At 37.3% G+C, this 57,671-nt stretch carries 55 protein-coding genes, 8 tRNA genes, 3 rRNA genes and 1 pseudogene (1 of these 67 only partly in view); 53 read left to right on the top strand and 14 right to left on the bottom strand.

The genetic code is table 11. The features are described from left to right. Positions 1-71: 71 nt before the first annotated feature. Positions 72-1,223 carry a site-specific integrase gene (locus ACWNMZ_RS01995; protein ID WP_047943732.1) on the bottom strand — a complete coding sequence of 384 codons (1,152 nt, stop codon included), beginning with the start codon at positions 1,221-1,223 and terminating at the stop codon, positions 72-74. A gap of 13 nt (positions 1,224-1,236) precedes the next feature. Beyond that, complete coding sequence (locus tag ACWNMZ_RS01990; RefSeq protein WP_051641032.1) at positions 1,237-1,785, bottom strand: helix-turn-helix domain-containing protein; 549 nt, start codon at positions 1,783-1,785, stop codon at positions 1,237-1,239. 134 nt (positions 1,786-1,919) lie between these two features. On the opposite strand from ACWNMZ_RS01990, the gene ACWNMZ_RS01985 reads away from it, so the two are divergent. The 5 genes from ACWNMZ_RS01985 (at position 1,920) to ACWNMZ_RS01965 (ending at position 4,630) form a co-directional block, all read left to right on the top strand. Then, entirely contained in the window at positions 1,920-2,171 is a 252-nt protein-coding gene (locus ACWNMZ_RS01985) for a helix-turn-helix transcriptional regulator (RefSeq protein WP_031540231.1), read from the top strand. Between the two features lie 4 nt (positions 2,172-2,175). Beyond that, entirely contained in the window at positions 2,176-2,448 is a 273-nt protein-coding gene (locus tag ACWNMZ_RS01980) for a helix-turn-helix domain-containing protein (protein WP_031540233.1), read from the top strand. Between the two features lie 15 nt (positions 2,449-2,463). After that, positions 2,464-3,324 carry a hypothetical protein gene (locus ACWNMZ_RS01975; protein ID WP_051641033.1) on the top strand — a complete coding sequence of 287 codons (861 nt, stop codon included), beginning with the start codon at positions 2,464-2,466 and terminating at the stop codon, positions 3,322-3,324. A gap of 11 nt (positions 3,325-3,335) precedes the next feature. Further along, the gene (locus ACWNMZ_RS01970) at positions 3,336-4,076 is read left to right on the top strand and encodes an ATP-binding protein (RefSeq protein ID WP_251628853.1); all 741 of its coding nucleotides are present in this window, start codon (positions 3,336-3,338) and stop codon (positions 4,074-4,076) included. 269 nt (positions 4,077-4,345) lie between these two features. Continuing rightward, positions 4,346-4,630, top strand: a complete 285-nt coding sequence (locus ACWNMZ_RS01965) for a hypothetical protein (RefSeq protein ID WP_031540237.1) — start codon at positions 4,346-4,348, stop codon at positions 4,628-4,630. A gap of 211 nt (positions 4,631-4,841) precedes the next feature. Here the strand turns inward: ACWNMZ_RS01965 and ACWNMZ_RS01960 are convergent, their stop codons facing one another. From ACWNMZ_RS01960 to ACWNMZ_RS01945, 4 genes are all read right to left on the bottom strand, one after another. Beyond that, a complete protein-coding gene (locus ACWNMZ_RS01960) occupies positions 4,842-5,297 on the bottom strand; it encodes an S-Ena type endospore appendage (RefSeq protein WP_047943735.1) in 456 nt (151 codons plus the stop codon). After that, positions 5,294-5,872, bottom strand: a complete 579-nt coding sequence (locus tag ACWNMZ_RS01955; RefSeq protein ID WP_251628855.1) for a hypothetical protein — start codon at positions 5,870-5,872, stop codon at positions 5,294-5,296. The genes ACWNMZ_RS01960 and ACWNMZ_RS01955 overlap by 4 nt, the downstream gene beginning before the upstream one ends. 349 nt (positions 5,873-6,221) lie before the next feature. Further along, positions 6,222-6,782, bottom strand: a complete 561-nt coding sequence (locus ACWNMZ_RS01950) for an S-Ena type endospore appendage (RefSeq protein WP_031540256.1) — start codon at positions 6,780-6,782, stop codon at positions 6,222-6,224. A gap of 206 nt (positions 6,783-6,988) precedes the next feature. Next, the gene (locus ACWNMZ_RS01945; protein ID WP_031540257.1) at positions 6,989-8,230 is read right to left on the bottom strand and encodes a hypothetical protein; all 1,242 of its coding nucleotides are present in this window, start codon (positions 8,228-8,230) and stop codon (positions 6,989-6,991) included. A 1,365-nt stretch (positions 8,231-9,595) separates the two neighbouring features. Here ACWNMZ_RS01945 and rpsI point away from each other — a divergent pair. The 10 genes and pseudogenes from rpsI to ACWNMZ_RS01895 all read left to right on the top strand — a co-directional run. Continuing rightward, positions 9,596-9,667 (top strand): annotated as a pseudogene (rpsI, locus tag ACWNMZ_RS01940) (30S ribosomal protein S9); the annotation flags it as partial. Positions 9,668-10,056: 389 nt separating this feature from the next. Further along, positions 10,057-10,785 (top strand): hypothetical protein, encoded by a 729-nt coding sequence (locus ACWNMZ_RS01935; protein ID WP_031539605.1) that lies wholly within the window; start codon positions 10,057-10,059, stop codon positions 10,783-10,785. Positions 10,786-11,099: 314 nt separating this feature from the next. Then, a complete protein-coding gene (locus ACWNMZ_RS01930) occupies positions 11,100-12,017 on the top strand; it encodes an ATP-binding cassette domain-containing protein (RefSeq protein ID WP_031539606.1) in 918 nt (305 codons plus the stop codon). Beyond that, a complete protein-coding gene (locus ACWNMZ_RS01925) occupies positions 12,010-12,789 on the top strand; it encodes an ABC transporter permease (RefSeq protein WP_031539609.1) in 780 nt (259 codons plus the stop codon). Before ACWNMZ_RS01930 ends, ACWNMZ_RS01925 begins: the two co-directional genes overlap by 8 nt. Before the next feature lie 10 nt (positions 12,790-12,799). After that, positions 12,800-13,471: a response regulator transcription factor gene (locus tag ACWNMZ_RS01920; RefSeq protein ID WP_031539611.1), complete on the top strand. Its 672-nt coding sequence runs from the start codon at positions 12,800-12,802 to the stop codon at positions 13,469-13,471. 175 nt (positions 13,472-13,646) lie between these two features. Beyond that, a complete protein-coding gene (locus tag ACWNMZ_RS01915; RefSeq protein ID WP_449598264.1) occupies positions 13,647-14,399 on the top strand; it encodes a sensor histidine kinase in 753 nt (250 codons plus the stop codon). A 365-nt stretch (positions 14,400-14,764) separates the two neighbouring features. Further along, positions 14,765-15,607: a pyrroline-5-carboxylate reductase gene (proC, locus tag ACWNMZ_RS01910; protein WP_235251448.1), complete on the top strand. Its 843-nt coding sequence runs from the start codon at positions 14,765-14,767 to the stop codon at positions 15,605-15,607. Positions 15,608-15,628: 21 nt separating this feature from the next. Beyond that, complete coding sequence (gene proB, locus ACWNMZ_RS01905; protein ID WP_268817848.1) at positions 15,629-16,756, top strand: glutamate 5-kinase; 1,128 nt, start codon at positions 15,629-15,631, stop codon at positions 16,754-16,756. 17 nt (positions 16,757-16,773) lie between these two features. Beyond that, the gene (locus ACWNMZ_RS01900; RefSeq protein WP_031539619.1) at positions 16,774-18,039 is read left to right on the top strand and encodes a glutamate-5-semialdehyde dehydrogenase; all 1,266 of its coding nucleotides are present in this window, start codon (positions 16,774-16,776) and stop codon (positions 18,037-18,039) included. 307 nt (positions 18,040-18,346) lie between these two features. Beyond that, positions 18,347-18,787, top strand: coding sequence for a DUF2521 family protein (locus tag ACWNMZ_RS01895; RefSeq protein WP_031539622.1), 441 nt, complete (start codon positions 18,347-18,349; stop codon positions 18,785-18,787). A 38-nt stretch (positions 18,788-18,825) separates the two neighbouring features. On the opposite strand, the gene ACWNMZ_RS01890 is transcribed toward ACWNMZ_RS01895, so the two are convergent. After that, positions 18,826-19,437, bottom strand: coding sequence for a TetR/AcrR family transcriptional regulator (locus ACWNMZ_RS01890; protein ID WP_031539625.1), 612 nt, complete (start codon positions 19,435-19,437; stop codon positions 18,826-18,828). Continuing rightward, the gene (locus tag ACWNMZ_RS01885; protein ID WP_048717749.1) at positions 19,391-20,668 is read right to left on the bottom strand and encodes an MFS transporter; all 1,278 of its coding nucleotides are present in this window, start codon (positions 20,666-20,668) and stop codon (positions 19,391-19,393) included. Before ACWNMZ_RS01885 ends, ACWNMZ_RS01890 begins: the two co-directional genes overlap by 47 nt. A 217-nt stretch (positions 20,669-20,885) precedes the next feature. On the opposite strand from ACWNMZ_RS01885, the gene cwlD reads away from it, so the two are divergent. Together cwlD and ACWNMZ_RS01875 are read left to right on the top strand one after the other, a co-directional pair. Next, positions 20,886-21,605 (top strand): N-acetylmuramoyl-L-alanine amidase CwlD, encoded by a 720-nt coding sequence (gene cwlD / locus ACWNMZ_RS01880; RefSeq protein ID WP_035416706.1) that lies wholly within the window; start codon positions 20,886-20,888, stop codon positions 21,603-21,605. Between the two features lie 254 nt (positions 21,606-21,859). After that, on the top strand, positions 21,860-22,915 hold the full coding sequence (locus tag ACWNMZ_RS01875; protein ID WP_109769272.1) for an Mrp/NBP35 family ATP-binding protein: 1,056 nt from the start codon (positions 21,860-21,862) through the stop codon (positions 22,913-22,915). Positions 22,916-22,981: 66 nt separating this feature from the next. Here ACWNMZ_RS01875 and gerD read toward each other — a convergent pair whose 3' ends face one another. Continuing rightward, positions 22,982-23,551: a spore germination lipoprotein GerD gene (gene gerD, locus ACWNMZ_RS01870; RefSeq protein ID WP_031539633.1), complete on the bottom strand. Its 570-nt coding sequence runs from the start codon at positions 23,549-23,551 to the stop codon at positions 22,982-22,984. A gap of 204 nt (positions 23,552-23,755) precedes the next feature. Next, on the bottom strand, positions 23,756-24,505 hold the full coding sequence (pdaB, locus tag ACWNMZ_RS01865; RefSeq protein ID WP_031539636.1) for a polysaccharide deacetylase family sporulation protein PdaB: 750 nt from the start codon (positions 24,503-24,505) through the stop codon (positions 23,756-23,758). A 143-nt stretch (positions 24,506-24,648) separates the two neighbouring features. Between pdaB and ACWNMZ_RS01860 the strand changes: the two genes are divergently transcribed. The 13 genes from ACWNMZ_RS01860 to rocF all read left to right on the top strand — a co-directional run bounded on the left by ACWNMZ_RS01860 (position 24,649) and on the right by rocF (position 32,301). Then, positions 24,649-24,882, top strand: a complete 234-nt coding sequence (locus ACWNMZ_RS01860; protein ID WP_109769273.1) for a hypothetical protein — start codon at positions 24,649-24,651, stop codon at positions 24,880-24,882. 275 nt (positions 24,883-25,157) lie between these two features. Further along, positions 25,158-26,705: ribosomal RNA gene (locus ACWNMZ_RS01855) — 16S ribosomal RNA — on the top strand. Positions 26,706-27,125: 420 nt separating this feature from the next. Then, positions 27,126-30,060, top strand: a 23S ribosomal RNA gene (locus ACWNMZ_RS01850). 116 nt (positions 30,061-30,176) lie between these two features. Then, positions 30,177-30,294 (top strand): 5S ribosomal RNA (gene rrf, locus ACWNMZ_RS01845). Together the 16S, 23S and 5S rRNA genes with 8 tRNA genes alongside form the textbook arrangement of a ribosomal RNA operon. Positions 30,295-30,306: 12 nt before the next feature. Beyond that, a tRNA-Asn gene (locus tag ACWNMZ_RS01840) sits at positions 30,307-30,381 on the top strand. Positions 30,382-30,409: 28 nt separating this feature from the next. Next, a tRNA-Thr gene (locus ACWNMZ_RS01835) sits at positions 30,410-30,482 on the top strand. 18 nt (positions 30,483-30,500) lie between these two features. Continuing rightward, positions 30,501-30,575: transfer RNA gene (locus ACWNMZ_RS01830), tRNA-Glu, on the top strand. Positions 30,576-30,579: 4 nt separating this feature from the next. Continuing rightward, positions 30,580-30,655 (top strand) — tRNA-Val (locus tag ACWNMZ_RS01825). A 27-nt stretch (positions 30,656-30,682) separates the two neighbouring features. Then, positions 30,683-30,758, top strand: a tRNA-Thr gene (locus ACWNMZ_RS01820). 31 nt (positions 30,759-30,789) lie between these two features. Further along, a tRNA-Tyr gene (locus ACWNMZ_RS01815) sits at positions 30,790-30,873 on the top strand. A 44-nt stretch (positions 30,874-30,917) separates the two neighbouring features. Beyond that, positions 30,918-30,992: transfer RNA gene (locus tag ACWNMZ_RS01810), tRNA-Gln, on the top strand. A gap of 1 nt (position 30,993) precedes the next feature. Continuing rightward, a tRNA-Lys gene (locus tag ACWNMZ_RS01805) sits at positions 30,994-31,066 on the top strand. Positions 31,067-31,404: 338 nt separating this feature from the next. Beyond that, entirely contained in the window at positions 31,405-32,301 is an 897-nt protein-coding gene (gene rocF / locus ACWNMZ_RS01800) for an arginase (RefSeq protein WP_109769470.1), read from the top strand. A 104-nt stretch (positions 32,302-32,405) separates the two neighbouring features. Here rocF and ACWNMZ_RS01795 read toward each other — a convergent pair whose 3' ends face one another. After that, on the bottom strand, positions 32,406-32,582 hold the full coding sequence (locus ACWNMZ_RS01795) for an aspartyl-phosphate phosphatase Spo0E family protein (RefSeq protein ID WP_441994403.1): 177 nt from the start codon (positions 32,580-32,582) through the stop codon (positions 32,406-32,408). A 529-nt stretch (positions 32,583-33,111) separates the two neighbouring features. Between ACWNMZ_RS01795 and sigW the strand changes: the two genes are divergently transcribed. From sigW to ACWNMZ_RS01745, 10 genes are all read left to right on the top strand, one after another. Then, entirely contained in the window at positions 33,112-33,675 is a 564-nt protein-coding gene (gene sigW / locus ACWNMZ_RS01790) for an RNA polymerase sigma factor SigW (protein ID WP_031540064.1), read from the top strand. 19 nt (positions 33,676-33,694) lie between these two features. Continuing rightward, on the top strand, positions 33,695-34,342 hold the full coding sequence (locus ACWNMZ_RS01785; protein ID WP_109769476.1) for an anti-sigma factor family protein: 648 nt from the start codon (positions 33,695-33,697) through the stop codon (positions 34,340-34,342). Positions 34,343-34,668: 326 nt separating this feature from the next. Further along, entirely contained in the window at positions 34,669-35,493 is an 825-nt protein-coding gene (cdaA, locus tag ACWNMZ_RS01780; protein WP_031540062.1) for a diadenylate cyclase CdaA, read from the top strand. Then, on the top strand, positions 35,486-36,802 hold the full coding sequence (locus ACWNMZ_RS01775; RefSeq protein WP_109769471.1) for a CdaR family protein: 1,317 nt from the start codon (positions 35,486-35,488) through the stop codon (positions 36,800-36,802). Before cdaA ends, ACWNMZ_RS01775 begins: the two co-directional genes overlap by 8 nt. 43 nt (positions 36,803-36,845) lie before the next feature. Next, positions 36,846-38,198 (top strand): phosphoglucosamine mutase, encoded by a 1,353-nt coding sequence (gene glmM / locus ACWNMZ_RS01770; protein ID WP_109769472.1) that lies wholly within the window; start codon positions 36,846-36,848, stop codon positions 38,196-38,198. 638 nt (positions 38,199-38,836) lie between these two features. Beyond that, the gene (glmS, locus tag ACWNMZ_RS01765) at positions 38,837-40,639 is read left to right on the top strand and encodes a glutamine--fructose-6-phosphate transaminase (isomerizing) (protein ID WP_109769474.1); all 1,803 of its coding nucleotides are present in this window, start codon (positions 38,837-38,839) and stop codon (positions 40,637-40,639) included. A 977-nt stretch (positions 40,640-41,616) separates the two neighbouring features. After that, positions 41,617-41,745 carry a hypothetical protein gene (locus tag ACWNMZ_RS01760; protein WP_285846545.1) on the top strand — a complete coding sequence of 43 codons (129 nt, stop codon included), beginning with the start codon at positions 41,617-41,619 and terminating at the stop codon, positions 41,743-41,745. A 274-nt stretch (positions 41,746-42,019) separates the two neighbouring features. After that, positions 42,020-42,784, top strand: a complete 765-nt coding sequence (locus tag ACWNMZ_RS01755) for a hypothetical protein (protein WP_251628790.1) — start codon at positions 42,020-42,022, stop codon at positions 42,782-42,784. Between the two features lie 1,130 nt (positions 42,785-43,914). Further along, positions 43,915-44,055, top strand: a complete 141-nt coding sequence (locus ACWNMZ_RS01750) for a hypothetical protein (protein WP_449598263.1) — start codon at positions 43,915-43,917, stop codon at positions 44,053-44,055. Between the two features lie 641 nt (positions 44,056-44,696). Beyond that, the gene (locus tag ACWNMZ_RS01745; RefSeq protein ID WP_251628792.1) at positions 44,697-45,191 is read left to right on the top strand and encodes a hypothetical protein; all 495 of its coding nucleotides are present in this window, start codon (positions 44,697-44,699) and stop codon (positions 45,189-45,191) included. 422 nt (positions 45,192-45,613) lie between these two features. Here ACWNMZ_RS01745 and ACWNMZ_RS01740 read toward each other — a convergent pair whose 3' ends face one another. Then, complete coding sequence (locus tag ACWNMZ_RS01740) at positions 45,614-45,739, bottom strand: hypothetical protein (protein WP_449598262.1); 126 nt, start codon at positions 45,737-45,739, stop codon at positions 45,614-45,616. A 402-nt stretch (positions 45,740-46,141) separates the two neighbouring features. Then, the gene (locus ACWNMZ_RS01735) at positions 46,142-46,471 is read right to left on the bottom strand and encodes a hypothetical protein (protein ID WP_251628794.1); all 330 of its coding nucleotides are present in this window, start codon (positions 46,469-46,471) and stop codon (positions 46,142-46,144) included. A gap of 180 nt (positions 46,472-46,651) precedes the next feature. On the opposite strand from ACWNMZ_RS01735, the gene ACWNMZ_RS01730 reads away from it, so the two are divergent. The 8 genes from ACWNMZ_RS01730 to ACWNMZ_RS01695 all read left to right on the top strand — a co-directional run bounded on the left by ACWNMZ_RS01730 (position 46,652) and on the right by ACWNMZ_RS01695 (position 53,259). Next, on the top strand, positions 46,652-47,536 hold the full coding sequence (locus ACWNMZ_RS01730) for an AbaSI family restriction endonuclease (RefSeq protein WP_251628795.1): 885 nt from the start codon (positions 46,652-46,654) through the stop codon (positions 47,534-47,536). Positions 47,537-47,615: 79 nt separating this feature from the next. After that, positions 47,616-48,290: an SOS response-associated peptidase gene (locus tag ACWNMZ_RS01725; protein ID WP_251628838.1), complete on the top strand. Its 675-nt coding sequence runs from the start codon at positions 47,616-47,618 to the stop codon at positions 48,288-48,290. A gap of 515 nt (positions 48,291-48,805) precedes the next feature. Continuing rightward, on the top strand, positions 48,806-49,381 hold the full coding sequence (locus tag ACWNMZ_RS01720) for a ribonuclease H family protein (RefSeq protein ID WP_251628796.1): 576 nt from the start codon (positions 48,806-48,808) through the stop codon (positions 49,379-49,381). Positions 49,382-49,424: 43 nt separating this feature from the next. Continuing rightward, the gene (locus ACWNMZ_RS01715) at positions 49,425-50,963 is read left to right on the top strand and encodes a hypothetical protein (protein WP_251628797.1); all 1,539 of its coding nucleotides are present in this window, start codon (positions 49,425-49,427) and stop codon (positions 50,961-50,963) included. Between the two features lie 307 nt (positions 50,964-51,270). Further along, complete coding sequence (locus ACWNMZ_RS01710) at positions 51,271-52,005, top strand: DUF1385 domain-containing protein (protein WP_251628799.1); 735 nt, start codon at positions 51,271-51,273, stop codon at positions 52,003-52,005. A gap of 87 nt (positions 52,006-52,092) precedes the next feature. Continuing rightward, positions 52,093-52,371, top strand: a complete 279-nt coding sequence (locus ACWNMZ_RS01705; protein WP_251628801.1) for a hypothetical protein — start codon at positions 52,093-52,095, stop codon at positions 52,369-52,371. A gap of 51 nt (positions 52,372-52,422) precedes the next feature. Next, a complete protein-coding gene (locus ACWNMZ_RS01700) occupies positions 52,423-52,896 on the top strand; it encodes a DnaD domain protein (protein WP_251628804.1) in 474 nt (157 codons plus the stop codon). An 87-nt stretch (positions 52,897-52,983) separates the two neighbouring features. Next, on the top strand, positions 52,984-53,259 hold the full coding sequence (locus tag ACWNMZ_RS01695; protein ID WP_251628807.1) for an ankyrin repeat domain-containing protein: 276 nt from the start codon (positions 52,984-52,986) through the stop codon (positions 53,257-53,259). Between the two features lie 16 nt (positions 53,260-53,275). Here the strand turns inward: ACWNMZ_RS01695 and ACWNMZ_RS01690 are convergent, their stop codons facing one another. Beyond that, positions 53,276-53,800: a hypothetical protein gene (locus ACWNMZ_RS01690; protein ID WP_251628809.1), complete on the bottom strand. Its 525-nt coding sequence runs from the start codon at positions 53,798-53,800 to the stop codon at positions 53,276-53,278. Positions 53,801-53,985: 185 nt separating this feature from the next. Between ACWNMZ_RS01690 and ACWNMZ_RS01685 the strand changes: the two genes are divergently transcribed. The 5 genes from ACWNMZ_RS01685 to brxC form a co-directional block, all read left to right on the top strand. Then, the gene (locus tag ACWNMZ_RS01685) at positions 53,986-54,270 is read left to right on the top strand and encodes a hypothetical protein (protein WP_251628810.1); all 285 of its coding nucleotides are present in this window, start codon (positions 53,986-53,988) and stop codon (positions 54,268-54,270) included. A gap of 315 nt (positions 54,271-54,585) precedes the next feature. Beyond that, entirely contained in the window at positions 54,586-54,825 is a 240-nt protein-coding gene (locus ACWNMZ_RS01680; RefSeq protein WP_251628812.1) for a TIGR04540 family protein, read from the top strand. A gap of 6 nt (positions 54,826-54,831) precedes the next feature. After that, a complete protein-coding gene (locus ACWNMZ_RS01675; RefSeq protein WP_311298227.1) occupies positions 54,832-55,449 on the top strand; it encodes a DUF1819 family protein in 618 nt (205 codons plus the stop codon). Positions 55,450-55,460: 11 nt separating this feature from the next. Next, entirely contained in the window at positions 55,461-56,027 is a 567-nt protein-coding gene (locus ACWNMZ_RS01670) for a DUF1788 domain-containing protein (RefSeq protein ID WP_251628814.1), read from the top strand. A gap of 20 nt (positions 56,028-56,047) precedes the next feature. Then, positions 56,048-57,671 carry the 5' portion of a BREX system P-loop protein BrxC gene (gene brxC / locus ACWNMZ_RS01665; RefSeq protein ID WP_251628816.1) on the top strand. 1,961 nt of this gene lie beyond the right edge of the window, so 1,624 of the gene's 3,585 nt are visible here — the first part of the coding sequence; its start codon is at positions 56,048-56,050; its stop codon lies off the right edge, out of view.

Genomic DNA, 57,671 nt, shown 5'->3' with positions numbered 1-57,671 from the left:
TTTTATGTCTGAAAAGTGCTTTTGACCACACTTTGACCACGAAAATATTTTTGACCACATCTGACCACATCTCATAACTCAATATATCTTTGAAACTTTTGTGCAGTTTGCTCTTTTAGCGTATCTGTTACGTGTGTATAGATGTTCATCGTCATTTGTATATCAGAGTGGCCTAACCGCTCCTGAACCTCTTTTATACTGGCTCCTGCTTCGAATAAAAGGGAAGCATGAGTATGACGTAAACCATGTATTGTAATTTTGTGTAGGTTATGTTTTTTGATTAAAGCGGCCAGCTTTTCGTTTGGATAGGCTAACCGCATCGGAGAGCCATCATCCCTGTCAAAAACCACCTTGTTATTATTCAAATAACCTTTCCCGGCTAAATAAGCTTCATTTTGCTTTATACGCCATTTATTAAGCAGAGAGAGGGTTAGAGGATCCAAGCTAATTAAACGCTTAGATTCCCTTGTTTTGGACGTTTGGAAGATGAATTTACCATCATGATGAAATAACGTTTTGTTTAACCGTATGGAGCCAGCTTCGAAATCAATATCATCCCATGTAAGGGCTAAAATTTCTCCCTTGCGTGCACCGGTATAGATTAACAGATGAAAAAGTACATGATCTCGAAAATCTAATTCATGTTTCGTTATTGAAAGGAAATTACGTATCTCATCCTTTTTCCAATAATTCCGCTCATCCGTTTCATTATCCTCATTAATAATTTCATTTTGCTGTCTTGGTATGGTGACATGCTCTAATGGATTCCTTTCAATAATCTCCATTTTTAAAGCATATTTGAATACTTGGTTAGCCTGTATTTTTATGTCATTTACCGATTTAATTAATTGAGCGATTTCATTGATCATTTTTTGGCAATATGGTCTTGTTATTTCTTTTATTTTCAATTTGCTGAAGCGGGGCAATATATGCCTATTGAATTTGGATTCAATGGCTTTCTTTGTGCTTAATTTAATCGTTTTCGAATGATTGGAAAACCATTGATCGTATACATTCTGAAAAGTCAGGTTGTCATTCTTTATTGATCTTCCGCTCGCTATTTCTTGTTCAAGCTTGGCAGCAGCTATTTGTGCTTCTTTTTTGGTTTTAAAGCCCCTTCGGGTTGTAGTTTGTCTTTTTCCTGTTTCGGGATTAATTCCAGTGTCCGTCTTAAATAACCACATTTGACCTTGTTTGGTTGTGTATTTTTGAAATGATGCCATTTTTTCACCTCATTTAACCGTTTTTCTTATTAGCGTAAATTTCACATAAGTTATTTAAGTTCATATCTAATGTGGGTTTGTGCTCTAGATATAGTTTTATACATTCATAAGGTGTTGAAGGGTCTTGCCCGTAATTATACTTAAATCCCATTTTCATACTAAAAATAAAATCCACAACTTGGAATAGATGCTCAAATGTTTTAGATGTTTCTCTTACATCTGTTGCTTCTAGTTCATCCCCAATGATTATAGTCAACTGGTTAATGATGTCTTCTGCTTTTTTCCTAATATCAGGAGTAGCTTGTTTCAGTAGATCTTCAAGCAGGCTAAAATCCCTTTGGAAACCATATTGATCTGATGTTCTTATGTCTTGTTTTCCGGTTAAATAATCGACGCTTACATCGAAGAAATCAGCCAATGCTAAAAAGGTTGAAACATTCGGTTCCCGGTCTTCCCGCTCGTAATTTCCTAATGTAGTAAAGGGAATATTCAACTTGTCGGCTAAGTCTCTTAAAGTCATATTCTTTTCCCTTCGTAACGTTCTAATTCGTTCTCCAAACATAATTTATCAACCTCCAATGAGTAATTACAAATCAATATTACACATAATGAATACAAATATCAACTTGAATTTCTCAAAACGGGATGATATTGTTTATTTGTACCCAATATGAGTAATTAGGAGATGTTTAAAAGATGAAATGTACAAAACTAATAAAACAAGAGCATCACCTGAAAATTGACAGTAAAAAAATTAAACTTGCTCGAGCGGAAATGGGGTGGACAATCACTAAATTGGCTGATGTATCTGGTGTAAATAGAAAAACCATTGGTGAAATCGAAAAGGGGACTAAAAAAAAGGTACGGTTTTCTACAATCAAACAGATTGCTGAAAACCTAAATAAAGAAGTAGAGGATCTTTGTACTCAAGTTGAAAAAGGGGGATAAATAAATGAATATAAAGCTAGAATTCCCAGAAGAAACGCTAATCATAAATCGGACAGATTTAAAAAATGCATTACAGGAGCTTCTAATGGAATTACAAGAAGAAAACGGGCATGATCAAATATTAACCATAAAAGAAGCTGCCGATTATTTAAAGGTCAGTGTACCCACAATTCGAAACATGATTTCAAGCAAAGAAATTCCTTTTTTTCAAAGAGGGCAAATCATTCGTTTAAATCGCTGGGATGTACAGAAATGGTTGCGAAATAATTCTGGCTGAAGCGGGTGAAGTGTGATGTTAGGATGGGTTAAGCTTTATCGGGATTTATTGCATAAGCCTATTTGGATAGAATCCACACCGGAACAAAAAACCATTCTAATAACACTTCTTTTGATGGTTAATCATCAAGAAAAACAATGGGAATGGCAAGGGGAACCTTATAACGTTACCGCTGGCCAGGTAATTACAAGCTTGGAATCCATTGTTGAAAAATGCGGTAAGGGGATTTCAATTCAAAACGTAAGAACTGCAATAAAGCGGTTTGAAAAATTCGGTTTTCTAACAAATGAATCAACAAACAAAAATAGGCTTATAACCATTAATAATTGGGAGGATTATCAGAATAATGGAGATGGATTAACAAGCAACTTAACAGGCGGCCAACAATCAATTAACAATCGACTAACAACTAACAAGAATGATAAAAAATTAAAGAATGATAAAGAAGTAAAAGATTCTTATTGTCGCAAGTCAAAAACTTACGACGAAAAAAGCATACCGTATCAATTAGCATTAAGACTTTTAAATAACATTAGGGAAAATAATCCGGGATTTAAAGAACCAAATCTTCAAAAATGGTCGGATGACTTTCGTTTAATGATAGAAAGGGACAATCGTTTACCAGAAGAAATATCCACCGTGATTGATTGGTGTCAGCAAGATTCCTTTTGGAAGACAAATATACTTTCTCCATCAAAATTAAGAAAACAGTATGATCAATTGGTTCTGAAAATTCAAACAAGCAGAAATGTAATAAGGAAAAAGAGCCAACAGCATTTTTCATTAGATCGCCCTAGTCATTGGGAAGAACCAAAACCAATTACAAAAGATGAATTTGAGAAAATGAAAGAATGGGAAGATGAACTCCCATTTTAGGAGGTTAAACTATGAGAGTTGCGAGTAGCTTTCTACCTGAGGATGAGAATAACATTTACAAAAAGGCTGTTTTTAGACTCATGCCAGAATTAGAAGGGCATGAGCTAGAAGCGGATTTTCTTAAAAAACTTGTATGCCCGCAGTGTGGACAAGAAAGTGCATCCGCTTTGGTTTACCGCCTAAATAATAATGACAGTTGGAAGCAGTTAGGTGAAACATTCAAATGTTGTAGATGTAGGGATAGGGATATGCTTAATCTTTCTATGGAAAAAGGTTTAAAGGAGCAAAGTCAGCTCATATCTGAAAGGCTTATGAACGACTATTTTCTTCTCCCCGAAAAATTAAAGGGTTCAGGTTTTAAGGATTACCATGAAACTAATCCCGTTACTACTGTTGCAAAACAAAGGGCAATTTCCTATGTGAAAACATTTTTAGCTTCCGAACAAGATCGCTACAACCTTTTAATTCAAGGCAATCCGGGAACAGGAAAAACACATTTGTGTGTAGCTATTGCCAGAACGCTAAAAGAAAAAGGTTTTATAGTTGGGTTTTTAACCACAGGACAATTACTTTCAAAAATTAAATCTACGTATAACAAAGCATCTATCATAACAGAAGAAAATATCTTTAAGGATTTAAAAAAGCTAGATTTATTGATTTTGGATGACTTGGGTGCGGAAGCATCGGGAGGAAATGATGATTGGAGAAAGAGTATAATTTTTGAAATAGTAGCCGACAATCTACACGAGTAATTTGACGGATCAAGACTTACCTATGGTCGTAGGAGAAAGAGTCTTTAGCCGTCTATACGATAATACAAAATTCATTGACTTATTTACAGAAGATTACCGAAAAAAACTTCGGATAAAATAATTATTTCGTGGAGGGATTGAGAATGAAGGACAACAAAACAAGGCAAAAGTTTATTTAATTAAGAGCGAAAGGGATCAGCTTTAGTAAAATTGCCAAGGAACTTAACGTATCGAAGTCAACGCTTATTGCGTGGTCAAAGGAACATCTCATGGAAATAGAAAATATGAAGGCAGTTGAAATTGAATCGTTACAGGAGCAATTTTATATGACAAAAAAAGCCCGTATCGAATTATTAGGACGGCAAGTTGAGCGCATGAAAAAGGAACTTGAAAATAGAGACTTTTCAGATGTCCCGTCGGACAAATTGTTAGATACGTTAAATAAAACGCTAATCCAGTTAAAGAATGATGAAATAGAAATCACTTTCAGAGGGGAGGGCGATACGTTGGAGGATTTAGTAAGCACTATGAATACAGTTACATGGAAACCATAACAAATCCAAAATCAGCCCAAAATAGATATAAGGGTGATATTTCATAGAACAGTTCGAACGAGACGTACAGGAGTGTGGGAGGTCGGGGGTTAGTCACCCCCTCCTACTCAATTTCATTATGGTGTACGTTATAGTAATGTGAATGGGATGATTTTCTTTACATGTTTTCCAACAAAATATATTAAGAAAGCTTTCAGTCTATAGGAACCCATCATTTATAGCGATGTGAAACATATCTTGTGGTACAGTATTCAAGGTCAAAGATGACTTCACCGCTGCACGTTTCTGTTACTGATTCATTTTTAAAACATGCAATATCAAGTGATCTTAAACATTCGACAAAGATTGGGACGGATGCTCCAGGACTGACTGTAGCGACTATTGCTGAACCTGCAATATCAGTGACGCGGACTTCCATGGAACAGCCGCTAGCCGAATTGCCTGTGTTCTTTATCACAATCAACCCGCTAAAATCAAGGTTCGAACGGCTGGTAAAATGGTTGTAATAATTACAATCGCAGGGTTGTGAGATAGGGCCGCAATGTTTAAAGCATCTTAGTTCTTCTTCCTTTCTGCAGAAATCAAATCCTTTGATTTCTTCTGGGCAGAGTTTATGATCATCATTACAATTGTCTTTGGGAATATCATCAGATTCACCTAGCATCATTTCGAAAATATTGGAATCACCATTAAATTCTTCACAACCATCCCATTTGCACTTGTGTTTTTCACAATCAACGCATTTGCACTTGTCTTTCCCGCAATCCTCGCATTTGCACTTGTGTTTTTCACAATCAACGCATTTGCACTTGTCTTTCCCGCAATCCTCGCATTTGCACTTGTGTTTTTCACAATCAACGCATTTGCACTTGTCTTTCCAGCAATCCTCGCATTTGCACTTGTTTTTCCCGCAATCCTCGCATTTGCACTTGTTTTTCCCGCAATCCTCGCATTTGCACTTGTTTTTCCCGCAATCCTCGCATTTGCACTTGTGTTTTTCACAGTCAACGCATTTACACTTGTGTTTTTCACAGTCATCGCATTTGCACTTGTCTTTTTCACAGTCATCCGATCTGCAATGATGCTTTCCATGATGCTCAAAATAATGTTTTCCCTTTTCACTGTGTTTAAGTTTAAACACGGATTTTGACTTTCCAGTACATATACTTTCGTTAATGTATATTTTTGGGCCCCCAACGCTTCTATGACATTGATTGCATCGTTGGAAGCCCCTACACCCACAGGATCTATTTATAAAAAACATACAAAAGCTTCCTCCCCATATTCTTGAAAGATACTATCAATATATGTATATTGGGTTTCTTGGCATGGGCTGATTAACCAATATAAACACCCATTTTTGGGTGTTTATATTGGTTAATTCACCTACAATACAAATTTAGTTCAAAATTAGCTATGCTTTTTTTCAGAAATTCCTCATAAATAATAAACAGGGATTCTTCTTTAAAAATATTAAAGAAAAATACATTGGAGGGGATTAACTAAATTCTTGTGGGATCATTTCTTAGTTAATTATGAACATTAAGAGGGATTCTTCACACTGATGAATTATTTTGTCAAAGTTCATTACTTATAGACAAAGTCTTGTCGCACAGTATTCAAGGTCAAAGATGACTTCGCCACTGCAAGTTGCTGGTACAGGAAGCTCTGGTTCATTTGGAAGACAAGCAATATCAAGCGAAGTTAACCCTTCAACAAAGATTGGAACTGATGCTCCAGCGCTAACTGTTGCAACAATTGCAGTGCCTGCTCTATCTGTAACACGGATCTGCATAGAACAGCCGCTAGTTGGATTCCCTGTATTTTTAATCACAACTAACCCGCTAAATTCAAAATTAGTCCTGCTGGTAAAATAGTTATAGAATAATGCATCACATGGCTGGGAAATTGGCTCGCAATGTTTAAAGCACCTTAATTCATTTCTTTGTTTGCACAAATTGAATCCTTTTACACGGTCTGGGCAAGGCTCTTTCTCTTCGTACCAATTTTTTTTAGGCATTTCACATTTTTCATATCCATGATGATCATATCCATGATGATTCATCTTCGGATGATTTCCCATTCTTCTTTTGCAAGTGCACTCTTCCTGTTCTTTACAGCCGCAATGTTTACCTTCTGAATGATATATCATCAAATTACTTCCTCCTTGAGATTAAGTTTCTAAATTCAATAATAATATATGCTTCTAGGTTTTTTGCGTATAGGTTAATCAACTAATACAAACATCCATTTTTGGAGGGAAAGAAAAAGGCTGATTAGGTGTTAGTAGTAATATTCGTGCCTTAAAATCTTCTGATAGATAATTGATTTTTAATGCAGCATGTTAGTGCATAAATTCTAGGCACTATCTATTGTGCCCAATGTTTGACTAACAACGGTAAATCCACTTATGGCACATAGTGAGAAGACACAAATCGAGTCTAGATCAGTAATATCGTTTACAAAGTAAGCAAGGCAGTCTTTTACCGTAAGCACATAAAGAGGAAGTGCTGTGGTCTGCCCCTTGAGATAAACATCAAGGAGAAGTCCGAAGTTGGCTGTACACCTTAACTCTTCTCCAATACCTGAAGCACAGCAAGGACAATTACATGGTTTCTTCCTTTTTTGGTAGGAACAATCTTCAGTGTCTTCATAAGCCTGTTGGAGGAGAAATTCATAAACATTGGAAATTTCAGGAGTAGCATCTGTATCTGTCGCGCATATACCTGCAACATCACATAATTGTACGGCTGTATTCGGAACAATCGTAATCTGGTCAGCAGGTCTAAACCTAAGGACTGAACAATCCACTATATCTGAAATGACTTGTCCTTCAGATGGATTCGGCAATCCGTTCACTGTGCTGAAATATATGTCGATTGCTCGATTTGCTGGATTTGTTAAAGTAGTTTGGAAATTTTGTACTTTTCTTAATAGGTCTGCAAGATTTTGGACACAGCAATCACAATCTTTTGGACATTTATTTTCCTTACATTTGCAATTTTCCATGTCGTCCCCCCTTTGATTGTGATCCTTTTTCTTCTTATTTTTCTCAAAGAAGTCATCTGGAAAAATTATAGTAGGCTTACAGTCTCCACACTGAACATTCACATTGACTCCATCCACGTCCACCGGGGTTGAAATGGTCTGGTTATTTTCCATAGTTTGATCGCCATGTCTTTGGGCTTGTAACTGAGGTCCTTGAGTTTGGTCCTGGTCTTCGGTTTGGTCCTGGATTTGCGTTTGCTCTTGTATCTCATTTTGGCTTTGTGTTTGAGGCCCTTGAGTTTGATTTCCTTGGGTTTGGTCGCCTTGTTGTTGTTCTTGCGTTTGAGGCCCTTGACTTTGCCCTTCTTGGATTTGTTCTTGATTCTGAGGCCCTTGTGCCTGTTCAAGCCCACCCTGTTGTTGTAGTTGTTGCTGTTCTTGTTCCCCAATGGATTGGCATTGTGGATTATGCTCAGAGAATGTTTGGTCACAATGTTCGGTTACTTCTTGGTTAACTGTGTCCGAATGGTAGGAGTCTTTACATGTGCAAAACCTTTGTTGTTTAAAGCACCCCTTACATAATCCATAGCTATCGCTATTGGTAAAACTCATAAGTAACACCACCTTTCAGTAGTATCATATGGTAATAGGAAATGATATGAATGGACAAATAGTCCACATTCAAAAAAAGGGCGAATATTTTGATAGTCAGCTTTATTAAATAATTATTCTTTTCGCAATAGGGGGAAACTTATAAATGATTTGTCATATAAATGAGTTGGTTTTGTTACTTTCTGTTCTCCTTGTGGGAAAAATGCACAAGGTAAGGAAGCAGTTAGAAGGTATTCAAACTCTGAGCCAGTAACTATAGGATGTAGCTAGGGCTGTGGCTATATGAAGACAGTCGAAGACCAGTTTTTGAGGACGTTTCACTTAATATGCAGGTACACGTAAATTCTAAGGCAATACCTTTGATTTTGCTTTGGGTTAGGCTGGGACGGTGTCATCTAGGACGAACGGAAAAGTACAAAAAATAGAAATTTTATGATAAAGAGAAGCTCAGTCCTTTATTGGATATGGACTTCATTATTGTGAATTATAATACTTAAAGAAAACCAGCTATTAGTTTATGAATTTTTTAAAATAAAAACATTCATTACTAAATATGTTCATACCAAATAACCTTTCTCTATCTTGTAAATATGGAAAATATCGAGAAATTATAAAATTGATTATTGTGGAAAAGGCCAATGAATGTGGCATTTTCCCTGATCAGATAGCTGTAAAGTCTAGTGATATTTGATGGTATTGAAGGAATCGACTTACTTTCTAGGGGGTGTTCAATTCGATTATTTTATAACAAAACAGGCTCTCCAAGAGGGGGGGATTGCCCGTTTGCCTACGTTCTTACTGTGCTCACGAACTCATCCGCAAGAACTGCGATGACGCAACTTATCGGTAGTCACCGAAAGGGGGATGCTGCTTACTTTAAACTAGAAGAGCGACCTTTATCGGAAGTGTTTAAAGATATACTTGAGGGAGCTACGTGCCTTTTACATTACTTAGGTGTTAATCTTCTGTTCGTCAAAGTCTCTTCGGAACAATAGAATGTTCAACGTCAGCTTTCTAATATTTAATTCATTGGATAGTGGAAGGGCTTTTTCTGTCCTCGAGCTTGTCCTCGACTTGATAATGTCCCATTTAAAATTATTGTTTTGGATCCTTGCAAAATATTGATATATAGTCTTTTTTTATCCTATTTTTTTAATATTTTATTTAAACATGAATGGGCGGCATGATGTAATAATATGCGTAAATGGATGCCCCATTTTATTTGAGGCACCCTGTTTCTTTGACCACAATCTGACCACTAAACATATAGAATTGTATATTATTCTGTTTTCCTTTTAGAGAATAAAAGTGGACAAACCTTGATGTGACAGGAACTGTTTGGTTTTGTGTTTCTTTATATTATCTGCACATATGAAAGAACGTAAAAAATACGGTCTTAAAGGCGCTCGTCGTGCACCTCAGTTCTCAAAACGTTAATTTGTGGCGTTTCAAAGGCTCTTTCCATATTTATGGAGAGGGTCTTTTTTTATGTAATAAAGTTTCTTTTGTTCCCATTTTAGGCATTATCATTTATGGTTCAAGATACTTTTGGAACTTGCCGCAATATGTTGATGTAACAAAATGAAACCATTTATATGGTACGACGTATAAAAAGAAATGGAATTTAGGTTGTAAGTACCTATGTGTAAAGAAGATAACCATTATCGTTAAAGTGGAGGGATAACATGAGGAAATTTGTTGGGATAGTCATTATAGCTTTTAGTTTATTATTGGGTCTTTTCTGTGCAATCGCTTTTCCTCAGGATATTATCTTTGCTAATATCGTGTTGTGAATTATTAGTGTTCCTCTATATATTTGCGGTCAAATGATCAGAACTTCGAAGGCTAAATTTAAACAGCAAGGAAAGCGCTGGATAGCCAACTATCTCTTCTTCTTCTTTATCATCCCTGTACTAATTTATTTGAATATATTCTATGATGATTTAAAAGAAACGACATTTATAGATGAAAAATTTGTCCTTTATGAACCTTCGTCTGGGAAGTTAGGAGAATTTTCTCTCGGGGGCTTTGTTGTTATTTTGATTTTTCTATTTGGTGCTCGATTTCTTTATCCGGATTTAAAGCGAAAAGGGCTATTAAATTCCATTATTATCGGAACGATTATTTTCTTGATTGGTTTCCATTATTTTATGTTCTCTGATTATAGAGGTGTACATGAAGAAAAGGGATTGGTATCAAGTAACTGGAAGGGTGAAAGGCAGATCATTCCTTATGATGAAATAGAAAGCGTATATTTGGAACCTTATGTTCATTATGCAAGCTTATCTAATACATCCGACGAGATGAGGTTTGTTTGGGAAGTGACGTTTTATCCGAGTCACCAAAAAGAAGTAGTGTATCGTTTTTCGATGTTGACGAAGACTGGTTTAGAAGAGACGATTGCGATTAAGAAACTAGCACTGGAACATGATGTACCATTTAATGTGGGAGAAATGAATCAAGAAACATTGGAGTTGTTTAACTTTGATTTAGAATATGAAGGATTAGAAAAAGAACGTTATTACGAGCTTTTTCAATTAAGGTATGATAAATAGAGAGACGAAGTTCCTGAATATATTTGTCTTAGAGGTTATTTTAGTTTTTTGATTGGAATAAGCAAGGTAGGAATAATTTATAAAAAGAAAGATACAGATGTAGTATAAAATTAAATGGAGAAGTGGACTAGAATGATTAGTCCGCTTTTTTTAATGCAAAACGGAGCAAAATAAAAAAGTGTTGAAAAACATATTAAAAATCAATGTAATTAGAGCTAGTTCTCATTCTTTATACTTTCTTTATACTTTTCTAGGCAAATTATTTATATCTATCCCTTATTCTATATCAATCAACATTGAAAGGAAGAATGGTTATGACAGAAACAATTCTTAAAGCAATGAATGTTTCAAAAATATATGGAAAACACAAAGCGCTTGATAAAGTATCAATCGAAATTAAGCGTGGGATGATATACGGTTTAATTGGGGAAAATGGTGCGGGAAAATCGACATTTATGCGTACTGTTATGGGGTTAATCTCAATTGATGAGGGTGACATTGAGCTATTTGGCGAAAGCAGCACGAAGGGATTGCAACATGCAAGAAGAAAAATGGGTCAATCGATTGAAACACCAGCACTTTATCCTGACTTAACAGCTCGAGAAAATCTGAGAGTACAAGCAGCAAACGGTGGGGTAAGTGAACGCGAAATTGATCATTTACTTCGTTTGATGAGTCTTGAAGATACAGGGAAGAAGAAGGTTAAGAATTTCTCATTAGGGATGCGCCAGCGTTTAGCGATTGCATCGACTCTGATTACAAATCCTGAGTTCTTAATTTTAGACGAGCCGACAAACGGTCTTGATCCATCAGGGATTGTGGAGATGCGCGAAATCATACAACGTTTGGTGAAGGATCGAGGGATAACAGTCTTACTTTCTTCCCATTTGCTTGATGAACTATCACAGATTGCTACCCATTATGGGATTTTGCATAAGGGGAAACTCATTAGTGAGCTTTCAAGAGAGCAATTAGCTTCTGAAACTCGTCAATATATTGAATTAGAAACAACCGAGGTTCATAAAGCAGTTGTTGTGCTAGATGAAATGGGGATAAAGGAATATGAGGTTGTAAATGGAACGGAGATTAATATTTATGAACGTTTAGAGGAAGTAGCTTCTATTAACCGTTCGCTTGTATTAGCTAATGTGAATGTTTCGAGAATAGGGACAACAAGACAAAAGCTCGAAGAATATTTTTTACAATTAACAGGAGGAACTATCCATGCTTAATCTCTTAACAGCTGAAAAAATAAAGTTAGTTCGAAGTAAAAAATTATGGATTGTTCTAGGCATTTTATCTTTACTTCCTATTTTGCAAGTAGTGAATAGTAATATTTCCGTGAATTATGGAGCAGAGCTAAATCAAACTAAAGATACAGTGATCAATGGGGCGACAGGAATTTTAATGATGGAGAAAAACGGATTAACCGTTTTACTCGTTATGAGTGCTTTTATTTGTTTTTTTATTGGGGAAGAATTTCAAAAAGGGACGATTCGAAATACATTGTCCTTAGGGCGAAGTCGGACCTATTATTATATGACAAAATTGGCGGTTGCTGCACTGCTTACCCTTGTTGGTGTCATTTTAATGACTGTATTTGGTATAATGGGCTTTTCTGCTGTGTTTGGTTTTGGAGAGGTGGCAGAAATTAGCAATTACCTTTGGTTTGCTATAAAAGCTTTCCTTACACTTTATTTTCTAATTTTGGCAAACGTATCTATCTATGTCATGATTAGTTTTTTAACAAAAAACAGTGCAGTTTCTCTAATTTGGAGTTTCCTTTATACGATAGCAACAGGTTTTGGAGCTGGGATTTTTCAGCAAACCAAGCATTTTAAGCAATTAACATTCTGGTTTACAGAATCCTTCTTGTTTTACTCCGATTTCGCAAAACCAGTAGATATTGCAAAATACCCAGAGATGATATTAGTTAGTATCATCACGATCGTGTTAACCTCCATAATAGGTATCCTTCTGTTTAATCGAACAGACATAAAGTAGGTAGGTAGAGATGGTAACGATATTAATCATGGAAGACGATATGGCCATTCATTCACTTATAAAAGAGGCGTTGGAATTGAATGGTTTTAAAACACTCAGTGCATATTCAGGGACTGAAGGGAAATTACTATTCGAACAAGCGCAAATGGATTTAATCTTATTAGATTTAATGCTTCCAGGAATGAATGGAGAAGAATTCCTTCAACAAATTCGGCATAATACAAACATTCCTGTAATAGTGATTTCAGCTAAAAATGATCAAGATACGAAGCTGGAGCTTTTGACAAGTGGAGCGGATGATTATATGACAAAACCATTTGATGTGAAGGAGCTACTTGCAAGGATTCACATTCAGTTACGTCATGCAATCAAGGATTCTTGGGATAATAAGAAAGAAATTCAATACAAGAACATCAGCATTGATTTGGAAACACGTGAAGTAACACTAAATGATCAAGTTATTCACCTTACTGGACGTGAATATGCAATACTTTTACTTTTTTTAGAAAATCCTCAAAAGGTATTTAGCCGTGCCAATATTTATGAAAGTGTTTGGAATGAACCATACTTTGATAGTGATAAAACGATTAATATGCATATCAGTAATTTACGAAATAAGCTCAACTTAAGAGATACACATTATATTAAAACAATATGGGGCATAGGCTTCAAATTTGACTAACAAAGGAGGTGTGAATGTTATGTGGGGCTGGGTATTTTTCTTCCTAACATTGGCGCTTCTTTTTTATCTTTACTTTTTAAAAAGAGAACTGCGAAAGTTGAAACAGGACGTCCATAATCTTCCCGCTCGTGCTAGTTTTGGAAGTAGACTCTCTCTCGATTTCCGGGAAAAAACTTTGTTAGAGTTAGTAGATGAATTGAATCGAATGATTAATGTGTTTGAAGATAAGAATCGTCTAGCGAAACAAATGGAAGAAAATGTGAAATTATCAATAGCAGGACTCTCTCACGACTTACGGACACCGCTCACATCCATAAATGGTTATGTGCAACTTTTACATGCGACGAATGATGAGATGCGGAGGAAACACTATGTAGCGATTATCGAGCAGTCTGTAAAACGACTGATTGAAATGACGGAACAATTTTATGACCTAGCCCGTATTGAAACAAATCAAAAAGAAATAGTACTAACATCCATTTCTCTATCTCATTTAGTGGAAGAAATCTTTTTATCCTTTTATGAGCAATTGGAGGAGAAGAAAATTGAACTCCAATTTCCTGATGAAATAAAGGACAGAAAAATTATTACGGACAAGTTAATCGCGACACGTGTCCTTCATAATATCGTTCAAAATATACTTCGCTATGCCAAGAGTACAGCGGTTATTAGCTATAGCATGGAAAAAGATTTTCTGGTTTTACGCATCAAAAACGATATTAAACGAGATAGTAAAGTTGCAATAGAAAAAGTCTTTATGCGTTTCTATACAGAGGTCAGTAGTAGAACTAACACGGAAGCAAGTGGATTAGGTTTATATTTATCCAAAAAATTAGTTGAAAAGATGAATGGGAAAATGGAAGCGGAGCTACAAGATAATTGGTTTATTCTTAAAATGTATTTTCCTATTAATGGGATTGAAGAATAAAGGCAACAATCGATTTGTATCCTTGCATTGTCATTAGTTTTTATAGGGAAGACTCTCAATTCTTTGGGCGTTTTTTATAAAAATAAAATTCGTCAAGTAAAGAAGCAAAATCGATATTTGATAGTATATGTCAGATGGTGTCACTCAAGAATTTGGTTAATATCTGTAATTCCTCTTCTCATGCCGAGAAACAGGATTATCCCGTTTTAAATGAACTTAGGTAATCAATATTAGACCATTTTCACTATCTCGCCCCTATCCTCGTCAATTGGGCAATTCCCCTTGAAACAAAATTTGAGCATGTTACGATTAGAAATGTTGAAAAAAGAATATGGAATGAATTATTAATACTTAGGAGGGTGCGGATGTTAAAAAATAAGACAGTAGCATTTTTAGGGGCAGGCTCGATGGCAGAGGCTATGATTGCAGGTGCTCTTAAAGCAGAAAAACTTCTCCCCAACCAAATAATTGCAACCAATAATAGCAATATGGATCGTCTACAAGGCTTAGCCAATAAATACGGCATAGAAACGGTTCAAAAGGAACAATTACCATATAAGAATATTGATTTGTTTATATTAGCGATGAAGCCGAAAGGAGCGAGAGAGGCACTACATTCGTTAAAAGAAAGACTAAACCCAGATCAAGTAGTAATTTCTGTATTGGCTGGCATAACAACAAATTTTATGGAAGACCATTTACAAGAAGGACAACAAGTTATTCGGGTGATGCCAAATACTTCAAGTATGGTACAGCAATCAGCAACAGCACTAACAAGTGGGCGATATACTAGGACAGAAAACATCGAAGCGGTGAAAGAATTACTTGAATGTATGGGCAAGGTCTTTGTGATAAATGAAGAGCAGATGGACCTCTTTACTGGAATTGCAGGAAGCGGACCAGCATACTTTTATTACTTAATGGAGCACATGGAGTCTGTTGGTTTGCAATATGGGATGCCAAAAGAACTAATTCGAGAAATCGTGTCGCAAACTGTTTATGGAGCAGCAAAAATGGTAATGGAAAAAGGAACATCACCTACTATCCTAAAAGAAAATGTAACTTCACCAAATGGAACAACCGCCTCTGGATTGAAAGCATTAGCAGATTATAACGGTGGAGAGGCCATATCCCAAGCAATCAAACATGCAGCAAGTCGATCCAAACAGATAAGCGCAGAGCTTGGTGGTGCAAAATTAAATTCTTAATGGAACAATAGGAGGTACAGAATGTTAACAGAGGATTTGCAAGAGCAAGATAAACAGATAAGAAGAGTTGTAATTAAGATTGGAAGCAGTTCCCTAACCAGCATGCACGGAGAAATAAGTCGGAAAAAACTCGAGAAATTAGTAGAGCAAATTGTGGAGCTAAAGGATGCTGGTTATGAAGTGGCTGTCGTTTCCTCAGGTGCGGTAGCTGCTGGGTATCGGAAACTCGGGTGTATAAAACGTCCAACTTCGCTTCCAGAAAAACAGGCGGCGGCATCTATCGGCCAAGGTCTATTAATGGAATCTTACTCAGAACTCTTTTTATCTCATGGATATGTTGCTTCGCAAATATTAATCACTAGAGGTGATTTTGCGGATGAAAAGCGATATACCAATATGAAAAATACATTAAATGTATTGTTGAATAGAGGAATTATTCCAATCATTAATGAAAATGATACGGTTACTATTGATCGTTTGAAATTTGGGGACAATGATACACTTTCGGCTAAGGTAGCAGCGCTCATTCATGGGGACCAGCTCATTATCTTATCAGATGTAGATGGATTGTATACCGATAATCCTCATAGGAATCCTCAAGCAAAGATGTTAGAAGAGGTTCAAACCATTACTTCTAAAATAGAGTCTTCAGCAGGCGGAGCAGATAGTGAAGTAGGAACAGGTGGAATGAAATCTAAAATTGCTGCAATGAAAATCGCATTAGCTTCTGGTATAGACGCTTTTTTAGGAAGAGCAGGAAAGCCTAATATTTTAATGGATGCGGTGAATGGTACAGCAAAAGGAACTTATTTTAGACAGAAGCAAAATGCCTATAACTTATGTGACGAACAACAGTGGATTGCTTTTCATTCTGGACCTGAAGGAAAAATTGTTGTTAGTACTACAGGGAAAGAAGAGATGCTTGAGAAACATAAGGATTTACTTGCTGAGAATATAGTGCTGGTGGATGGACGTTTTGAACAAGGAGCCGTTGTGAGAATCGTAGATGAACATCAAGAGGAAATTGGATTAGGTAGAGTGAACTTTTCTTATTTAGAGCTAAAAGAAAAGGTAGAAAAGGAAAATATTGCAATTGAGCAATCAACCTTTGTTTATTCTCGTAACTATATAGCATCAGAAGTTGTATAAAAAGAGGAGGCAGATGAGTGACATCCATAGTGGAAGATTATCAAATCGTTGAAGTGCAAGCAATCGCTGCGAAAAAGGCTGCGAAAAAAATAAGTATTCTAAACACAAATGAAAAAAATGAAGCACTAAATGTTGTTGCTGACGAATTAGTAAAGCAGCTAGCCTTTATTTTAGAAGCCAATGAAAAAGATTTACAAAATGGCAAAGCGAGTGGTTTTGAGAAGGCCTTTATGGATCGCTTGACTCTGAATGAAAGTAGAATTAAGGATTTTGCCGAAGGGCTTCGTGTAGTGGCAGAATTACCAGATCCGGTAGGGGATGTTTTATCAAACTGGACGTTAGAAAATGGCCTAAGAGTGGAGACAATACGTGTTCCTCTTGGGGTTATAGGAATGATCTATGAAGCTCGTCCCAATGTTACAGTCGATGCGACGGGATTAGCGCTTAAGTCAGGAAATGCCATCATTTTAAAGGGAGGATCTTCCGCTATTCATTCTAATATGGCAATTGTTGAGGTTATGCATAAGGCCTTGGAGAAATCGGCTATTCCAAAAGAAGCAGTGCAATTTATTTCTTCAACAGATCGAAATGCTACAAAACAACTATTTACGATGAAAGAGCATATAGATGTACTTATTCCAAGGGGAGGCGGATCCCTTATTCAAACCGTAGTGGAAAATGCAACTGTTCCTGTACTAGAAACAGGTGTAGGAAATTGCCATCTTTATGTAGACAAAGAAGCCGATTTGAAAAAAGCACTCGACATTATCGTCAATGCGAAAACGGATCGACCTGCTGTATGTAATGCTGCTGAAACATTGATTATCCATCAAGAATTTCTAGCTAAATATAAATTGGAGCTAGCTCAAACACTTGCAGCGAATGGTATTCTCATTCATGGGGATGAAATGGCTTGTAAGGAATTACCAGGCGTTATTCCGGCTACAGAAAAGGATTGGGCTGAAGAGTATTTAAGCTTAGAGATTGCCGTAAAAATAGTGAATAGTCTAGACGAGGCAATAGAGCATATTGATAGGTATGGAACGAAGCATTCTGAAGCGATTATTACAGAGAATCAACATACGGCAAGGAAATTTATGCAGTTAACAGATGCGGCGGCCCTTTATCATAATGCATCCACCAGATTTACTGATGGAGGAGCGCTAGGATTTGGTGCAGAGATTGGAATTTCTACACAGAAACTTCATGCACGTGGACCGATGGGGCTACCTGCACTAACAACGGTAAAATATATGATGAGTGGAAATGGGCAAATAAGATAGGTAAATCTAGAAAGGGAGAGTTTTTTTGTCTATAATGTTTAGGGTTTTAATGATTATAAGGTGATTTATGCTTATATCAAAACCACATTAAGTAAAAGGCAAGCTCTAAGTGATATAGAACTAAAGCCTATTTTATATAAAGAAAACATAAACAAGGGATAGAACGTTTTCTTTGTATTTACTGGATGAAAAATGGTAAGAAAACACTCAAATAGCAACTATTCTTTCAATTGGATAGCAAAAGGCTTGTTGGGCTAGTATGGTCCCTTCCTGTTGGTTGAAAAATAACACCAAGAGGTGAAGTCAATTGGCAGTCATTACAAGCTTTGATATAAAAAAACGAGAAAAACAAATAAAATACGAAAGAGCCGTTCTTAAGGAAATATCTATTAAAGAGTTAAAAGAAAAGGTAGCTCGCTATTTTGGTTCCTCAAACTTGACTTCAAGTGTTTTAATGAATGAGGGAATAGAAGAGGCTTGTTATGATGTTGCGATAGAAGCCTTTCTGCTAGGAGCAAATTACAGTAAATTTAGTGAATATGGTGAAGATATTCAAGCTATAAAAAATAGATGCAAGGAAGAGGATAATCATTTAAAGCAAACACTTTACCACTTTCTACTTTATTGGGGAAGTGAGGAAAGCAATAAAAATGAATCACTTTACTACTTATGTGAACAATTCGTGGATGAATGGTGGTTAGAAGGAGTTCAGAAAGCAAATAAAAGAAGAAAGCTTAGGCTTCATTAAAGGTGGCAGTACTGCCACCTTTTATCTTATGGTGGATATTATTTTAAAAGTATTTTCAGATACTCTACAAAAAGCGTGGCTTGTTCTTTAAGATTTACATCTTTAGGTGGGAGTATAGCATAATCAAGTGCAAGTCCATCAGTAAAAGTAATAATGGATTGCGCGATAGTTTTACTATTAAAGTTTTGATTAAATTCTCCCTTTTTCTGTCCTGCTTTAATAATTTCTTCATAAAGCTTCAAGGCAAGCTCATATCTTTTTTTGGCGTATTCTCTTCTCCTAATATCATTCCTTCCTGTAACAAAAAACTCTAAAATACTCGGTGCTAAAGGATCGATTTCATTTTCTGATGCAGGACTTTCATCGATAATATAGGATAAAAGTAACTGCCAATAAGATTCTATTTCTGTGTGTAGTAGTTCTTCCAAATTTATTACTTCGGAAGATAGGTTTTCTGCTAAAATGGCTTCGAATAAGTCTTCTTTATTGGAGAAATATTGGTATAAACCACCTCTGCTAACACCGGCTTCCTCCATTACGTGTCTCATTGTCGTTTTTTCATATCCATGTTCAATAAAGACATTCTTAGCTGCTTTAAGGATATTAGCTCGTCGCTGTTCCAGATGCTTTTGACTGACTTTTGGAGTCAATTTTCTCCCCCCGATCTAATCTATTTCTAGTTACCCATCCAATAATAGCTGCCAAAATTAACAAGCATGCACTTACCAGAAATGTTATATAGACTCCTAAAATAGTGGATAGCCATCCTCCAAGCAATGGGCCGATAATAGTGGCAGTAGTCGTAACGCTATTAATGACACCAAAGACTCTTCCGGTAAGTTGCACAGGTGTAATGGCTTGAATGTATGCTTGGTAGGGAACTAAAACATACGTCGCAGTGAATCCACCAAGAAATCCGAATGCTGAACCCCATAGATTAGGATGACTAACGTTGAAATAAGTGAATAAAGACATCATACCAAAACTAATCCCAATTCCACAAACACCAAAAAGCATAGATATAAAAGGTTGATAATCTGTTTTTTTAGCAAGAATATAGCCAGATAAAAACATCCCTGTTCCAGACGCTGTTACAATATAGCCAAATAAATTACTGGAGGCTAGTTCAAGCTCTCTTATTAGAATGATGAGTTGTGAATCTGCCAGTTGTAAGATAAGGAGGCTCAGACCTAAAAAGATCATTCCTGTTAACATGAAAAGATTGGATGTAATGAATTTTATCCCTATCGCTAAATCTTTCCTAAAAGAAGGTTTAATCCCCTTTTTAATTTCAGTAGAGACAGTAGTTACTCGAGACTTTTCCTTTGGAAGGAATAGGAGTAACAATGCGGAGAAAAGAAAGGAGAAAGAATCGAGATAGAAAATGGTTTTTACCTCTAAGAATGAAACTAACATCCCACTTAATAATGGTCCTAATATTTTGGTGCCAGAATCAATCATTGTGGTAATGGAAATAGCACTTTTTATATGGTGATTGTCTACTAATTCTTTTAGTTTCCCGTTTTTTGAAGGGATAAAGATAGTGGATATGGTTCCAATTGCCAATAAGCAGATATAGACGGTGAGGATACTATCTGCGGTGGCCAATAATAAAATCAGTCCTGCTCGAATAAGGTCAGATAAAATCATTAATAGCTTGCGATTAAAACGATCAGCAAAAGCACCAGCTATAGGTCCAAGAAAGACCATGGGTAAGGCAAGACATAACATAATAAGAGATACTTCGATTGGAGTGGCATTCCATTTTAGTCCAACCATTGTCATAATAGCTATAATACTTAACCAATCACCTAAACCTGAAATAATCTGAGCTGCTATAAGGCTTTTAAATCCGTTCGTTTTTAATAATCCAGAAAGCATAAAAATTCCTCCTTTTTAAAGTGACATTGATGTCGTTTATATATGTATTATAACGACACCTATGTCGTTTAATCAATACCTATAATGAAAAATAGGTATTTTTTTGTAGTTAATATGGTCGAAGTAATCTAGGAAGCAAGAGGACTTGCTGTTCTAAAATTTCTTGTTCCCCCATATAGTAAGAATAAGGACGGGCATAGGGGGAATGAGGGAGACTGTGAGTAAAAAGTGGAAGATAAGCATATATATCATGGGGTTAGCACTTCTTTTCTTTATATTACAATTCGATTTCTCAAATGATGATTCATGGGATGCCTGGAATTTACCATTGACCGGAAAAGTGATTGTTATCGATCCGGGACATGGAGGGCCAGATGGTGGTGCGGGAGATGACGAAGTATTGGAAAAGGATATCGCATTAAAGGTCTCTTTAAAGCTTCGTGATTATTTACAGGAGCAAGGTGCCTTAGTAATTATGACGAGAGAAGAAGATAAGGATTTAGCGAGTGAAAGTACAAAAGGATATCGTAATAGAAAAGTGGAGGATTTAAAGGAGAGAATCAATATCATCAATAAATCGGATGCAGATTTATTTTTGAGTGTTCATTTAAATGCAATACCTTCATCAAAATGGAGTGGAGCACAAACTTTTTATTCAGCTCAATTGGAAGGGAATGCTAGAGCGGCTAAATTCATTCAAGATGAGTTAATTGATAATTTAGAGAATACAACTCGAAAGGCTAAACCGCTAGAGAGTGTATACATACTAAAATATGCAGAGAAACAAGGAGTACTAGTAGAGGTAGGTTTCTTATCAAATCCACAAGAAAAGGCGAATCTTATGCAGGAAGATTATCAAGAAAAAATCGCAGCGTCCATCTATAAAGGAGTAAATCGTTATTTTACGAATGAAGAGGAATTGGAAGTAGAAGAATAGAGACTAATTACGTCTCTATTCTTATTTATGCCTATTAATTCATATTCCCGGGAAATAAATCTCTTTTTCCCGCTCTTAACGACTAGTACGGTGCTCACCACTTACTGTGATAAATGAGTAATGTAGGTGGGAAGTCGACTTAACGGAAAGTTTAAATGGTTCGTATTATTTTATTGAGCGTTAGAATTTTCAGAATGTAAACGATATCTGAATTTATGCTATACTGTTAGTAAAACAGGAGAGGGGATTGTGTCATGATAACAAAAGAAGAAATCGAGAAGATAGTGGAGAATATGATCGATCCTTTTTTACATAAATCATTGCTAGAATTAGGCGCAGTGAAAGATGTTAAATGGGATGAAGAAAAAGAACATGCAAGTTTAAAGGTCGCCGTTGCAAAGCTTGGTTCTGCTTATCAAATAGAGTTGCAAAATGAAATCGTTAGTGCGCTTAAGGAAAAGGGGATAAAAAGTGTAGGATTACGATTTGCGGAACTATCAAGCGCACTCGTTGCGGAAGTATGGAAGGAATCAGAAGCTACGGAGAAAAAGCCTACTTATATTGCTGTTGCCAGTGGCAAAGGGGGGGTAGGGAAATCTACCGTTTCTGTCAATTTAGCGGTTTCATTAGCTAGATTAGGGAAAAAAGTTGGATTGTTGGATGCGGATATATATGGTTTCAGTGTTCCAGATATGATGGGTATCACCAAAAGACCTGAAGTAATAAAGGAACGAATCATTCCAGTCGAGCGATTTGGGGTAAAAGTTATTTCTATGGGATTCTTTGTAGAGGATAATACACCAATTATATGGAGAGGTCCTATGCTTGGCAAAATGCTAACAAGCTTCTTAGAAGAAGTAGAGTGGGGAGAACTAGATTATCTATTATTAGATTTACCACCTGGAACAGGCGATGTTGCGCTAGATGTTCACACCATGCTTCCTACAAGTAAAGAAATAATCGTTACTACTCCCCATCCAACTGCAGCTTTTGTCGCAGCTCGTGCAGGTGCTATGGCCATGAAAACAAATCATGAAATCCTCGGAGTTATTGAAAATATGTCGTATTTTGAAAGTAGCCTAACAGGGGAAAAAGAGTATGTATTTGGCAAAGGTGGAGGTAAGAAATTAGCTAATGATTTGGAAGTTCCAATTTTAGGAGAGCTGCCATTAGGACAGCCCGATTGGAATGAAGAGGATTTTGCTCCATCTGTCTATCAAGAAAAACATCCTATTGGCGGAAAATATCAAGAAATCGCTGAACGAATAATAGGAGTGCTAGAGAAATCAGGGAATAAAGTTGAAAGCTGATTACAAAAAAGATTGAAAAAGGTACCTTCAAAAGGAACGTATATTCCTCGATGAAGGTACCTTATTTTAAATTTTATGTTTTTCGGAAATGAAGGAGGAAGAGGCTTCTTTGGCTGCTTTATCAAGCATTTCTTTAAACTTAGACTTAAATTCAGGTGTTTCCATTGTTTCTTGTAGTATTTGTTTGATATGCTCTCTGTATTCTGTACTTTTCAAAATGTTTTTCATTTCTGTTTCTAAGGAAGGGTCTTGTAATAACTCGACCATCATTTTCCGATATTCAGAATCCTTCATTAGATTTTTTATCAATTTTTCGTTTTCCGTCTTCATACTTTTTGCCATTGTTTCAGCAAACTCAGGATCTTGGAACTCTTTCTTCCAGAAGTCAGCCGCTTTTTCGGAAACCAGTGTTTTTTCTATCGTGCTTGTTACTGCTTTTTCATTCATTACTAAATTTTGTTTTATCTCTTCGTCATCCATTACTTCTCTTATCGCCTTTTTCCCATCATCCGTTTTCAAAATATCTACAACCATTTTCTTTGTTTGGTCATAGTCCATTTGTTGAGAACTTTCACTATCTGAACATCCACTTAATAAAGAAATGATTAGTAGGAGGGTAATCCCTTTTTTTAGCATGACAATTACCTCTTTCGTTAAAGATATCTATTAAGTAGAATGGATTCTTTTTTATTTTTTATTCCTAATGTAAAGGAAAAGATATTGGTATATGGAAAAAGAAAAAACTGTTTCTGTAAAAAAGTTACCCGAGTTTTTTGAGTAACTATCTAAAGTAAGTTAGTTACTGTAAATCGTTTAACTTTATAGAAACAGCTTAATGCGTTAATGTACTTCTTTTGACTTGGAGTCAGCATTAGAAATCATCTCTGAAACAGTAACAAATTCTAAATTCTTTTTTTGTAATTTCTTTATAATTTCAGGAAGAGCATTTGCGGTTTGCTTCGCTGAATCAGAAGCGTGCAATAATACGATATCTCCTTTTTTAGCAGATCCTGCCTTCTTAATAATTTGTGTTGTTCCAGGATTTGTCCAATCCTTTGAATCAATGCTCCAGTGAACTAAAGTATAATCGTATTGATCTGCAATGGTTAAAGCAGATTGATTAAAATGACCAGTTGGAGCGCGGGAGAGCGCGATATTATCGATCTTTAATTTTTCAAATGCAGTTTTGGCTTTCGATAAATCTTGCCTTATTTTTTCTTCTTTTACCTCTGAATAATCTACATAGTCATAGCCTAAAATTCCAATCTCATGACCTTCTTTTACCATTCTGTTTACTAGTTCAGGGTGTCTTTCTGCCCATGAACCTGCCAGGAAAAACGTTGCGTTAACTTTCTTTTCTTTCAAAATATCAAGAATAGGTTCTGCTTTTTTGTCTCCCCATCCAATGTTAAAGGTTAGGGCGACTCCCTTTTCTCCTTTATATACAGCCTTAGGTCCATCCTTGGAGGAAAACACAGGGATCTGGACAATATTTTCAACATACAAAAACCAGGCTGTAAAGAAGGATACTACAAGAATTAATGCGAATTGCTTTACGGATTTACTGTTCAGCACATAAAAGAAATTCATCTGTTTGTCACCTCGTCCACTTTACTGCTCGTCTCATTCTTATGTAGGAAAAGTAAAATTAATTACAAAAATTTTTATAAAAAAAGGAAAACTAGTACATAATACAGAGACTAAAATGAGGCTATGCATCAGGAGGGACAGTAATGATTGGTTTATTATTAAATAAAAAAGAAGTAAAAGAGATTGAATATCTAATTAAAAGGGAATTAGATGAAATACTACTGGATTTGGGAGATAAAAGAATTGATCTCTCTGTTAAAAAAGCAATGATAGAAAGATATAAGGATTTGTTTTCTTTGTTAAAAAGAGTTGCAGCCCCGAAGGATTGTTTAACTTATATCCTGTCGGAAAATAAGATGTTAGATGAAAAAATATAAAATTATAAAAAACAGTTGACGATTTTTATTTATCTTGGTATATTAGTAAACGTCACTTCGACAGAGTGGAAACAACGAAAAAATAAATTTTAAAAAGTTGTTGACTCCTGAAAGAGAATGTGTTAAATTAGTAAAGTCGCTTATTGAGCGGCTAAGTAAATTGCTCTTTGAAAACTGAACAAACAAACGTCAACAATAATCGTTTTATAACGAATGTTATAGAATGACAATAAGTAATAAAAAGCTAGAGTTTAGCATTTGAGCTAATCAACTCTTTATTGGAGAGTTTGATCCTGGCTCAGGACGAACGCTGGCGGCGTGCCTAATACATGCAAGTCGAGCGGACTTTAAAAGCTTGCTTTTAAAGTTAGCGGCGGACGGGTGAGTAACACGTGGGCAACCTGCCTGTAAGACTGGGATAACTTCGGGAAACCGGAGCTAATACCGGATAATCCTTTTCTACACATGTAGAAAAGCTGAAAGACGGTTTACGCTGTCACTTACAGATGGGCCCGCGGCGCATTAGCTAGTTGGTGAGGTAACGGCTCACCAAGGCAACGATGCGTAGCCGACCTGAGAGGGTGATCGGCCACACTGGGACTGAGACACGGCCCAGACTCCTACGGGAGGCAGCAGTAGGGAATCTTCCGCAATGGACGAAAGTCTGACGGAGCAACGCCGCGTGAGTGATGAAGGTTTTCGGATCGTAAAACTCTGTTGTTAGGGAAGAACAAGTACAAGAGTAACTGCTTGTACCTTGACGGTACCTAACCAGAAAGCCACGGCTAACTACGTGCCAGCAGCCGCGGTAATACGTAGGTGGCAAGCGTTGTCCGGAATTATTGGGCGTAAAGCGCGCGCAGGCGGTCCTTTAAGTCTGATGTGAAAGCCCACGGCTCAACCGTGGAGGGTCATTGGAAACTGGGGGACTTGAGTGCAGAAGAGAAGAGTGGAATTCCACGTGTAGCGGTGAAATGCGTAGAGATGTGGAGGAACACCAGTGGCGAAGGCGACTCTTTGGTCTGTAACTGACGCTGAGGCGCGAAAGCGTGGGGAGCAAACAGGATTAGATACCCTGGTAGTCCACGCCGTAAACGATGAGTGCTAAGTGTTAGAGGGTTTCCGCCCTTTAGTGCTGCAGCAAACGCATTAAGCACTCCGCCTGGGGAGTACGGCCGCAAGGCTGAAACTCAAAGGAATTGACGGGGGCCCGCACAAGCGGTGGAGCATGTGGTTTAATTCGAAGCAACGCGAAGAACCTTACCAGGTCTTGACATCCTCTGACACTCCTAGAGATAGGACGTTCCCCTTCGGGGGACAGAGTGACAGGTGGTGCATGGTTGTCGTCAGCTCGTGTCGTGAGATGTTGGGTTAAGTCCCGCAACGAGCGCAACCCTTGATCTTAGTTGCCAGCATTTAGTTGGGCACTCTAAGGTGACTGCCGGTGACAAACCGGAGGAAGGTGGGGATGACGTCAAATCATCATGCCCCTTATGACCTGGGCTACACACGTGCTACAATGGATGGTACAAAGGGCAGCAAAGCGGTGACGCCTAGCAAATCCCATAAAACCATTCTCAGTTCGGATTGTAGGCTGCAACTCGCCTACATGAAGCTGGAATCGCTAGTAATCGCGGATCAGCATGCCGCGGTGAATACGTTCCCGGGCCTTGTACACACCGCCCGTCACACCACGAGAGTTTGTAACACCCGAAGTCGGTGGGGTAACCTTTTGGAGCCAGCCGCCTAAGGTGGGATAGATGATTGGGGTGAAGTCGTAACAAGGTAGCCGTATCGGAAGGTGCGGCTGGATCACCTCCTTTCTAAGGAAAATGGAATGTACATTCCATCAAAGATTGTTGACGATTTGTTGTTCAGTTTTGAGGGAGCAATTCCTCAAAAACAGTAATAAGTTTGAGGGTAAAGAGAAACGAGTAGATCAAGGAAGCAAACGCGCGAGCACCGGAGCGTACAACAGTACGTGAGGAGCAGAGCGAAGAAGCTGACGAAGAGATGCGAAGTTTATCTTTAGCCGAAATTGTTCCTTGAAAACTAGATTATGAATAGTAAAAACAAGAAAGAAACCGAGTAATCGCCATCTTAGATTCTCTATTTTAGAGAATTATTTCTTTGAAAAGTAATCGTATCAATCGAATACTCTTTCAAAGATTTGAGAGCAAAGAGAAGCAAGTAGGTCAAGGAAGCTGACGAAGAGATACGCCGCTTATCTTTGGTCGAAACTAAGTTAAGTTAGAAAGGGCGCACGGTGGATGCCTTGGCACTAGGAGCCGATGAAGGACGGGATTAACACCGATATGCTTTGGGGAGCTGTAAGTAAGCTTTGATCCAGAGATTTCCGAATGGGGAAACCCTCTATCCGTAATGGGATAGAATCTTTACCTGAATACATAGGGTACTGAAGGCAGACCCGGGGAACTGAAACATCTAAGTACCCGGAGGAAGAGAAAGCAAACGCGATTCCCTGAGTAGCGGCGAGCGAAACGGGATTAGCCCAAACCAAGAGGCTTGCCTCTTGGGGTTGTAGGACACTCTATATGGAGTTACAAAGGAACGGGGTAGACGAATCGATCTGGAAAGGTCAGTCGTAGAAGGTAAAAACCCTGTAGTCGAAACTTCGTTCCCTCCAGAGTGTATCCTGAGTACGGCGGGACACGAGAAATCCCGTCGGAAGCAGGGAGGACCATCTCCCAAGGCTAAATACTCCCTAGTGACCGATAGTGAACCAGTACCGTGAGGGAAAGGTGAAAAGCACCCCGGAAGGGGAGTGAAATAGATCCTGAAACCGTGTGCCTACAAGTAGTTAGAGCCCATTTATGGGTGATAGCGTGCCTTTTGTAGAATGAACCGGCGAGTTACGATTACATGCGAGGTTAAGTTGATAAGACGGAGCCGCAGCGAAAGCGAGTCTGAATAGGGCGAAATAGTATGTGGTTGTAGACCCGAAACCAGGTGATCTACCCATGTCCAGGGTGAAGTCCAGGTAACACTGGATGGAGGCCCGAACCCACGCACGTTGAAAAGTGCGGGGATGAGGTGTGGGTAGCGGAGAAATTCCAATCGAACTTGGAGATAGCTGGTTCTCTCCGAAATAGCTTTAGGGCTAGCCTCAAGATTTAGAGTATTGGAGGTAGAGCACTGTTTGGACTAGGGGCCCCCATCGGGTTACCGAATTCAGACAAACTCCGAATGCCAAATACTTATTCTTGGGAGTCAGACTACGAGTGATAAGATCCGTGGTCAAGAGGGAAACAGCCCAGACCACCAGCTAAGGTCCCAAAGTATACGTTAAGTGGAAAAGGATGTGGAGTTGCTTAGACAACCAGGATGTTGGCTTAGAAGCAGCCACCATTTAAAGAGTGCGTAATAGCTCACTGGTCGAGTGACTCTGCGCCGAAAATGTACCGGGGCTAAACGTATCACCGAAGCTGTGGATTGACATCTAATGATGTCAGTGGTAGGAGAGCGTTCTAAGGGCGTTGAAGCTAGACCGTAAGGACTGGTGGAGCGCTTAGAAGTGAGAATGCCGGTATGAGTAGCGAAAGATGAGTGAGAATCTCATCCACCGAATGCCTAAGGTTTCCTGAGGAAGGCTCGTCCGCTCAGGGTTAGTCGGGACCTAAGCCGAGGCTGAAAAGCGTAGGCGATGGACAACAGGTTGATATTCCTGTACCACCTTTCAATCATTTGAGCAATGGGGGGACGCAGGAGGATAGGGTAAGCGTGCTGTTGGATTAGCACGTCCAAGCAGTTAGGCCGGTAATGAGGCAAATCCCATTACCACATAAGCGGAGCTGTGACGGCGAGGGAAATATAGTACCGAAGTTCCTGATTCCACACTGCCAAGAAAAGCCTCTAGCGAGATTGATGGTGCCCGTACCGCAAACCGACACAGGTAGGCGAGGAGAGAATCCTAAGGTGAGCGAGAGAACTCTCGTTAAGGAACTCGGCAAAATGACCCCGTAACTTCGGGAGAAGGGGTGCTCTTGCGGGTGCAAGCCTGCGAGAGCCGCAGTGAATAGGCCCAGGCGACTGTTTAGCAAAAACACAGGTCTCTGCGAAGCCGCAAGGCGAAGTATAGGGGCTGACACCTGCCCGGTGCTGGAAGGTTAAGAGGAGGGGTTAGCGTTCGCGCGAAGCTCTGAATTGAAGCCCCAGTAAACGGCGGCCGTAACTATAACGGTCCTAAGGTAGCGAAATTCCTTGTCGGGTAAGTTCCGACCCGCACGAAAGGTGTAACGATCTGGGCACTGTCTCAACGAGAGACTCGGTGAAATTATAGTACCTGTGAAGATGCAGGTTACCCGCGACAGGACGGAAAGACCCCGTGGAGCTTTACTGCAGCCTGATATTGAATTTTGGTACAGCTTGTACAGGATAGGTAGGAGCCTTGGAAGCCGGAGCGCTAGCTTCGGTGGAGGCATTGGTGGGATACTACCCTGGCTGTATTGACATTCTAACCCGCACCCCTTATCGGGGTGGGAGACAGTGTCAGGTGGGCAGTTTGACTGGGGCGGTCGCCTCCTAAAAAGTAACGGAGGCGCCCAAAGGTTCCCTCAGAATGGTTGGAAATCATTCGTAGAGTGTAAAGGCACAAGGGAGCTTGACTGCGAGACCTACAAGTCGAGCAGGGACGAAAGTCGGGCTTAGTGATCCGGTGGTTCCGCATGGAAGGGCCATCGCTCAACGGATAAAAGCTACCCCGGGGATAACAGGCTTATCTCCCCCAAGAGTCCACATCGACGGGGAGGTTTGGCACCTCGATGTCGGCTCATCGCATCCTGGGGCTGTAGTCGGTCCCAAGGGTTGGGCTGTTCGCCCATTAAAGCGGTACGCGAGCTGGGTTCAGAACGTCGTGAGACAGTTCGGTCCCTATCCGTCGTGGGCGTAGGAAATTTGAGAGGAGCTGTCCTTAGTACGAGAGGACCGGGATGGACGCACCGCTGGTGTACCAGTTGTCTTGCCAAAGGCATCGCTGGGTAGCTATGTGCGGAAGGGATAAGTGCTGAAAGCATCTAAGCATGAAGCCCCCCTCAAGATGAGATTTCCCATAGCGTAAGCTAGTAAGATCCCTGAAAGATGATCAGGTTGATAGGTCAGAGGTGGAAGCGTGGCGACATGTGGAGCTGACTGATACTAATAGATCGAGGACTTAACTAAAATGATTACTCAATTTTTTCTTTACTTCATAATCTAGTTTTCAGGGAATAATTTTCTAAAATTATACTTGAAAAAATCTCAAAAATATGTATAATAATATATGTCTTGAGAAAAAGTCTGGTGGCGATAGCGAGAAGGTCACACCCGTTCCCATACCGAACACGGAAGTTAAGCTTCTAAAGCGCCGATGGTAGTTGGGGGTTCTCCCCCTGTGAGAGTAGGACGCCGCCAGGCATACCATATTATTCCGCAGTAGCTCAGTGGTAGAGCATTCGGCTGTTAACCGAACGGTCGTAGGTTCGAGTCCTACCTGCGGAGCCATTATTTCAATTTATATGTTAGCCAAAGTGCTTCCATAGCTCAGCAGGTAGAGCACTTCCATGGTAAGGAAGAGGTCACCGGTTCGAGCCCGGTTGGAAGCTTACGAAAAAAGAAAATATGGCCCATTGGTCAAGCGGTTAAGACACCGCCCTTTCACGGCGGTAACACGGGTTCGAATCCCGTATGGGTCACCATTATGGAGGATTAGCTCAGCTGGGAGAGCATCTGCCTTACAAGCAGAGGGTCGGCGGTTCGATCCCGTCATCCTCCACCATTGTTTTTAAAAAGTTTATAAATTTGTGCCGGTTTAGCTCAATTGGTAGAGCAACTGACTTGTAATCAGTAGGTTGGGGGTTCAAGTCCTCTAGCCGGCACCACTGTTTTTAAATTGTCATTAGTTTGAATATCGGAGGGGTAGCGAAGTGGCTAAACGCGGCGGACTGTAAATCCGCTCCTTCGGGTTCGGCGGTTCGAATCCGTCCCCCTCCACCATTTATCATTGGACAATATTAAAATATATGTCCTTTTTATATTTTTGGGCTATAGCCAAGCGGTAAGGCAACGGACTTTGACTCCGTCACTCGTTGGTTCGAATCCAGCTAGCCCAGCCACGAGCCATTAGCTCAGTTGGTAGAGCATCTGACTTTTAATCAGAGGGTCGGAGGTTCGAATCCTCCATGGCTCATTTTTAAATTAAACCAAACACATAAGTGTTTGGTTTTTTGTCTTTCTATTCACAATATAATAAAGTATTTAAAATGAAAATGGCTCTTTTTAAATGCGTATAAAATGATTTATATTGCTGGTATACATTTTATTTGAATGATGGCTTGAAAAGATACATTAACATGGGTTGCCAATGATCTCACTGTGCGTCTACCTATCTTAGAAGATAAGATTCTTTAATCGTGTTTTTGTTTTTTGAATATTCGCATATATATGCATAGAAATGTTGAGTTGAGTCATCGATTTGGAAAAAGGTACAATATAGGGAAAATAGATAAGCGGTTGGGGAGGATTTTCATGAGAAAGCTGACTATTATTGGTATGCCGATGGATCTTGGACAAATGCGTAGAGGCGTAGATATGGGACCTAGTGCTATTCGTTATGCGGGAATATTTGAAAGATTATCAAAGCTATTTTCTACTATAGAAGATTGGGGAGATATTGCAGTAGGAAGACCAGAAACAATAATAGATAAACAAAGTAATCTTAAAAATCTTCATTTAATAGCAGAAAAAAATCAAATGCTTGCAGAAATGGTAGATAAAATTATTCAATCAAAGTCTTTTCCACTTGTGTTAGGTGGAGATCATAGTATCGCAATCGGCACATTAGCTGGTTTAGCTAAGCATTATAAGAATTTAGGCGTCATTTGGTATGATGCACATGGAGATTTAAATACAGCAGAAACTTCCCCATCTGGGAATATTCATGGGATGCCACTTGCTGCTAGTTTGGGATATGGTCATGAACGTTTAACCAATTTACTAGGAATTTCACCTAAAATTAAACCAGAGCATGTAGTGATTATTGGTGCAAGATCTTTAGATGAAGGTGAGCGCAGGTTAATAAAAGAGTTGGGAATTAAAGTGTTTACGATGCATGAGATAGACCGGATGGGGATGACGAAAGTAATGGAAGAAACAGTTCGTTATTTAAAGGACAAAACAGATGGGGTCCATCTATCCCTTGACCTAGATGGCTTAGATCCTAATGATGCGCCAGGTGTCGGAACACCAGTACCAGGAGGAATAAGTTATAGGGAAAGTCATTTAGCTATGGAAATGCTAGCTGAATCAGGGCTAATTACTTCTGCTGAATTCGTAGAGGTCAATCCTATATTAGATGAAAGAAATAAAACGGCGGCGTTAGCAGTAGCATTGATGGGGTCTTTATTTGGGGAAAAATTACTATAAAGTTTATAGAGGTAACTTTATTCCAAAATCCTAAAAAAGTAGGAATGGAAGTACACTATTTTTCATATCATAAGTGGATTAAATGGAATAAAGTTACCTGATTATTATTTAATAGTTAATTCACTACTTAATTTTTCATATTTATTTAATAGCAAATCTAATTTTGTGCTTATGTCAACAACTGTTGGGTGTGAAAAAGAAGTGGTGTTTGCCAAATAGATCATCATTTCTCGATGTTCTTCAATGTCTTTTAATAGTTTTCTATCACTCAATTGTTTCACCCTCTATATGTTTTTTGATTATTTCTCCATTAAATATAAGCTCCATTAATCCAATAATGCTTGTCTTGATTTTAGCATATTATTACTCTTTTTTATAACCAATTCTAAAAATTTTAAACATTATGTGGCATTATTTGTTAAAATAAGAATGAGTATCCTAAAAAAGATAGATGTGCATTATAGGGAGAATTTTCACTTCTTAAAAAGTGGTATATTTTTTTTGTTCTTTGTTCTACAGATAAATTATTTAATATATATAAAAGTAATATGGAGCGCTCGATTACATGCTGACTCACGCAAATGTAAGGGAGAAAGAGGGAAACATGAGAGCTAAGCTTAGGAGGTCATAAGAGGTCAAATGCTAGGTAATGGAAATGAAAGTTATTTTAAGCAGTTCACCTATAGAAACATAATGAACGAAAACAGTTTATTTTTTTAATACATAATAAAAAATTTTTTAAGAAAAAATGAAACCTTTCCTGCTGTCGATTCGTAAATCGATTAGCCGCACTAGAGCGGAGGTAAATAGATGGAAGCAATCGTAAAAAAAAGGATTCAACAAGTTTTAAAAGGGGATAAAAATGCATTTGGTGACATAATCGAGCTATATAAAGATAAAGTGTTTCAAATTAGTTATCGGATGCTAGGAAATAGGCATGAAGCGGAGGATATAGCACAGGAAGCTTTTATTCGTGCATATGTTAATATCCATCGATATAATATGGAATATAAGTTTTCGACATGGCTATATCGGATTGCAACAAACCTATGTATTGACCGTATAAGAAAAAGAAAGCCAGATTATTATCTTGATGCGGAAGTTCCGGGTACAGACGGCCTTAATATGTATTCGCAAATTCCGTCAGATGGCAGATTGCCTGAGGAAGATGTGGAAGGCATGGAACTACAAGCAATGATACAACAGGAAATTTCAAAGCTTCCTGAAAAGTATCGGGCAGTTATCGTTTTAAAATATATCGAAGAACTTTCTTTAAACGAGATAAGTGAGATTCTGGAGCTTCCTTTAGGAACAGTTAAAACACGCATTCACAGGGGAAGAGAAGCGTTGAGAAAACAATTACGGTATGTCTGATAAAGAAGGTGAAATTAATATGACATGTTCAACAAAGATTATTTCCTATATGCATCAATATCTTGATGAAGAAATAGAAGAAGTGCATTTGAAAGAATTAAAGGAACATTTAGACCAGTGTGAAGAATGTGCAGCACATTTTCATGAACTGAAGAAAACGATCGCATTGGTCCAAAGCACTTCACATATCCAGGCACCAATGAACTTCACGGAGAATATACTTGATAGGTTGCCAGAAGAGCCAAAACAAGTAAGAGTGAAGCGTTGGCTAAGGCACCATCCTATGCTTGCTGCAGCCTCATTATTTTTAATTTTAATGGTGTCTAGTTTAATGTCAGCATGGAATGAGGATCATCAATTTTCTGTTTCGAAACAACCCAATATACTAGTAGAAAATAATACAGCTATTGTTCCAGAGGGAGAAACAGTAAAAGGTGATATTATTGTTCGAAATGGCGATATTAAAATAGAAGGACAAGTTGAAGGAAATGTAACAGTCATTAATGGGAAAAAATATATGGCTTCTGCCAACCAAGTGACTGGAGAAATAAAAGAAGTGAATGAAGTATTCGAGTGGCTTTGGTACCATATAAAGAAAACCGTGACCGACTTTACGGAATTATTTACGAAAGACAATAAAGAAGAAAATAGCCTCCCTGCAATTTGATGATTGCAGGGTTCTTTTTATTATGTAAAGGGATAAATATAACTGCTTCTGAATTACTATATCTCCAAATAAACATACTACTTTTAAATAAGAAGTCCGTTTATCTTTCTGGTAAAAAGAGGGCTAATTACAATGGAGACACATATACTAATTAGTGGACAATGACTGTTTCTTGCCAGTTGGTTGTGCTTTTCTTTGTATTAATTTGAATTGTGTTATAATATGATAATTGTAGGTTTTTCATCCCGCTATATTATCAATATGGAGGGCCATAATAAACTATTTAAGGTAGCAACTTTTGAAATATATACTTTGGAGGAAGGAAAATGTCGTTTGTAGATTTCCCTTTTTTAAAATATTTAGCGAATACAGTAGACATTATCCTTGTTTGGTATGTCATTTATAAAATTTTCACCATCATACGCGGGACAAAAGCTGTCCAGTTGTTGAATGGGATATTTGTTATTCTAATCATAAAGATGTTAAGTGACTATTTCCAATTACAAACATTAGGCTGGATGATGCAGCAGGTAATACAGTGGGGTGCATTAGCACTTATTATTATCTTCCAGGGAGAATTAAGAAGAGCTCTAGAGCAACTGGGGAGAGGGAAATTCTTCTCGAGGTCTGTGGTTCAAGAACATGAGCTACAACAGCAATTGGTAGAGTCCATTGTAAAGGCAGTAGACTATATGGCTAAACGACGTATAGGAGCATTAATTACGATTGAAAGAGAAACAGGAATGAGTGATTACATAGAAACAGGAATTGCTCTTGACTCAAAGATATCATCAGAGCTATTGATCAATATCTTTATTCCGAATACTCCACTTCATGATGGAGCTGTCATTATACAAAAAACGAATATCGCCGCAGCCGCATGTTACCTTCCTCTATCGGAAAGTCCTTTTATTTCAAAAGAGCTTGGAACTAGACATAGAGCTGCCTTAGGTATTAGTGAAGTCACGGATAGTTTGACCGTTGTGGTTTCAGAAGAAACGGGTTCTATCTCTATAACGAAAAACGGCGATTTGCACAGAGAATTAAAACTAGATGCTTTCAGAGATATGTTATCTAGTGCCTTGATAACACCTTCTACTAAACAAACCACTACAAGTAAGTGGAGCTGGAAGGGGAAGAAAAATGAATAAACTGTTTAATCATGTGATAGGTAAAAATTGGTTTACTAAAGTATTGTCGTTGGCTTTTGCCCTCTTACTTTTTTCCTATGTATATGATCCCAACGAAAGTTCAACAGATGTTAACGTTCCTAGTGATTCGGAAACAGCTATTTTAGAGGATATTCCGGTAACGGCGTATTACGATACTGAAAATGTTGTTGTAACAGGTATACCAAAAACGGTTACGGTAACGTTGAAGGGACCAACTGTTCATATACAACAGGCAAAACTCAAAAAGGACTTTGAAGTATATGTTAATTTAGCAAATGCAGAACTAGGTAGTAAAACTGTTCCACTGCAAATAAAAGATTTATCCGAAAAAATTAAAGCTACAATTGATCCAGAAACAATTAAAGTTACGCTGAAGGAAAAGGTAACAGAAGAATTCACCGTGGAAGCTGAATATAGTAGTAGCTCTATTGAGGATGGCTATACAGCTGAAACAGCAATAGTTGAACCAAAAACAATTAAGGTTACAGGAGCAAAAGATGATATAGAGAAAATTGCTTATGTCAAAGCAAATGTAAATCTTGATGGAAACATAAATGAGTCGGTTAGTCAGCAAGCGAAGGTTTCTGTGTTGGATAGTAGTCTGAATAAATTAAATGTGCAAGTGGAACCAGAAACAGTGCAAGTGAATATTCCTGTTAAAAGAACAAGTAAAACAGTACCTATCAATATTGTGGAGCAAGGCACGCCGCCTGAAAATATAACGATTGATTCCATTACATTAGATAAAAAGGAAGCAACCATAAGTGCACCAGAAGATATTTTGAAAGAAGTGGAAAGCACAAGAGTTGAGGTTGATCTAAGTGAAATTGAAAAAGATGAGGAATTAACATTGCCAGTTATCATATCCAACGGTGTAACAGCTGTCGATCCTGAGCTTGTTAAGGTAACGGTGAAAGTAACCGTTACGGAAGAGCAGCAGGATGCGGACGAGGAGGAGCAAGAGAATCAGGATTCAGAGGAAGCCGCAGCTGCTGACAAGATAGAAACCAAAACGGTAAGTAGTGTACCAATTACTGTTCAAGGACTGAATAGTAATCTGGAAGCAACCATTGAGAATCCAAAAAGTAGTAGTACAAGTCTTCGCATTTCTGGAGAGGAAAACAGAATCAGGGATTTAAGTGCCTCTGATTTTAATCTCTATTTAGATTTAACAGGGATGGATGATGGCAAGCACGAAGTACCTATTACAGTAGATGGGCCTGAAGATATAGATTGGGAACTTGCTATTGATACAGCAAGTGTGTCCATTACGAATAAAGAAGCTTAACAGAAAACGTGATCTATTACTAGTTAGAAGGAGCGATATAGAAATGGGTAAATATTTCGGTACGGACGGAGTACGAGGTGTGGCAAATAGTGAACTGACACCAGAAATAGCGTTTAAGCTAGGAAGATATGGTGGTTTCGTCCTAACAAAAGACCATGATAGACCAAAGGTATTAATCGGACGAGATACTCGTATTTCCGGACACATGCTGGAAGGTGCGCTTGTAGCAGGATTACTTTCCATCGGTGCAGAGGTAATGCGCTTAGGTGTTATTTCTACACCAGGTGTTTCCTATTTGACAAAAGCTTTAGGAGCACAAGCTGGAGTAATGATTTCTGCATCGCATAACCCGGTCGCAGATAATGGAATTAAATTTTTCGGTCCTGATGGCTTTAAGCTCTCAGATGAGCAGGAGTTAGAAATTGAAGCACTAATCGATAAAGAAGAAGATACATTGCCTAGACCAACTGGTGCTGACCTTGGTCAGGTGGATGATTATTTCGAAGGTGGTCAGAAGTATCTACAATTTTTAAAACAGACAGTGGATGAAGAATTTGCAGGCATTCATATTGCCCTAGATTGTGCACATGGAGCAACATCATCCTTAGCAATGCATTTATTTGCAGATTTAGATGCTGATATTTCTACAATGGGTGCGTCACCAAATGGCTTAAACATTAACGATGGAGTAGGTTCTACACATCCAGAGGCACTAGCTAAATTTGTTTTGGAAAAAGAAGCAGATGTCGGATTAGCCTTTGATGGTGATGGAGATCGTTTGATAGCTATAGATGAAAATGGAGATATAGTAGATGGCGATCAAATTATGTATATTTGTGCAAAATATTTAAAAGAGACAGGAAGACTAAAAAATAATACAGTAGTATCTACCGTAATGAGCAATCTAGGCTTCTATAAGGCGTTAGAACAACATCAAATCACAAGCATTCCAACTGCTGTTGGTGATCGTTATGTAGTGGAGGAAATGCGTAGTAACGGCTATAATCTTGGTGGAGAACAGTCAGGACATATCATTTTTCTTGACTTCAACACAACAGGTGATGGTCTTTTAACTGGATTGCAATTGGTTAACATCATGAAAGTTACAAAGAAAAAATTATCCGAACTTGCAGGAGAAATGAAAAAATTCCCGCAAAAATTAGTGAATATTAGAGTCACGGATAAATTCCATGTCACAGATAATGAAAAAGTAAAAGAAGTTATTGCTAAAGTGGAAAAAGATATGAATGGAAATGGTAGAATATTAGTTCGTCCTTCTGGAACAGAGCCACTTGTTCGTGTTATGGCTGAAGCTCCAACAGAAGAATTGTGTGAGGCTTATGTGAATGTCATTTCTGAAGTAGTTAAAGAAGAAATGGGTTTGCCAGAAGAATAAGCGTATAATAACAAGGAGCTTATACTAATATCTATGCAATTAGGAACGAATTTAGCACGGTAGAATACATTATTAGGGTGAAGGACATTTCAGAAGGAATGTTATTCACCCTATTATTTTTCCACTTTCGTGTCGGAAATGTATCCTACTTCACTTAGTGAAATAAAAATTTACGATTTTGTCATAGGAATGTATTTGACGGAAAGATTCTAGGTAGGGTATGATTAAATTGCTTTTTGAAAAAGCGAAACTATGAACAAGGAGGATAGGAGTGAAAATAGGAAGTGAAGCGCCTGGACTAGTGATGGACGACACGAAACTAGTTGACGAGGAGGAGGTTTATCGATTTTTCGGCGGATGCCTCCCGGTTGTGTTAGCCAATCGTAAGTACTACTTTAAAACATTAAGGCAACTTAATGCACAAAGAGTAGGGCATGCTAACAACAAGAGCATTACTTTTAAGTAGTATCGTTTACATTGTTCCGTTTATATATGCTTATCCGAAGGGAATAGAAGCATGGATGGGAAAGTAACAATGGATAGTGATAAGACTTATAAAAAAATAATCAGAGGTAAGGGAGCAAGTTTGTTCCCTTAAATAGTGACTTCTTGCTCCCTTAGAACGGAGGAAAAGAAGTATGTGCGGAATTGTTGGTTATATTGGAAACCAGGATGCGAAAGAGATTTTATTAAAAGGTTTAGAAAAACTTGAATATAGAGGCTATGACTCAGCTGGTATTGCATTAAGCAATGGAGAAGGAGTTCAAGTATTTAAAGAAAAAGGACGAATTGCGGACCTTCGTAATATTGTGGATGAAGAAGTATTCGCACCAGCAGGAATTGGTCATACACGCTGGGCAACACATGGTGTACCAAGCAGATTAAATGCTCACCCACATAAGAGTGCATCAGAGCGTTTCACTATTGTTCATAACGGAGTAATTGAGAACTACGACTTATTAAAGAAAGAATATCTTGCTGATAGTACTTTAAAAAGTGATACAGATACAGAAGTAGTAGTTCAACTCATTGAACATTTTGTAGAAGCAGGAAGCGATGTAAAGGCAGCATTTGTTCAAACATTAAAATTATTAAAAGGGTCTTATGCTTTTGCTTTATTAGATGAGCAAAACAAAGACGTGATATATGTAGCAAAAAATAAAAGCCCGCTATTGATCGGTTTAGGTGAAAGCTTCAATGTCATTGCAAGTGATGCAATGGCTATGCTACAAGTAACAGATCAATATGTGGAATTAGTGGATAAAGAAATTGTTATCGTGACAAAAGACAGTGTAACAATTGAGACTTTAGAGGGAGAAATTATTTCCCGGGAAGCATATACAGCAGAATTAGATGCTAGTGATATCGAAAAGGGAACATACCCTCACTATATGTTAAAAGAAATTGACGAACAGCCAGTAGCTATTCGCAAAATCATTCAGGAATATCAAGATAAGGATGGTAAGCTAACGATTGATCCAGCAATTGTTGAAGCAGTAAATGCTGCAGATCGTCTATATATTGTTGCTGCTGGTACATCTTATCATGCCGGTCTTCTTGGAAAGCAATTTATTGAGAAATTAGCAAAAATTCCAGTTGAGGTTCATGTTGCAAGTGAATTTAGCTATAATATGCCATTGCTTTCGGAAAAACCATTGTTCATTTTCATTACACAAAGTGGAGAAACAGCAGACAGCAGAGCAGTATTAGTACAAGTGAAGGAAATGGGTTATCCAACTCTAACAATCACAAATGTACCAGGCTCCACACTGTCTCGTGAAGCTGACCACACCTTATTATTATATGCTGGTCCTGAAATTGCTGTTGCTTCTACAAAAGCCTATACTTCGCAAATGGCTGTATTATCTATCCTTGCAGAAGTAATGGCGAAAAGCAAAGGCTATGACGTGGATCTTGACCTTATTCATGAACTAGGCATTATTGCAAATGCAATGGAAGTTATTTTTGAAGATAAGGAAGAGCTTGAGGCAATCGCTAAGGAATATCTTGAAACCTCAAGAAATGCATTCTTTATCGGACGTGGAATTGATTACTATGTTGGTTTAGAAGGTGCTCTAAAATTAAAAGAAATCTCTTACATCCAAGCAGAAGGTTTCGCAGGTGGAGAATTAAAGCATGGAACAATCGCTTTAATTGAAGATGGAACTCCTATTATCGCATTAGCAACACAAGAAAGTGTTAACTTAAGCATACGCGGTAATGTAAAAGAGGTAGTGGCTCGTGGAGCAAATCCTTGCATCATTTCTATGAAAGGCTTAGAAATGGATGGCGATCGCTACATTGTACCAGCTGTGCACGACCTGTTAACACCCCTTATCTCTGTAGTACCATTACAATTAATTGCTTACTATGCAGCACTTCATAGAGGCTGTGACGTAGATAAACCACGTAACTTGGCAAAGAGTGTTACGGTGGAGTGATTTGAAATTCTTTGTGATAGGAAAATTAAACCTTGGTACAGTGCAATTGTTACTGTGCCAAGGTTTTTAATTTTTAACAAAATAAATGCAGATTTTCTAGAAAAAAACTCTATTTTGATATGTAGCTGTCTTATTCTTCTTCTCCATGCTAAAAAGTCGGTAGCTACTGTTAAATAGTTGGTATCCAGAGCGGAAGGAAGAGTGAGGAAAAAAGAGCAGGCGAACAATATGTACTCAATCATTTTTCAATCGTAAAATCAATTATATTTCAGGCTGGATCCAATAGTGGTCCAGTCTTTTTGTTTTGTCCAATATCTCCTCAATCCCTTGTCCAGTAGGGGTTCAATCATCCTTGCTCATTCTTTTCTCTCTTCTAATATGTTGTTTTCCTCACTGCATAAACCCGTAGGGTTTCAGTTCTTTTTCGTGTATTTCTCAACGTGTTTTTTCAATCTTTTCTCTTGATTCTTCCCTCCATTATGGAAGAACTTTTTAACATTGTCTGAATATTCGATACGACCCAGAACGGAAAAAAGAGGGCGAAAATGGGGGTTTTGGGGAAGAACAATAAAGCAGAAGAAAGAGTGGGGGAGAGAAGAGGAAAGAGGGATGGGACTTAGAGCCGCAAGGATTTGAGGGGAGTGAGAGGGACGAAACCGACATTTTAGCAGTTGAATATAGTAGAAGGAAGAATAAGACGAGAAAAGGGAAAAGTCATTTGCCAAAAAGTTTTTCTAAATAGAGGTGGTTAAAATACCCAATAATATATTTATTAATGAAGGGTGGTGTGATGTACTTACAAGAACTTATTGAAAAAGTTCACTTAAAGTAACGGGCGGTTTTGTTGAAGGAACATTCATAAAATGGTAGAATAAGGTATTCATTCTTTTTAACAGGCTCCCCCGCTTGTTCAGACGGCACAGGTTCCGTGCTCAGTTGAGCAACTCTCAACAATAAAAGATAAAGGGGTGGTTATTATGAAAGAACTGTTTACAAGCCTTAAAGGGATACAAATCGTTCTGCAAGCAATGACTTTATGTGTAAGTTTTCTAGTCTTTAGTAATGACGTCGTTGAGAGGTCTGTTAAAGAGAATGAATCCATTTAAAAAAGGATCGTCTATGACGGTCTTTTTTTGAAACGATTTATAATTTCTTTCTAAAAAACAATGGTTATTGTACCTATTTGAGAGGGTAACATCTTCATTGGGACACTTTTTGACTATTTTGAACTGTTTTTTGTTCTAGGATAAGAAGAAATGAGGAGGTTTTATGGGTAAGTGTGCATTATGTCAGGAAGAAAGGGAACTAGAAAAAAGCCATATCATCCCAAAATTTGTTTTTAGGTCAATGAAGAGGAATTCGCCAACAGGGAATATGCGAATGGCATCGCAACCAAACAGGGTAATTCAGGACGGTGACAAACAGGCGATGCTGTGTGGGGTCTGTGAAGATAGATTCAGTCCAAATGAAACAATCTTTGCTAATAAAGTTTATCATCCCTATCATTCGGACAATCTCCAAGTGGTGGAATATGAACAATGGCTCAATTACTTTATTATATCCGTCAGTTGGCGAAACCTTTATCTTGATATCGTAGAATTTGTGCGTGACCAAAATATTGATATTATAGATTTAGATACTTTAATTGAAGCGGAAAAAATCATGCGTGAATTCCTTCTTGGAGAACGAAAAGACCTTGGTCACATTGAAAATCATATATTCTTTTTTGGCCCAATTGAGGAAGCGTCTGGGGATACCAGTGAGTTTGATTTACATACTGCCATCGGGGGAAGTGTTGTGGGCTATACTTACATTAGCCATGACCCCGACTCTTCATATGTATTTTTAAATCTTCAGGGAATATTAATTGTCACCATCTTAAAAAAGGCTGTAGAAGAGGTTTGGGAAAATACTTTAGTAGAGGAAAAAGGATTCTTTAATATGGGGGAGCCAAATCATACTGTATCTTCACCAGTGTTTAATGAGCTTTTCGCTGTGGCTAAGGACCTTAGAGAATCGAGAGAGAAAATTTCAGAAAGCCAAAAAGAAAAAATCGTGGAAGCTATAAGGAAAAACCCGGAACGATTCTTAAAAAGTAAAGGATACCAGCGACTTAAAGACGATGAACGAATTAGAAAAAAGTAATTTCTAACTAAGGTCAAAGGTTTTAAAATTTAATATTGGTCATGTGGTCATAGTGAGCTATGACTTATGCCTCTATTACTTTCTACTTCCCCACGCAAAAGGTTGTTCCCACTGTCACATAGTCGGTACCCAACCAGTAAGGAATCACGGAACAGCAGCACACAAATGAGCTATGTATGGAACCATTATCAATCATTAATCAAACATTTGTTTAAAACCAACATCAATACAAATTTAGACTAGACCTAGTAGTAGGTCCAGTCTTTTTTCTGTTCCAAAAGACAAATAACGTTACTAAAAATAATGTTTCCAATCCCAAGGTTCTTTCTAGTTTTGTCTTGCTTGTCTTCGTGATAGAATTGCAGAGTATGGAAAATTGAGAGAATAACTCCAGAACAAATGACTATAAGGTGTTGTCTAGTTTTACAAGCACTAATCTTTGAATTATGAAACGAATGTATCATAAATATTAACACGTCGCTAATATGAAAGAGGGTTCATGGCATGGCTAATAATGGAGAGTCCACAAATGTTGAATTAATTATAGCAAACGCATTAAAGATGCCGGTATGTAGCTGTTTCTTTCTTCTTCCCTCTGCTATATAGTCCTTCCCAACTGCTAAATAGTTGGTATCCGAACAGCATAGGGAGCGGAGAGAGTAGCAGGCAGTCTATTATGTAATCAATCGTTATTCAATCGGTTTTTTCAATCAAAAATCAATCAAAATTCGGGGCGGGTCCAGTAGGACTTCGTCCCTTTTTCTTTTTAACCGAAAAGTTAAAAAGTCGCTCCAATCCTTTGTCGTTACTGGATTCAGTAGGTATCCAATCACATTTTAGTTGTTATCCTTACCACATAAATCCGTAGGATTTCCAATCTCTATTCAGTGTGTTTCCTAACCGTAAGACCGTCCCAAAATGGCTTCGTATTCCGTCTTTTCTCTTGATTCTTCTCTCAGTTCGGTACGAACTTAATAGCATTGTCCGAATATTCTATACAACCCGAACCGAAAAAAGAGGAGAAATAGAGAAAAAAGAGGTATTTGAGGGAAGAACTTTTTAGCAGAAAAAAGAAGGAGGAAAGAGGGCGTGGAGCCTTGGGGGAAAGGGTTTGAGGGGGTAGTAGGGTGGTGGGGGAGGGAACGACTATAAAACTGCTAGATATAGTAGGAGAAAGAAAAGGGATGAATCAAGAAGGGATAGATGCCTTTCATATTTTGCTCAATAGATCTTCGGTTTTCACAAGAAAGCCAAAAGGAATTCAATTATGATCCAATAAATGAGCAATCCCATTCCCGTTCTATCTTCTTGTTGCAAAAAAGGCGGTATATATACGTTTATTTGTTTATTTCTTCTTCCTTATGGTAAAGGAGTTGGTATTTTTGATATTAAATTGGCACATGAAGTAAAAAAGAAGGTGTCCTACTGTTAAATGGGTTGACCCTTTTGCCAAAAAGTAGGTATCTAATGGTTAAAGCTGATACTTTCTTCTTTCCTGCTGAAATAGAGTCGGTATTTGCTGATATTAAATTTGTGCTTGTTGAGATAAAGAAGGTATCCATCTGTTATTATCTTCTTCCTCAATGCTAAAAAGATTGTTCTTATTGTAATGGGGTTGGTCCCTGCTGGTAAAGAGTTCTTCCTTTTGTTATTAAGTTGGTATCGACTGATATAAAGTCTGCACCCAATGGAAAAAGAAGATGTATTTCTATTTTTAACTCCTTACCTTATGTAAAAAGGATGGTTCTTCCTGCTAAATAGTTGGTATCCAAACGGTAAAGGAAGCGGGAAAAGCAGTGGATAGCGGGATTACTAACTATTTTATAGGTGGTCTTTTAGTTTTTAGGGAAATAAAAAGATATCAAATCATTCAAGAGTGTATAATTGCATGTATAAAAATAAGGAGTAAAAAATGAATCTATACGAATTATTTCAAACGTGGGTAAATCATCCGAAAAAAGGAAATGGTAGAAGAAATTTAGACAATACAGATGAATGTTGGAAAAAGGTATTACAAGATATTTGTAAATGGGAGAGCAGTGAAGATAAAAATGATAATGATTTTGCAAAATATCTACTTTATACAGGGAAAATAAGAAGAGTTCATTTAGACCTGAATGAAGTGAATTATAATAATCATTATGTTTCATGGACATCAACTGAAAATCTAGAAGATTTATATTGGTTTAATTCATCGTGTGATCATACAATAATTACAGCAGAAGCAACAAAAGATAATCCAGGAATTAGTATTAAGGGATTTATAGAAGCTATGAAATGTGATAATAAAAATTTTGAATTAAACTCACCGGCTATCAGGGCGGAACAAGAAGTGATTTTTCCATTACAAGAAAAATCAATATTAAGCATTGAAAGAATAAAAAAATTAAAAAGAGATGAAAAATGAGAAAAAGCGGTGGGGACCAGGCGAAATCCGATGGTATTTTCCTTACTAAATAGAATCGGTATCTTATCCTGTGTTTTTCACCAACTTTTTCAGGTTGTAAGAGACGGATGAAGCCTTCTGTAATTTGGTACTTTCGAAGAAGGAACGGAATTTTTTATGGGGACAAATGACATGGACGGCCAGGAAAATTAGAATATACGAAAAAGAAGACCACCCCGAATCGCTCGACCAAAAGCTAAAGGGCGGTCTCTTTTTACTAATCAATGTAATTGAGCAGCCTCTCGCTTCGAGTAAGCTACTAGAGACTACGTGTTAACAGCACGAATCTTTTCTTATTTTACCACAAAATACAATAAAATAGACGTATAAAAAGGAAATGTATATCCAATTTTCCTTAAACAAAAGGTTTCTGGAACCTATTTTTACCCTATTTCTTCCTGCTTCTTATCACCATATTTAACTAACGAAAGAAATTCTCCATTGGAATAACAAAAGACTTTAATCGGTAATAACTTTTTTCTATCATATATCGCTGTCTTTTTCCTCATCCCAATGCTAAAAGTCGGTACCTGCAGTTAAATAGTTTGTTTCCAAACGACAAAGGAAGCGGGAAGAGCAGCGGGCGGTCTATTATGTAACCAATCTTTACTCAATCGGTTTTATTAATCAAAAATCAATATCAATTCGGACTGGATCCAATAGCGGGTTCAATTCTTCTTTTTAACTAAAAAGTTAAAAAGCTCTGTCAATCCTTCTCTTTCAAGTACACTATGAAAAATACTCGTAAAATTCAGTGGAACGTATGAAGTAAATGTGAAAGGGGCTATTGCAATTTCCCTTCTTACTAGGCATATTCAATAATTTAAGCAACTGAGAAAAGCGTGGGCTAATCAGTAGACATCTTAATCCCCTGTTGTGTAATTATTTTGCTCAAGAAGGATTCAGATCCACTACTCCTGACCTTTGACCATAGCCGCCATTTCAAATGTAATCTTACCTTTGGAGACTTGATCCAAGTGCCACCACCATTCTGTTAAAGGTTCATTCGATAGGGAAAAATCATAAGCCTCCTCAAGATGCTTTGACATCCTCTTTGCATTTTCTACTAATTTTAGGTCAGAACAGATTAGCTGTATCCTCTCGTCATTCGTAAGTTCATCTATGACCTTTTCCAATCCACTTCGTATGTGAAGCATATAAACTGATTCAAAAGGACTTATTTCAAAATCGTCTACATAGCTCCCGTACATTTCAATAATTTCACTGTTTTTTAATACCATTTTAACACATCCTTTTGGTAATAAGGTAATTCAGTGTTTCATTGGTTAAATTATACTATGGTGTAATAAGATAGTCATAACACAAACTGTGTTCAAGGTGTGGTTTGCAGCTAGAAGTACAAAAGTTGAACAATGAAGATCTGGAAATTGAAGTGGTTTAATTAATCGGGAGGTGTAAAGATGGACAAACGGGATTATTTAGTAAAGACTTTTTCACGTACTAAAAGGAAAGATTACGAGAATTATATTTTGACTGCTATTTGGCATAAATTAGATGACATGAATCTCAAACCTGTTAGCCAGCAATACGTTAAACGCAAAAATGGAACTCATGCTTTGATGGATCTATATTTCCCGCAACTACACATAGGGGTAGAAGTGGATGAAGCATACCATCAAGGCAATCAAAAAGAAGATAAACTCAGAATGGATGATATAATTTCTGCAGTTAATGAGGAATCTATCAAGGACTTCCAATGCCTTAGAATAGATGCAACCAAATCATTGGAAAAAATAAATGAAAGAATCAGTGAAATTGTAATGGTTATCAAGGATAAGGCTTCAAAGGCTACATTGAGGTGGCAAACATACGAAGAGGAATTACAGGAATTGAAACAACGAAAGCATTTATCAATTTATGATGATGTATCGTTCATGGATATAAAGGATATCGCAAATACTGTATTTGGAAAGAGCTCTAAGAGATATCAACGGAGTTTCTTTAAGGTGAAAAATAAAATGTGGTTATGGTGCCCTAAACTTTCCGTTACTGTAAATGGCGATGCCAGATCAATAGCTGGAGGCTGGCTTAATTTCTTGGCAGAGGATTGGTCATATATTGATGAATCCCATCTGGATGATGCAATTGTTGAGGAAAGAAAAGAAAACTATATGGCGGAGGTTAATTTTGGACGTGAAAGGGCTGTATTTGCAAAATACAGAGATAATCTTGGCTTTAATAGATATAGATTCGTCGGGATTTTCAAGATCCTAGGTGTATCACCCGAAAATGAGAGTTGTATCAGATACGTACGTGTGGCTGATAAGGTGGAAATCGTAAGGTAGCCTGTAACGCTTTACAACGTCTTAGAAGCTCATTTTGAAGGATAATAAAGTATAGAAATTAAAAAATGAGGTGAATACAATGTGTGGACGTTTCACGTTATTTGCTACTTACGAGAATTTAATTAGTAAGTTCGATATTCAGCAAATATTTAATGAAGCGGATTATAAGGGAAGCTATAATATCGCACCCACCCATAGTATCGTTTCTGTTATTAATGATGGAACAAAAAATCGGATGGGTTATTTAAAGTGGGGACTTATCCCTTCATGGGCAAAGGATGAAAAGATGGCATCGAAAATGATTAATGCACGGTCAGAAACGGTTGATGAAAAGCCGAGCTTCAAGAAATCCTTTTATCAAAGACGTTGGATCATTCCAATGAACGCATTTTATGAATGGAAACGTGATGGGAAATTAAAGACACCGACGCTTATAAAAATGAGAGATGATTCCTTGTTTGGAGTTGCCGGCTTATGGGATAGTTGGGTTGCACCAACAGGAGAAAAGGTCAATACGTGTACAATTTTGACTACACCACCAAATGAATTGATGGCAGGAATTCATGATCGTATGCCGGCCATATTATCAAAAGAACATCAAAAAGAATGGCTACACCCACGAAATCAGGATGGGGATCAATTAAAATCTTTATTAGTACCTTTTGTAGCTTCCAAAATGATGATATATGAAGTTTCGAATAAAGTTAATTCACCTAAGAACAATTCAGTAGAACTGATTCAGCGAGTTGTTTAAGTTAATATGTTGCTGTTACTTTTACTTCCACGCCCGAAAATGTCGGTGCCAACTGCTATATCGGTTTGGTTCCCTTTTTTATTTCAATATCCCCACAAAAGTGTTAACATGATGCTATTATTGTAGGTGGAAATTTAATTCGCAATGACAACACTCTTTCGTCTACCAAGGCTTGGTATTTCAACATTTGATGAACGGAGTGTTAACCTTTATAAGACAAATGAAAAGTGTTGTATAGCTCATAGATTTGGCAGGTCATGCCTTCGGAAAACAGATAAGATTAAACGTAAATCATATAGAATTAGATTGTTAAAATATTCCGTATTCACTTGATTGCTGTAAAACCATCGTCTATAATTGGGTTTAATAAATCATTTGGGAAAAGTAGGAATAAAAATGATCCGTAAAATTAAAATACAAAATAATCCAATATATCAAAAAGGCTCGCACTCTAATTAATAGAGGCGGGTCTTTTTTATTGCCTATAGTCACTGGAAGGGGGTGAAGGGGATAACATGGGAAAAGTGAATTACTATTCAATAGGGAACTACAAACAACAGCTAATGAGAAGGAAAAAAGCTCCCACTAAGGAGGCTAAGGAGAGATTTGATAGCTGGTTATGGGATAGTGAGACATTGCGAGTTTTTGTTGACGGGTCTGAATTGCAAGGCTCAGGCGGCATATTTGGATTGGGAGTCGTTTTTGTTGGGCAGGGGCTGACAATTGTGAAATCCAAAAAGCACTATAACCAAGCAATGAGGAAGAGAAGTGTGTATGCCGAAGTAGTAGCAGTTGAATTTGCGTTGATGCTAGTTGAAAAAGTAGTGGGTAAAGAGTTTGACCAACCTTCAAAAGTTCTAATATACAGCGATTGGAATGGGATAGATAGGTTGAAAGAAACAGATATTCTTATAAAAAGAAATCCTACGATAAATACTGTTGCGGAAAAAATAAATGAAAAGAAGTTATTGTTTCTAAAATCCTATCCGACGATTGAATTGGATATTTCATATATGGGAGCAGAATTGAAGAAATTCAACCCGTTTTATAGGGCTTCTCACAATGCAGCCAGAAAAGCAATTGGAATGTAGAGAAGAGACAATAAAAAGACTATGTTAATGAGGGTGAATAAGAATGGGTGTCTATATAGGTTTAGATGTCATGCCAAATAAAATATATCAGGAAGATTGGCAAAGGGTTTTTGAAGAGTCGATGCAGTTGATCCAGGCATATCCATTTGCAACGCTAAAAGAGGAAAATGTTAACGGATTTAAACGGTTTGTCTTGGATCGAGCAGAGGGGCAATATGTTGAAGGATACGGTGGGGAAGGAAGGTATTGGAAGGTAAATGGAGACTTGGATAGCAAGGAAACAGGAGAGGGATTTACTTTATTCTCTAATCTGGATAGATATAGTAGCTTGAAGGAAGAGAGACTGACTGAAGACATCCTTTTAAATTTTGTAAATAAGGACGAGCGGGGAGCTAAAGAGGTATTTTATTCAAAGACCCAAGGAAAAGATTATCACAATTTCATTCTGAGTATCGCTGCGTTGATTGAGAGCCGTTTCCCTAAATCTGCCTGTGTCTATGGTGACATCACAAAAGCTCAGGCTCAAAAGGCAGTGGTTTGGGCAAATACCATATTGGATAAACCGATAGATCCGCCCGTTAGAGTTAACCCATCTAAGCTATTAGAACGTTTAAATGTAATTGATAACGAAGAAAAACGACTTGAGGCTTTATATAATCTATCCATTGGCGACAGTGAGGAAGTGGATGGCCATATTGCTAAAAATTTCAATATGGATACAGTTCGAAATTATTTTGCGAAAAAATTGCAGGGGTTTGAAAGTGCGGCCCAACTTGGGGCTGAGTTAATCATCATCAGGTATCTAAATGCAGGACTTCCTTTAGAAAATTTAATTGATATATGTTGCTTTGATAACAATGGCCCACAGTTTGGTTCTATTGAGTTTGTAAAAGCCATCTGTTCCTCGTGGGTATTTATAGAGCCAGAAATAAGAGAAAATATGAATGCTACTATAAGGCCGTCAGATCTTCCTGACACCGTAGAATCACAATTTGGAAGCATGTTTCTAGATATGGGCTTCATGGGCAGAAAAAACAGGAGGTATATTCCAAAAAACGAGATTTTATTGATTCTCAAAGAGAAATTTCAAGATGTAAGCGGATTGGAAGAGGTTGTGATTAAACAATATCAAAAGATCGTTGATATGCTCGAGAAAAAAGGAGCAAAGTTAAAAGTAATTGAGGAGGAATACAAGGTTAAAGTGGATTTGAATTTAATCGACTCTTTAGATGAGCTGGTGTTTTGGGATAATAGCTACTCGATAAGTGATAGTCTAATAAGGGCAATGACAACTATCAAAGATGCAGTTGAAGAAGGTATTGCTAAAAGGACCAATTTGATGCAGATCATAGGGGAAGCAGAGGAAGAAGGTCAATTAATCAAAGTATTGAGTAAATTAATGCAGGAAAATCAGAATCTAGTATTAACTAGACCTGCATGGGACTGGATTGAAAATGCGACCAATGATGTCAAAAAACAAATGGTGGTAATGCTCCTGTCTTTTGAAAGTAACGGTGAGCTACGGAAGCTGTATAAAGCATTATTCGAAAATAAAGGTTTGTTTTATAAGTATATGATATGAAGTAACGAAGATTTTGGTATTTGTTTAAGGAAGAATAATGAATTTATTTAAAGGGAGAGGTTAGTGTGTGGTTATTAATTGTGTCCATTATTGCCATTCTGATCATTACTTTATTAGGTACATTTTCTGCGACAATTATTTTGAGATCGAAAAGAAGGGAGTAAACCCCTAGTCAAGTGTTTATTTGGGTAAAAAGGCAGCGGTTAGAATAAGTGGGCAAACTTTGTTTTACCCAAAGCATAAACATCTATTAAATTAGACAATCGACGAAAATGATTGCTTTTTTAGACAATAGGAGAGATAGAATGTGAAGATATACGGAGGAAGGGCAGGTTATAATTCAGTAACCTTTACTGGAGAAAAGTATCATGTTGTAGCCCGATTTAAGGAAGGGAAAATCACAACAGAAACGAGACGAAAAAATAGAGATAAGAAAATAACGATTATTCTTTCGAAGATACCTTTTGTTCGATCCTTCTCTATGTTATTTGATCTAATAATTGAATACTGGAGGCGGTTTTTAGCTATGGTAATAGTCTTGTTTTTGATGGAGCTTTTATTCAACGAAAGATCAAATTCAATTTTTTTATATACCATACCAATTAACAGCCTAGAGATGTTGCTTTTCTTTCTAGTTTTATATTGTTTAATCATAAAATCAACATCAATAGGGCAGTACCACGCTGCAGAGCACCAGATAGCAAATGCTTTTGAGAGAGATCCAAATTTAACGTTAGAAAAAGTAAAGAAGCAGCCGAGAACCCATAATGACTGCGGGACAAATCTTGTTATCTCCTTTTTCATCTGTTATGTTTTACTATTTATGATATTTGGTGATAGTGCTTGGGTTCTTTTGGTTTCTTGGATTATTGGATACGAGGTATGGAGGAATGAGCCAAAAGTAATTTGGAATTTAATATTGATAATTGGAAAAGGTGCACAATATCTCCTTTTCACTTCAAAACCCAAAGAAAAACATTTAATTGTGGCAATGGAGGCAATTACAAGATTGGAAGAGAAAGAATTAGCAAATAAAAAGTAACTTCCTGAACGTGGGCAAACACTAAAAGGTTAAGAGTGATGAAAATAAACTCATACTACAGTAAGTTTGAAAGGAGTGATAATTACCATGGATGATGAAAAGAAAAGAGATCCAGAAAGAATAAAGGTTATGCTGGATCTAATACGAGAAATATGGAAATCAAATCCAGATATGCGTTTCTTTCAGTTAATAGATTTATTTCAACATGAATATTCGTCTAAAAATAATGGCTTTGGAAAGCGGGTAGGATTTGAACTAGATTCTAAGAAATATGAGGTTCCCCTCACATATATAGATCTTTTTTTCCTCGAAGACAAAGAATTAGAGGTGTTCTTACAGGATTATATTAATGAACATGGAAAGTAGGAGATGTTACTAGACGGTAAAGGAAAAAACCAGATGTAAAGGAGTACAATTATGGATATAGGAGATAAAGAATACGAACTTATTCAACATTTCAATAATGTTACTCTGGAAGTAATGTTGAATGAATTATCAGATGTTACTGGTCCTTCAAAAGATGACTATGAAGCCTTGGAACACGTAAGCAAATATGGTCTTCCTAAAGGAGTTTTAAATGTTTTGATTTACTATTCCATGGTGGTTTTTGACACTAAAATGTCCAAAAGTTTCATGGGGAAAATAGCAATTGACTGGGCAAGAAAGAAGATTAAAACACCTATGGAAGCCATGGAAATATCAAAATCGCATCATGAGAAATATCGAGAATGGGCAAAGGTTTCTGAAAAGGAAGATAGGGAGGCTAAACAATCTTCACAATTAAATAAAATTGAAAGTACAAGATTAAAAGCAATAGAACTTGCTGCGAGTAGCCCGAGTATGAGCGACGACGATTTGGGGAAATTCGTTAGGGACCTGTTTAAGTCATAGTTTTAGAGATGTAATGGGTTATGTACCAGTAGAGTGATTCAAGATAGACTTGAAAATTTATAGATAATGATAAAGGGAGGATAATCAATGGATGATTCCTTATTCCAAGCGGTGTATATGAACGATTTAGACACAGTTAAGAAGTTACTTGGTGAACAAAATGTTGATGTTAATGAAACGGATCAGCTCGGGCGAACCCTATTACAAATTGCTTGTTATTTCGGATTTTACGAGGTTTGCAAAAAGCTCCTTGAAAAGGGAGCGAAGATTGATGAAGATTGCTTCCGAAGAGCTGAAAATAGTTGGAGTGAATTTCAACATGATGAAGTAATTGAATTGTTACATGAATGGCAGAATAGATAATTGAAGCCCCTGATTTTTAATTTTCAGGGGTCTTTTTAGGTTGGTAGGTTCTGATGAAATCCAGTAGACATTTGCTGTAGATTTCTCTGAGGCGAATGTGCAAGAATTTGCTTGAATACAAGTCAGAGAATTCCTTATAGATGCCCTCATTTACCTGAATGGTTTTAGTGATTGTTTTGCTGTTCGGATCATAAATCTCTGGTTCCAGAATCAACTGATCCTCATAAGAGTGCAATAGTTGCTTTAACTTTTCAAGATGTTCAGCAACAAACTGTAGTGTTTCCTCAGCCTTGACTTCGTTTGAACCTGATTGGAGAATTTTTTTGTATTCTTCAATGGGTAGAATCCGGTCATATTGCTTGCTAATTTTGTTGTACTGGTATGAAGAGTTGTTTCTCATGATTTTCGAGAAGGTAGATTCTGAAAAGCCTAATTTAGAAGCCACATTTTTTAAATGGTCCACCTCCTCTTCCTTTAGCATCTTATTTGCTACTTCTACTTTTTCTAATGCGGATAAATCCATGAATTCTTGTGTATCCATAATGATTCCCCCTTTAAATTTGTGTCTATTTATACTAGATTACTGGTTGAAAAATATTCTATTTCCTTAGAAAAAAAGTAGTTTTATTTTAGTAGTAAATGACTGAGCTAGTGCTTAGTATATAAGGTCTTATAACAAAACAGGAACTGATTTTATTATCAGTTAGTAAATAGGAGGACATGGTAATGGAGAAAAAGGACAATTTAGAAATTATTGATCGGATTGAAAATCACTTTGGTGATTTTATTGAGCAGCTAAAGGTAGAGCGAGGATACAGTCTAAAGCATATCGCTGATAAAACAAACCTTTCACCAAGTTTCGTTTTTAGGTTAATTAAAGGCTATAGAGGCTGTGAAATGACTACAAAGTTGAACATACTTGTCAATGGTTTTGGATTAGTTGAATTAGCTGAGGATTACGTTAAACAGGTATTACAAAACAAAGAAGCACTAAAAAAGATTCCAGATTAATTGTAGGAGTAGCTACTGAATTTATTTTCAGTAGCTTTTTTACTTGTTGTGACAGATTGCTATTTTAAAAAGCATAATAATAGAAATCCATAACGTCTACATTGGGACTGATTGGAGTACATAATATGAGTCGTATAAAATGGTACTTCGAAGATTAAGTTTTTGGAAGCATTTAAAGTCTGTATTTAGGCCTATCTGAGTACAAAATGAGGATGAATTTAGAAAAGCAATTAATAATCGACAGTTGGAATTGAGTTCCAGGTTGAATAAGACTAAAATAAGAGGTAAGTAAGAAAATTGCAAGAGGTGAACCCTGTGGAACTAAAAATGTTTTATCGTACACAGAGAGATTTGGCTGTTGATTTGAACAAGCTAGTGGATTCCTACTGGCAAGAAGAGATTAAAGAGAATGAGCTAATAAATGGAATTAAAAATCTTTATGAACATAATCAAGAAAAACTAATAAAGGACAATGAGTTCACAAAAGTAGTCCAGCAGCAATGTGGTAAAAGACGTTTGGTTGTAGTGGAAAAGGTATTGGAAATAAGTAGGTAAAAAGTCTTGTCTGAAAGGTTTGGTTGTATGACAATGGAATTAGAATATTCTTCGAGTTTAAATGGAGCATCCTTTTTACTTTTTGAGCTAAAACAGGTTATAAAATTGAAACAACAGGGCTTAGCCAAGGATGAAATTAGAAAAAAAGTAAAGGAAGAAAATCTGTTTCAATTTAATAATCAAGGGAGAATCAATAGAGCACTACCTTCCGTTATGAAAAGGGCAGAAGCTATTGATGAAACTCTTGCTGCTTTAATGGTAGAAGGTTCCATTGAAACGGGAAAAGCCCTTAATCTGTATGCCATTATGAAGACTGATTTGCTGTTCTTTGAATTCATGGATGAGGTAATAGGGGAAAAGCTACATAATAATGATTATCTAATAGAAAAGAAGGACATCAATCTCTTCTTCACCTCTAAGGCGGAGCAAAGTGAAAAGGTAGCCAGTTGGAGCGATATTAATGTTGAAAAGTTAAAAAGAGCTTACATGCAAGTATTGTATGAAAGCGGAATGTTAAGAACCAGAAAAGGTAAAGAGTTAGACAGGCTAATTATTGATGAACAGATAAAAAATCATCTCACTCAAATTGGTGATGCTCGTTATATACGTGCAATGGGTGAGTAGGGGGTGAATATGTGGCAAATTTGAATGCAAGACTGGATCAGATTATACCGAAAATTAAAGAGGATAAATTCATAGAGGGACGTGGCCTGGGTAATGAAATTAGCTTTTACGTATTTGACTACGAGCCACAAGATGAACTTGTGGTAAGAGATTATATTGAGCATATTAAGAAAGAATTTGGTTATGAAGGATCTAACCGGAGAATTATTGAGTTTGATTTATATAAAATGCTGCTAGAAATTACAAAAGATAAAAGGATCTTCGAACGGATTTTTGAAATGGAAGAACGTCAAGGAAAAGACCAATTGTTTAAAGCGATGACGACTTTTGCTAAGCCAGAAGTGTTTCTAAGAAAAATTAAAGAACAAATGGGAGACTATAATGTGGTGTTCCTCACTGGAATAGGAAAGGTTTATCCATTCGTTCGTTCCCACAATATTTTAAATAACTTGCAAGAAGTGTTGGACAATGTACCAGTTATCATGTTTTTTCCTGGAAAATATGATGGGCAATCATTACAATTGTTTGGAAAATTTAAGGATGATAATTATTACCGGGCTTTCCGATTAGTCGATTAAAAGGGATAGGGGGAATTTAGATGATTATTAAAGATATGTTTCAAAAAGACATTGAACGTGATATTCGTGGAGTCATTAAAGTAGCTCAACAAGATGAAGAAAATATTTTTCAGGAATTGGACGAGTATGTCGTTACCCGTGAGCTGCAAAAACACCTTTCAAAGTTTTATGAGAACTATCAAAAAGGGATTAATGGTGTAACAGATAAGATGGGTGTTTGGATTTCTGGATTCTTTGGTTCTGGTAAATCACACTTTCTGAAGATACTAGCCTATTTGCTAGAAAATAAAGAAATCAATGGAAAACAAGCAATTGACTTCTTTCAAGATAAAGTGCAGGATCCACTTGTTTATGCGAATATGCAACGTACTGCCGATGTAGAAACAGAAACTATTCTGTTCAATATTGATTCCAAGGGTTCACTTGACAATAAATCCAAGGAAGACGCTATTTTGAGAGTCTTCATGAAGGTATTTTATGAGCATCGTGGCTATTACGGAGATATACCTGGTGTGGCTGAAATGGAGAAGTACCTGGATAAACAGGGAGTCTATGAGGCGTTTAAAGCGGAATTTAAGTCATTAGCTGGTGAAGCATGGGAAGAACGTCGTAATAGTTTTTACTTTGATGCGGACTTTGTCATTGGTGCCTTAACGAAAGTAACCGATATGACGGAAGAATCTGCTCGGAATTGGTTTGAAAATGGTGTAAATAATTTCGAAATTAGTATTGAAAAGTTTGCCAAAGACGTAAATGAGTACATCAATAGTAAGGGGAAAAACTTCCACCTTATCTTCCTCGTGGATGAGATCGGCCAATACATCGGTGATAACCGTAGTTTGATGTTGAATTTGCAGACAGTGGCTGAAGACCTTGGAACCCACTGTAAGGGTAAGGTCTGGATTATGGTTACTTCTCAAGAGAGTATTGATAGCATAATTAAAGTCAAAGGTGATGACTTCTCCCGTATCCAAGGGCGATTCGATACAAGACTCTCTCTATCATCCATCTCGGTTGATGAAGTTATCAAAAAACGTATCCTATTGAAAAAGGACTTTGCTAATGACAAATTGAAGGTTCTTTATCCTGAAAAAAGTGCTATTTTAAAGAACTTAATTAGTTTCCGAGAAAGCACAGCGGATTTACGTGGGTTTGACAATGAACAGGAATTTGCAGATGTGTATCCTTTTATGCCTTATCAATTTAAGTTGTTACAAAACGTTTTTGAGCAAGTAAGAAAACATGGCTCTTCTGGTAAGCATTTATCTGAAGGGGAACGCTCCATGTTATCGGCATTTAAAGAAGCTGGTCTTCAATATAAGAATGCTGAAGAAGGTACACTTATACCTTTCTATGCCTTCTATGACACGATAAAGGAATTTTTGAATCCATCCATTTCAAGAGTTATCGAAGGTGCTTATGAAAATCCAGCCCTAAAAGATGATGATTTTAACATTGATCTGTTAAAGGTTCTATTCATGATTAAATATGTAAAAGAACTGCCAGCAAATCTCGATAATATTGCTACGCTAATGGTTACTCATATTGATGAGGATAAGTTACAGCTTAAAGAGAAAATTAAAGTTTCTTTGCGTAAGCTAATTTCCCAAACGTTGGTACAGAAAAATGGGGATAATTTTATCT

This window comes from Niallia sp. Marseille-Q9988, assembly GCF_976954375.1.
The sequence above is the reverse complement of the archived record's forward strand: the minus strand, read 5'-3'. Positions and strand labels throughout refer to the sequence as shown.

What these genes read in the sequence shown, in the direction of transcription:
- glmS (WP_109769474.1), top strand. Translation starts at nt 38,837, where the DNA reads ATGTGCGGAATTGTTGGTTATATTGGAAACCAGGATGCGAAAGAGATT.
- ACWNMZ_RS01755 (WP_251628790.1), top strand. Translation starts at nt 42,020, where the DNA reads ATGGCATCGCAACCAAACAGGGTAATTCAGGACGGTGACAAACAGGCG.
- ACWNMZ_RS01980 (WP_031540233.1), top strand. Translation starts at nt 2,176, where the DNA reads ATGAATATAAAGCTAGAATTCCCAGAAGAAACGCTAATCATAAATCGG.
- ACWNMZ_RS01740 (WP_449598262.1), bottom strand. Translation starts at nt 45,739, where the DNA reads ATGAGGAAAAAGACAGCGATATATGATAGAAAAAAGTTATTACCGATT.
- ACWNMZ_RS01985 (WP_031540231.1), top strand. Translation starts at nt 1,920, where the DNA reads ATGAAATGTACAAAACTAATAAAACAAGAGCATCACCTGAAAATTGAC.
- rocF (WP_109769470.1), top strand. Translation starts at nt 31,405, where the DNA reads ATGAGAAAGCTGACTATTATTGGTATGCCGATGGATCTTGGACAAATG.
- ACWNMZ_RS01945 (WP_031540257.1), bottom strand. Translation starts at nt 8,230, where the DNA reads ATGAGTTTTACCAATAGCGATAGCTATGGATTATGTAAGGGGTGCTTT.
- ACWNMZ_RS01730 (WP_251628795.1), top strand. Translation starts at nt 46,652, where the DNA reads ATGGACAAACGGGATTATTTAGTAAAGACTTTTTCACGTACTAAAAGG.
- ACWNMZ_RS01725 (WP_251628838.1), top strand. Translation starts at nt 47,616, where the DNA reads ATGTGTGGACGTTTCACGTTATTTGCTACTTACGAGAATTTAATTAGT.
- ACWNMZ_RS01715 (WP_251628797.1), top strand. Translation starts at nt 49,425, where the DNA reads ATGGGTGTCTATATAGGTTTAGATGTCATGCCAAATAAAATATATCAG.
- ACWNMZ_RS01970 (WP_251628853.1), top strand. Translation starts at nt 3,336, where the DNA reads ATGAGAGTTGCGAGTAGCTTTCTACCTGAGGATGAGAATAACATTTAC.
- ACWNMZ_RS01705 (WP_251628801.1), top strand. Translation starts at nt 52,093, where the DNA reads ATGGATGATGAAAAGAAAAGAGATCCAGAAAGAATAAAGGTTATGCTG.
- ACWNMZ_RS01760 (WP_285846545.1), top strand. Translation starts at nt 41,617, where the DNA reads ATGAAAGAACTGTTTACAAGCCTTAAAGGGATACAAATCGTTCTGCAA.
- ACWNMZ_RS01935 (WP_031539605.1), top strand. Translation starts at nt 10,057, where the DNA reads ATGATCAGAACTTCGAAGGCTAAATTTAAACAGCAAGGAAAGCGCTGG.
- pdaB (WP_031539636.1), bottom strand. Translation starts at nt 24,505, where the DNA reads ATGAATTTCTTTTATGTGCTGAACAGTAAATCCGTAAAGCAATTCGCA.
- ACWNMZ_RS01875 (WP_109769272.1), top strand. Translation starts at nt 21,860, where the DNA reads ATGATAACAAAAGAAGAAATCGAGAAGATAGTGGAGAATATGATCGAT.
- ACWNMZ_RS01735 (WP_251628794.1), bottom strand. Translation starts at nt 46,471, where the DNA reads ATGGTATTAAAAAACAGTGAAATTATTGAAATGTACGGGAGCTATGTA.
- ACWNMZ_RS01685 (WP_251628810.1), top strand. Translation starts at nt 53,986, where the DNA reads ATGGAGAAAAAGGACAATTTAGAAATTATTGATCGGATTGAAAATCAC.
- ACWNMZ_RS01920 (WP_031539611.1), top strand. Translation starts at nt 12,800, where the DNA reads ATGGTAACGATATTAATCATGGAAGACGATATGGCCATTCATTCACTT.
- sigW (WP_031540064.1), top strand. Translation starts at nt 33,112, where the DNA reads ATGGAAGCAATCGTAAAAAAAAGGATTCAACAAGTTTTAAAAGGGGAT.
- ACWNMZ_RS01950 (WP_031540256.1), bottom strand. Translation starts at nt 6,782, where the DNA reads ATGATATATCATTCAGAAGGTAAACATTGCGGCTGTAAAGAACAGGAA.
- ACWNMZ_RS01960 (WP_047943735.1), bottom strand. Translation starts at nt 5,297, where the DNA reads ATGATGCTAGGTGAATCTGATGATATTCCCAAAGACAATTGTAATGAT.
- ACWNMZ_RS01775 (WP_109769471.1), top strand. Translation starts at nt 35,486, where the DNA reads ATGAATAAACTGTTTAATCATGTGATAGGTAAAAATTGGTTTACTAAA.
- cdaA (WP_031540062.1), top strand. Translation starts at nt 34,669, where the DNA reads ATGTCGTTTGTAGATTTCCCTTTTTTAAAATATTTAGCGAATACAGTA.
- ACWNMZ_RS01975 (WP_051641033.1), top strand. Translation starts at nt 2,464, where the DNA reads ATGTTAGGATGGGTTAAGCTTTATCGGGATTTATTGCATAAGCCTATT.
- ACWNMZ_RS01700 (WP_251628804.1), top strand. Translation starts at nt 52,423, where the DNA reads ATGGATATAGGAGATAAAGAATACGAACTTATTCAACATTTCAATAAT.
- ACWNMZ_RS01860 (WP_109769273.1), top strand. Translation starts at nt 24,649, where the DNA reads ATGATTGGTTTATTATTAAATAAAAAAGAAGTAAAAGAGATTGAATAT.
- ACWNMZ_RS01785 (WP_109769476.1), top strand. Translation starts at nt 33,695, where the DNA reads ATGACATGTTCAACAAAGATTATTTCCTATATGCATCAATATCTTGAT.
- ACWNMZ_RS01930 (WP_031539606.1), top strand. Translation starts at nt 11,100, where the DNA reads ATGACAGAAACAATTCTTAAAGCAATGAATGTTTCAAAAATATATGGA.
- ACWNMZ_RS01925 (WP_031539609.1), top strand. Translation starts at nt 12,010, where the DNA reads ATGCTTAATCTCTTAACAGCTGAAAAAATAAAGTTAGTTCGAAGTAAA.
- proC (WP_235251448.1), top strand. Translation starts at nt 14,765, where the DNA reads ATGTTAAAAAATAAGACAGTAGCATTTTTAGGGGCAGGCTCGATGGCA.
- glmM (WP_109769472.1), top strand. Translation starts at nt 36,846, where the DNA reads ATGGGTAAATATTTCGGTACGGACGGAGTACGAGGTGTGGCAAATAGT.
- ACWNMZ_RS01965 (WP_031540237.1), top strand. Translation starts at nt 4,346, where the DNA reads ATGGAAATAGAAAATATGAAGGCAGTTGAAATTGAATCGTTACAGGAG.
- ACWNMZ_RS01885 (WP_048717749.1), bottom strand. Translation starts at nt 20,668, where the DNA reads ATGCTTTCTGGATTATTAAAAACGAACGGATTTAAAAGCCTTATAGCA.
- gerD (WP_031539633.1), bottom strand. Translation starts at nt 23,551, where the DNA reads ATGCTAAAAAAAGGGATTACCCTCCTACTAATCATTTCTTTATTAAGT.
- ACWNMZ_RS01690 (WP_251628809.1), bottom strand. Translation starts at nt 53,800, where the DNA reads ATGGATACACAAGAATTCATGGATTTATCCGCATTAGAAAAAGTAGAA.
- proB (WP_268817848.1), top strand. Translation starts at nt 15,629, where the DNA reads ATGTTAACAGAGGATTTGCAAGAGCAAGATAAACAGATAAGAAGAGTT.
- ACWNMZ_RS01695 (WP_251628807.1), top strand. Translation starts at nt 52,984, where the DNA reads ATGGATGATTCCTTATTCCAAGCGGTGTATATGAACGATTTAGACACA.
- ACWNMZ_RS01990 (WP_051641032.1), bottom strand. Translation starts at nt 1,785, where the DNA reads ATGTTTGGAGAACGAATTAGAACGTTACGAAGGGAAAAGAATATGACT.
- ACWNMZ_RS01995 (WP_047943732.1), bottom strand. Translation starts at nt 1,223, where the DNA reads ATGGCATCATTTCAAAAATACACAACCAAACAAGGTCAAATGTGGTTA.
- ACWNMZ_RS01745 (WP_251628792.1), top strand. Translation starts at nt 44,697, where the DNA reads ATGAATCTATACGAATTATTTCAAACGTGGGTAAATCATCCGAAAAAA.
- ACWNMZ_RS01720 (WP_251628796.1), top strand. Translation starts at nt 48,806, where the DNA reads ATGGGAAAAGTGAATTACTATTCAATAGGGAACTACAAACAACAGCTA.